This is a genomic window from Thermomonas beijingensis (genome assembly GCF_020034655.1).
Taxonomy (GTDB): domain Bacteria; phylum Pseudomonadota; class Gammaproteobacteria; order Xanthomonadales; family Xanthomonadaceae; genus Thermomonas; species Thermomonas beijingensis.
The window spans coordinates 225,192-282,862 of the sequence record NZ_JAIQDJ010000002.1; the positions used below are offsets into that span (position 1 = coordinate 225,192).

General features: G+C 59.8%; 44 protein-coding genes (2 of these 44 cut by a window edge). 29 read left to right on the forward strand and 15 right to left on the reverse strand.

The features are described from left to right. From K7B09_RS06900 to folE2, 5 genes are all read left to right on the forward strand, one after another. Nucleotides 1-168, forward strand: partial view of a TRZ/ATZ family hydrolase gene (locus K7B09_RS06900; RefSeq protein WP_223628176.1) — the 3' portion only. Its footprint begins 1,170 nt before the window's first position; 168 of the gene's 1,338 nt are visible here — the last part of the coding sequence; its start codon lies off the left edge, out of view; its stop codon occupies nt 166-168. After that, nucleotides 165-875, forward strand: coding sequence for a bifunctional 2-polyprenyl-6-hydroxyphenol methylase/3-demethylubiquinol 3-O-methyltransferase UbiG (gene ubiG, locus K7B09_RS06905; protein WP_223628178.1), 711 nt, complete (start codon nt 165-167; stop codon nt 873-875). The genes K7B09_RS06900 and ubiG overlap by 4 nt, the downstream gene beginning before the upstream one ends. Then, complete coding sequence (gene gph / locus K7B09_RS06910) at nt 872-1,549, forward strand: phosphoglycolate phosphatase (protein ID WP_223628180.1); 678 nt, start codon at nt 872-874, stop codon at nt 1,547-1,549. Before ubiG ends, gph begins: the two co-directional genes overlap by 4 nt. Continuing rightward, nucleotides 1,546-2,214, forward strand: coding sequence for a phytoene/squalene synthase family protein (locus K7B09_RS06915; RefSeq protein ID WP_223628182.1), 669 nt, complete (start codon nt 1,546-1,548; stop codon nt 2,212-2,214). Before gph ends, K7B09_RS06915 begins: the two co-directional genes overlap by 4 nt. Before the next feature lie 76 nt (nt 2,215-2,290). Continuing rightward, nucleotides 2,291-3,214 carry a GTP cyclohydrolase FolE2 gene (gene folE2 / locus K7B09_RS06920; protein ID WP_223628184.1) on the forward strand — a complete coding sequence of 308 codons (924 nt, stop codon included), beginning with the start codon at nt 2,291-2,293 and terminating at the stop codon, nt 3,212-3,214. 47 nt (nt 3,215-3,261) lie between these two features. Here folE2 and K7B09_RS06925 read toward each other — a convergent pair whose 3' ends face one another. Continuing rightward, nucleotides 3,262-4,173, reverse strand: coding sequence for a M23 family metallopeptidase (locus tag K7B09_RS06925; protein ID WP_425507846.1), 912 nt, complete (start codon nt 4,171-4,173; stop codon nt 3,262-3,264). After that, nucleotides 4,170-4,388, reverse strand: coding sequence for a membrane protein insertion efficiency factor YidD (gene yidD, locus K7B09_RS06930; RefSeq protein ID WP_223628187.1), 219 nt, complete (start codon nt 4,386-4,388; stop codon nt 4,170-4,172). Before yidD ends, K7B09_RS06925 begins: the two co-directional genes overlap by 4 nt. Nucleotides 4,389-4,499: 111 nt before the next feature. Between yidD and dksA the strand changes: the two genes are divergently transcribed. After that, a complete protein-coding gene (gene dksA, locus K7B09_RS06935; RefSeq protein ID WP_223628190.1) occupies nt 4,500-5,681 on the forward strand; it encodes an RNA polymerase-binding protein DksA in 1,182 nt (393 codons plus the stop codon). A 52-nt stretch (nt 5,682-5,733) separates the two neighbouring features. On the opposite strand, the gene K7B09_RS06940 is transcribed toward dksA, so the two are convergent. From K7B09_RS06940 to cysS, 3 genes are read right to left on the reverse strand one after another with little or no spacing between them, the layout of a single operon-like run. Continuing rightward, nucleotides 5,734-6,966 carry an MFS transporter gene (locus K7B09_RS06940; RefSeq protein WP_223628192.1) on the reverse strand — a complete coding sequence of 411 codons (1,233 nt, stop codon included), beginning with the start codon at nt 6,964-6,966 and terminating at the stop codon, nt 5,734-5,736. Continuing rightward, nucleotides 6,963-7,409 (reverse strand): SufE family protein, encoded by a 447-nt coding sequence (locus tag K7B09_RS06945; protein ID WP_223628194.1) that lies wholly within the window; start codon nt 7,407-7,409, stop codon nt 6,963-6,965. The genes K7B09_RS06940 and K7B09_RS06945 overlap by 4 nt, the downstream gene beginning before the upstream one ends. Next, complete coding sequence (gene cysS / locus K7B09_RS06950) at nt 7,406-8,782, reverse strand: cysteine--tRNA ligase (protein WP_223628196.1); 1,377 nt, start codon at nt 8,780-8,782, stop codon at nt 7,406-7,408. Before cysS ends, K7B09_RS06945 begins: the two co-directional genes overlap by 4 nt. 113 nt (nt 8,783-8,895) lie before the next feature. Here cysS and K7B09_RS06955 point away from each other — a divergent pair, with 113 nt between their 5' ends. From K7B09_RS06955 to K7B09_RS07020, 14 genes are all read left to right on the forward strand, one after another. Beyond that, complete coding sequence (locus K7B09_RS06955; protein WP_223628199.1) at nt 8,896-9,357, forward strand: hypothetical protein; 462 nt, start codon at nt 8,896-8,898, stop codon at nt 9,355-9,357. Nucleotides 9,358-9,608: 251 nt separating this feature from the next. After that, nucleotides 9,609-10,610, forward strand: coding sequence for an N-acetylornithine carbamoyltransferase (locus K7B09_RS06960; protein WP_223628200.1), 1,002 nt, complete (start codon nt 9,609-9,611; stop codon nt 10,608-10,610). Between the two features lie 65 nt (nt 10,611-10,675). Beyond that, a complete protein-coding gene (locus K7B09_RS06965; RefSeq protein WP_223628201.1) occupies nt 10,676-11,884 on the forward strand; it encodes an argininosuccinate synthase in 1,209 nt (402 codons plus the stop codon). A gap of 3 nt (nt 11,885-11,887) precedes the next feature. Further along, complete coding sequence (locus tag K7B09_RS06970; RefSeq protein WP_223628202.1) at nt 11,888-12,967, forward strand: acetylornithine deacetylase; 1,080 nt, start codon at nt 11,888-11,890, stop codon at nt 12,965-12,967. Between the two features lie 100 nt (nt 12,968-13,067). Beyond that, a complete protein-coding gene (locus K7B09_RS06975) occupies nt 13,068-14,339 on the forward strand; it encodes an acetylglutamate kinase (protein ID WP_263296740.1) in 1,272 nt (423 codons plus the stop codon). Beyond that, nucleotides 14,336-15,295: an N-acetyl-gamma-glutamyl-phosphate reductase gene (gene argC, locus K7B09_RS06980; RefSeq protein ID WP_223628206.1), complete on the forward strand. Its 960-nt coding sequence runs from the start codon at nt 14,336-14,338 to the stop codon at nt 15,293-15,295. The genes K7B09_RS06975 and argC overlap by 4 nt, the downstream gene beginning before the upstream one ends. Then, complete coding sequence (gene argH, locus K7B09_RS06985; protein WP_223628208.1) at nt 15,292-16,587, forward strand: argininosuccinate lyase; 1,296 nt, start codon at nt 15,292-15,294, stop codon at nt 16,585-16,587. The genes argC and argH overlap by 4 nt, the downstream gene beginning before the upstream one ends. Before the next feature lie 3 nt (nt 16,588-16,590). Next, nucleotides 16,591-17,724, forward strand: coding sequence for a glutamate 5-kinase (gene proB / locus K7B09_RS06990; protein ID WP_223628211.1), 1,134 nt, complete (start codon nt 16,591-16,593; stop codon nt 17,722-17,724). Continuing rightward, on the forward strand, nt 17,721-18,998 hold the full coding sequence (locus K7B09_RS06995) for a glutamate-5-semialdehyde dehydrogenase (protein WP_223628213.1): 1,278 nt from the start codon (nt 17,721-17,723) through the stop codon (nt 18,996-18,998). The genes proB and K7B09_RS06995 overlap by 4 nt, the downstream gene beginning before the upstream one ends. 375 nt (nt 18,999-19,373) lie before the next feature. Next, nucleotides 19,374-21,563, forward strand: coding sequence for a CHAT domain-containing protein (locus K7B09_RS07000; protein WP_223628216.1), 2,190 nt, complete (start codon nt 19,374-19,376; stop codon nt 21,561-21,563). Between the two features lie 32 nt (nt 21,564-21,595). Then, nucleotides 21,596-23,254: a ShlB/FhaC/HecB family hemolysin secretion/activation protein gene (locus K7B09_RS07005; protein WP_223628218.1), complete on the forward strand. Its 1,659-nt coding sequence runs from the start codon at nt 21,596-21,598 to the stop codon at nt 23,252-23,254. Nucleotides 23,255-23,272: 18 nt separating this feature from the next. Continuing rightward, on the forward strand, nt 23,273-29,068 hold the full coding sequence (locus K7B09_RS07010) for a two-partner secretion domain-containing protein (RefSeq protein ID WP_223628220.1): 5,796 nt from the start codon (nt 23,273-23,275) through the stop codon (nt 29,066-29,068). Nucleotides 29,069-29,282: 214 nt separating this feature from the next. Continuing rightward, nucleotides 29,283-29,873, forward strand: a complete 591-nt coding sequence (locus K7B09_RS07015) for an OmpA family protein (RefSeq protein WP_223628222.1) — start codon at nt 29,283-29,285, stop codon at nt 29,871-29,873. A 93-nt stretch (nt 29,874-29,966) separates the two neighbouring features. Continuing rightward, nucleotides 29,967-30,296, forward strand: a complete 330-nt coding sequence (locus tag K7B09_RS07020) for a DUF4280 domain-containing protein (RefSeq protein WP_263296741.1) — start codon at nt 29,967-29,969, stop codon at nt 30,294-30,296. A 123-nt stretch (nt 30,297-30,419) separates the two neighbouring features. Here K7B09_RS07020 and K7B09_RS07025 read toward each other — a convergent pair whose 3' ends face one another. The 9 genes from K7B09_RS07025 to K7B09_RS07065 all read right to left on the reverse strand — a co-directional run bounded on the left by K7B09_RS07025 (nt 30,420) and on the right by K7B09_RS07065 (nt 43,865). Continuing rightward, nucleotides 30,420-31,976 carry a hypothetical protein gene (locus K7B09_RS07025; protein WP_223628227.1) on the reverse strand — a complete coding sequence of 519 codons (1,557 nt, stop codon included), beginning with the start codon at nt 31,974-31,976 and terminating at the stop codon, nt 30,420-30,422. A 2-nt stretch (nt 31,977-31,978) separates the two neighbouring features. Beyond that, nucleotides 31,979-32,335, reverse strand: a complete 357-nt coding sequence (locus K7B09_RS07030; RefSeq protein ID WP_223628229.1) for a hypothetical protein — start codon at nt 32,333-32,335, stop codon at nt 31,979-31,981. Nucleotides 32,336-32,348: 13 nt separating this feature from the next. After that, nucleotides 32,349-33,014, reverse strand: a complete 666-nt coding sequence (locus K7B09_RS07035; protein ID WP_223628231.1) for a DUF4123 domain-containing protein — start codon at nt 33,012-33,014, stop codon at nt 32,349-32,351. Between the two features lie 16 nt (nt 33,015-33,030). Continuing rightward, nucleotides 33,031-35,271: a type VI secretion system Vgr family protein gene (locus K7B09_RS07040; RefSeq protein ID WP_223628233.1), complete on the reverse strand. Its 2,241-nt coding sequence runs from the start codon at nt 35,269-35,271 to the stop codon at nt 33,031-33,033. A 185-nt stretch (nt 35,272-35,456) separates the two neighbouring features. Beyond that, nucleotides 35,457-38,120, reverse strand: a complete 2,664-nt coding sequence (tssH, locus tag K7B09_RS07045) for a type VI secretion system ATPase TssH (protein WP_223628236.1) — start codon at nt 38,118-38,120, stop codon at nt 35,457-35,459. Further along, on the reverse strand, nt 38,111-39,208 hold the full coding sequence (gene tssG, locus K7B09_RS07050) for a type VI secretion system baseplate subunit TssG (protein WP_223628239.1): 1,098 nt from the start codon (nt 39,206-39,208) through the stop codon (nt 38,111-38,113). Before tssG ends, tssH begins: the two co-directional genes overlap by 10 nt. Then, complete coding sequence (gene tssF / locus K7B09_RS07055) at nt 39,205-41,040, reverse strand: type VI secretion system baseplate subunit TssF (RefSeq protein ID WP_223628241.1); 1,836 nt, start codon at nt 41,038-41,040, stop codon at nt 39,205-39,207. The genes tssG and tssF overlap by 4 nt, the downstream gene beginning before the upstream one ends. Nucleotides 41,041-41,167: 127 nt before the next feature. Then, the gene (locus K7B09_RS07060; RefSeq protein ID WP_223628244.1) at nt 41,168-43,015 is read right to left on the reverse strand and encodes an MltA domain-containing protein; all 1,848 of its coding nucleotides are present in this window, start codon (nt 43,013-43,015) and stop codon (nt 41,168-41,170) included. Between the two features lie 118 nt (nt 43,016-43,133). Then, nucleotides 43,134-43,865 (reverse strand): LuxR C-terminal-related transcriptional regulator, encoded by a 732-nt coding sequence (locus K7B09_RS07065; protein ID WP_223628246.1) that lies wholly within the window; start codon nt 43,863-43,865, stop codon nt 43,134-43,136. 196 nt (nt 43,866-44,061) lie between these two features. Here K7B09_RS07065 and K7B09_RS07070 point away from each other — a divergent pair, with 196 nt between their 5' ends. The 9 genes from K7B09_RS07070 (at nt 44,062) to tssE (ending at nt 56,136) form a co-directional block, all read left to right on the forward strand. Next, complete coding sequence (locus tag K7B09_RS07070) at nt 44,062-45,261, forward strand: TraB/GumN family protein (RefSeq protein ID WP_223628248.1); 1,200 nt, start codon at nt 44,062-44,064, stop codon at nt 45,259-45,261. 86 nt (nt 45,262-45,347) lie between these two features. Next, a complete protein-coding gene (tssK, locus tag K7B09_RS07075; RefSeq protein WP_223628251.1) occupies nt 45,348-46,766 on the forward strand; it encodes a type VI secretion system baseplate subunit TssK in 1,419 nt (472 codons plus the stop codon). Between the two features lie 3 nt (nt 46,767-46,769). Continuing rightward, on the forward strand, nt 46,770-48,185 hold the full coding sequence (locus K7B09_RS07080) for a DotU family type IV/VI secretion system protein (RefSeq protein ID WP_223628253.1): 1,416 nt from the start codon (nt 46,770-46,772) through the stop codon (nt 48,183-48,185). Further along, a complete protein-coding gene (locus K7B09_RS07085; protein ID WP_223628256.1) occupies nt 48,182-51,790 on the forward strand; it encodes a type VI secretion protein IcmF/TssM N-terminal domain-containing protein in 3,609 nt (1,202 codons plus the stop codon). The genes K7B09_RS07080 and K7B09_RS07085 overlap by 4 nt, the downstream gene beginning before the upstream one ends. Nucleotides 51,791-51,808: 18 nt before the next feature. Beyond that, on the forward strand, nt 51,809-52,885 hold the full coding sequence (gene tssA, locus K7B09_RS07090) for a type VI secretion system protein TssA (protein ID WP_223628260.1): 1,077 nt from the start codon (nt 51,809-51,811) through the stop codon (nt 52,883-52,885). Between the two features lie 191 nt (nt 52,886-53,076). Continuing rightward, nucleotides 53,077-53,589, forward strand: coding sequence for a type VI secretion system contractile sheath small subunit (gene tssB, locus K7B09_RS07095; protein ID WP_223628263.1), 513 nt, complete (start codon nt 53,077-53,079; stop codon nt 53,587-53,589). A 74-nt stretch (nt 53,590-53,663) separates the two neighbouring features. Beyond that, entirely contained in the window at nt 53,664-55,148 is a 1,485-nt protein-coding gene (gene tssC, locus K7B09_RS07100) for a type VI secretion system contractile sheath large subunit (protein ID WP_223628266.1), read from the forward strand. A gap of 52 nt (nt 55,149-55,200) precedes the next feature. After that, nucleotides 55,201-55,680, forward strand: coding sequence for an Hcp family type VI secretion system effector (locus K7B09_RS07105; RefSeq protein ID WP_223628269.1), 480 nt, complete (start codon nt 55,201-55,203; stop codon nt 55,678-55,680). 12 nt (nt 55,681-55,692) lie between these two features. Beyond that, the gene (tssE, locus tag K7B09_RS07110; protein ID WP_223628271.1) at nt 55,693-56,136 is read left to right on the forward strand and encodes a type VI secretion system baseplate subunit TssE; all 444 of its coding nucleotides are present in this window, start codon (nt 55,693-55,695) and stop codon (nt 56,134-56,136) included. 34 nt (nt 56,137-56,170) lie between these two features. On the opposite strand, the gene K7B09_RS07115 is transcribed toward tssE, so the two are convergent. After that, nucleotides 56,171-57,671, reverse strand: partial view of a class I SAM-dependent methyltransferase gene (locus tag K7B09_RS07115; RefSeq protein WP_223628273.1) — the 3' portion only. Its footprint extends 104 nt past the window's final position; 1,501 of the gene's 1,605 nt are visible here — the last part of the coding sequence; the start codon falls outside the window, past its right edge — the gene reads right to left on this strand; the stop codon is at nt 56,171-56,173.

Consider the following 57,671-nt stretch of genomic DNA (forward strand, 5'->3'; position numbering starts at 1 on the left):
CACGTGGTGTCACAATTGATCTATGCAACCAGCCGTCAACAGGTCAGCGATGTGTGGATTGCCGGTGTGCAAAAACTGCGGCAGCGCGAATTGGTGGACATGGACAGCGCGGCCATCGTCGCCAATGCGCGGCAGTGGCGGCAGAAAATTGCACAGGTGCGGGCATGACGGCAGCAGCCAATAATTTTTCGCAAGCAGAGCTTGATAAATTCGACGAACTGGCGCAGCGCTGGTGGGACGCCAACGGCCCGCAAAAGGCCCTGCACGCATTGAACCCGGTGCGGCTGGGCTATGTGGCCCAGCGCGTGCCGCTGATGGGTGTGGCGGCGCTGGACGTGGGCTGTGGTGGTGGCTTGCTGAGCGAAGCTTTGGCCAAGGCAGGTGCCAATGTCACTGCGATTGATTTGGCCCCGAATTTGCTGAAAGTGGCGCGCCTGCATGGCTTGGAATCGGGCATCAAGGTCGACTATCGGCAAGTGGCGGTGGACGTCCTGGCTGACGAGCTGCCAGCCGGTTTCGATGTCATCACCTGCATGGAAATGTTGGAACACGTGCCCGATCCGGGTGCGATTGTCGAAGCCTGTGCGCGCTTGTTGAAACCGGGTGGGCGTTTGTTCCTGTCCACCTTGAACCGCACCCCGGCGGCGTTCGCGCTGGCGATTGTGGGGGCCGAATACGTGGCCCGCCTGTTGCCCAAGGGCACCCATCTGTATCGCGATTTCATCAAACCGGCCGAGCTGGCACGGATGCTGCGCGATGCCGGGCTGGAACTGGAAGATATCAGTGGTTTGCTGTACCAGCCGTGGCGCAACGGCGCACGGTTGAGCAAGCGCACCGAGGTCAATTATTTGGCCTGTGCACGCAAACCGGAATGACGATGCCGATGTTTCCCAAGCTGGTGCTGTTCGATCTGGATGGCACCTTGCTCGATAGCGCTCCGGACATGCTGGCCACTGTCAACCGCATGCGCACGGCGCGCGGGCAGGGGCCGATGGCACTGGCCGAGCTGCGCCCGCAGGTCTCCAAAGGCTCACGCGCGATGAGTGCGGCGGCATTCCCGGGATTGGGTGGTGACGTGCCAGCCGAGATGATCCGCGAATTTCTGGATATCTACGAGCAAGAACTCGGCCAACATGCGCAGTTGTTTGCAGGCGTGGTGGAATTGCTGGATGCCATCGAAGCCGTCGGCAGTCGCTGGGGCATCGTCACCAACAAGCCCGAGTATCTGGCCAGGAAAATCCTGCCGGCCTTGGGTTGGGCGTCACGCAGTGCAATTTTGATTGGCGGCGATACCCTGGCCCAGCGCAAGCCGCACCCGCTGCCGCTGCTGCATGCCGCACAGGTGTTGGGGGTTGCGATAGGTGATTGCGTCTATGTGGGCGATGACCAGCGCGATATCGATGCCGCACGCGCAGCCGGCATGCGCAGTGTGGTCGCACTCTGGGGCTATCGGCCCGAGGCCGATGATCCGGCAACCTGGGGGGGGAGTGTGCTGGCGGCATCGGCCCCGGACTTGTTGACGCCGGCGTTGTGGGATGCACTGCGATGAGTGACCGCGACGCGCTGCTGGCCTTCCTCGACAAAGCGCAAACGCAGTGGCCGGAATGGGTACTGGCGGAAGTGTTTGTGCCGGTACCGCAGCGCGAGCAGGCGCGCGCGTGGTTGGCCTTGCGTGGCGAATGGGCCGATGCCGCGTGGGCAGGCGTTGATCCTGTCCCCGGCGCAGCCAAATTGGGATGGTGGCAGGAAGAATTGCAGGGCTGGGCGCGCAATGCCTACCGTCACCCGCTGGGGCAAGTGCTGCAAAAGCAGCCGGTGGACTGGGCCACGCTAGCGCAGGCGTTACCCGCACTGGCTGCCAGCCGCGTGCAACAAGGCGATCTGGGCAACGCATTGCGCGGGTTGGAACCGGTGGCGCAGGCGTTGGCGGCCACCGCAGCGGGCCTGTTTGCCGCACCACTGCCAGCCGAAGCACAGGATGTGGCCGTCACATTATTGGGTGAGCGCGCCCTGCGGATGCCGCCCAGCGGCGTGCAAGGGGCACTGGGGGCTGCCGGGTTGTTGGCCTTGCCACGGTTTACCGACGGCAGCCGCGTGGAGCGCATCCACGCGGCACTGCTGCGCCGCCGCCTGCAGCGGCGGCGCAGCGGACGCGACGGCGCATCGTCACGGATCGCCGCGCTGCTGGCTGCTTGGCGCGCTGCACGCGGCTAGGCGCACGCGGCTATAAGCACGCTGGCGCATCGCAGCGTTGCAGCGGCGCTCACCCAGTAGCCGCTACAATGACGCGATGCACAAGAACACCCAACCGCAGCCTTTGCCCGATGTCGCCTTCGACGCGGTCGCCTTGGCACGTCCGTTGGACTGGGTGGGGATGGACGGTATGGCGTTGCCGATCCGCCTGGGCGCGGAGACCGGCCAGCCCATGCTGGTGCCGGCTACGGTGGATGTGGCGGTGAATCTGCACGATCCCGACGCACGCGGCATCCATATGTCGCGCTTGTATTTGCAGCTGCAGCAAGGCTTGGCCAACGAAAGCCTGGGCGCGCCGTCGCTGCGGCGTCTGCTGGAAGCCTGCATCGGCAGCCAAAACGGTGTGGCCACCCGCGCACGCTTGCATCTGCGCTTCGATCAGTTGCTGCTGCGCAAGGCGTTATTGAGTGATAACGCGGGCTGGAAGCGTTATCCCGTCGAAGTGGAAGCCGAGCTGGCCGACGGTCATCTGCGCCTTGCGCTGGCCTTTTCGATTGAATACTCGAGCACTTGCCCCGCCTCTGCCGCATTGTCGCGGCAAGCCAACGCGCAACGGTTTGCCGAAGACTTTGCGGATGCGCGCAGCTTGTCGAATGATGCCGTGCGCGACTGGCTGCACAGCACGCGTGGCATGGCGGCCACCCCGCACGCCCAGCGCAGCCGTGCACAGATCCGGGTAGAGCTGAAGCCCGCATTCGATGAGCTGCCACTGGTGGCGCTGGTGGACGTACTGGAGGCCGCGTTAGGCACGCCGGTACAAACCGCAGTCAAGCGCGAAGACGAACAAGCCTTTGCACTGGCCAATGCCGCCAATCTGATGTTCTGCGAAGACGCCGCCCGCCGGCTGGCAGCGGTGCTGGCGGCCAATCCTCGCGTGGTGGCATGGAGCGCCCGCGTCGCTCACTTCGAAAGCCTGCACCCGCACGATGCGGTGGCCAGCGTGAGCGGGCGCAATAGTTAATCAGCCCGGGTTGCTCACGTGTTCTGGCAACGAGAGGCGGCGCAGCATTATTTCCGCTCCAGCACCAGCAGGGGATCGATCCGGACATCGAACCAATTCATGCCCCAGTGCAGGTGCGGGCCGGTGGCACGGCCGGTGGCACCGACCGTCGCGATGCTGTCACCCTGTTTCACCACATCCCCCACCTTCACGTCGATGCGCGACAGGTGCAGGAAATTGCTGCTGATGCCGTGACCGTGGTCCAGCACTACGGTGCCGCCGGTGAGATAGAGGTCGGGATTGACGAAGGTCACCACTCCATCGGCAGGGGCTTTGACCGGCGTGCCGGTTGCGGCAGCGATGTCCATGCCGGAGTGCGGCGCTTTGGGCGTGCCGTCGTACACACGCTGGTTGCCGAAGCGACCACTGATGCGGCCTTGGACTGGCCAGATGAAATGTTGGGTAAAGCCGAGTTCATCGCCGTCGCGGGTGCGTACGGCAGTGACCTGGGCCTGTTCTTGCTCGATGCGTGCGGCAATGGCGGGCGGTGGATTGACGGTGGCCGGCGGCGCGCCGTTGACGTGCTCGATCGGCCAGTCACGCGGCGTCACGTTGAGGGTGATGTGCCGGGTTGCGGCGTTTGGCGGCTGGACGTCAAGTTGCAGCGGGCCGGCTTCATCGCGGCCAATACCAAACACCACGCTGCCGTAGGCGGTGGCCCGCAGTGTGCGTCCGGCATAGGTGACGCGGCTGCCGGGCGGCACCTTGCCGATGACCATGGCACCTTGCGATGCCGAGGGCGGAAAGACACTGTCCACTTGGCCGGCAGCGCCACTTTGCATCTGAGGCGAAGCTGCACCCGCGCACGGTGTTGCCACGCTGAGGGGGGGCAGCAGCAGGCAGGCGAGGCCGATCCACAGGTGCTTGCCCGTGGCATTGATGCGGATACCGCCCAAGTGGATGGCCAGTCTGCTGCTCATGCGGGCGGCACCGGGTCGTGCCCACCGGGGTGAAGCGGGTGGCAGCGGGCGATGCGGCGCGCCGCCAACCAGCTGCCTTTGATGGGGCCAAACCGGCCAATCGCTTCCATCGCATATTCCGAGCAGGTAGGCACGAAGCGGCAGCGTGGGCCGAGCAGGGGGCTGATGAAGCGTTTGTAGCCGCGCAGCAAGAAAATAAGGAGTTTTGAGATCACGTTGGCCGGTACGAACGACGACGGTCAGATGGATGCGGTTGCCGCCTTGCGCTGGGCAGGGTATAACAGCGCGCCTTCCCCTCTCAAGGGAAGACTGAGGAAATCCACGACGTGGCTGCGAAAAAACCCGCAAAACAGGCCGCCAAATCGGCCAAAAAAGTCGCCCCGGCGAAAAAGCCGGCCCCTGCCAAGAAGGCTGCAAGCAAGTCATTGGCCAAGAAAGTGGTACCAGCGAAGAAGGCTGCTATTGCGAAGAAGCCAGTGACGCTAAAAAAGCCGCCTGCCAAACCGGTGGCTAAAAAGGCGGTTGCGCTGAAAAAGTCAGTGCCGGCCCAAAAGGCGGCTGCACAGAAGGCCGCCCCGGCGAAAAAAACGGCAGTGGCGAAGGCGACGCCCGCGAAAGCATTGGCAAAGAAGCCCGTGCCAGCTGCCAAGGCGCACTCCAAGCCGGTATCGAAGGTGGTTGCCAAGCCTGTCTCCAAGTCGGTAGCGAAGCCGGTAAGTAAGCCTGTGGCCAAACCCGTAGCCAAGGTGGCGACCAAGGCTGCGGCAAAAGTGGTGAGCAAGCCGACCTCCGCAGCGGCCAGCAAACCGACTGCACGAGTACCGGTTGCCAAGCCGTCTGACAGAGCTGTCAAGGCGAAGGAGACGAAGCCTGCTGCACCGGTCAAACCGGCGTCGCAATCAGCCAGCAAGGCAACGCCTGCTGCACCCAAGCAGGACACCAAAAAAGTTGTGGCGCCGCCGGTTTCGCTGGCGCCCAAAACAGAGAAATCGAAAGGGAAGGTGATGGTGGCGGTGAAAAAGACGCCCGAAGCGCAAGTTGCGCCCAAGGGCACCCAGAAAAAAGCAGTGGCTTACCAGATGGATGAAGTGACTGGGCGGCCTCTGTTGCCGGCAGGCTATAGGCCGTCGGCGGATGAGGAATACATGAGCCCGCTGCAGCTTGAGTTTTTCCGCCAGATGTTACTGAGCCGGCGCGCCGAATTAGTTGAGGAATCCAAGCAGACGATTGAAAATCTCAAGGATGAAGTGCGTGATGTCGGCGATGAGGCCGAGCGCGCCAGCCGCGAGACCGAAAATGCACTGGAGTTGCGCACCCGTGACCGCTATCGCAAGTTGATCGGCAAGATCGATAGCACGCTCAAGCGTGTGGACAGTGGTGAATACGGCTATTGCGTGGATACTGGTGAAGAGATTGGCCTGGATCGATTGATTGCACGCCCACAGGCCGAGCGCACCATCGACGCCCAAGAGCGCTGGGAGCATTCGCAGAAATTGATGGGCGATTGACCCCTGCGGTTGAGCGTGCTGCCACAAAACCCCGCCACGGCGGGGTTTTGGCTTAGTGGAGTTGGCGAATGTCCAGTGTGCGCAGGCGTGGGGCGCGTTTGGCGGTAATAGCCACCACGCCCAAGGTCACACAGCCGCCCATGATAATCGCCGGCACGAGTCCCAACAGCCGTGCCATCACGCCATCGTAAAACGCGCCCAGTTCGTTGGATGAGCTGACGAAGATGCCGTTGATCGATGACACCCGCCCGCGCATTTCGTCGGGTGTCACCAATTGCATGATGGTGGAGCGCAGCACCACCGACACCCCATCGCAGGCCCCATACAACACCAGAATCACGGCGGATAACCACAGGTTGCGCGAGAGTGCAAAGGCGATCGTACTGATTCCGAACGCCGCCACCGCCAGCAGCAAAATGCGCCCGGCATGGCGTTGCAGGGGATGCCGGGTGAGCCACAGCGCTACCGCAATCGAGCCGATCGCGGGGGCTGCGCGCAGCAGGCCCAACGCCTCCGGGCCGGCGAGCAGGATGTCCTTGATGAACGCCGGCAGCATGGAGACAGCACCACCCAGCAACACCGAAAACATGTCCAAGGCCATCGCGCCCAGCATGATCTGGTTGCCGGCCACGAAGCGTGCCCCCTCGGCAATGCTGGCAAAAATGGGGCCGGGTTGCTGCAGTTTGGCCGGCTCGGTGACCGGCATCGCCAGCAAGGTGGCGGCTGCCATCAGTGCAAAACCTGTCCCCACTGCATACGACATGGATTTTCCAAAGAGGCCCACCAGCACGCCACCCAAGGCTGGCCCCAATACCAGTCCCGCCTGAAAGACCACGCTGCCCAGACTGGCGCCAGTGGCAAATTGGTCGCGTTGCAGGACGCGCGCGAACAGAGCGTTATAGACAGGGCCGAGCACCGAACGGCCGATACCGCCCACGGCCACCGCCAGATAGATGGGCCAAGTGCCCTGGGTGTGCAAGGCAATGTTGCCGGCCACCAAGGCCAATACGCCGGCATTGATGGCCAGCAAGGTGCAGGCGGCGGCGCCCATCTTGCGGCGCGGCAAGTGATCTACCAGATGCCCGGCGAACGGGGCCACGCAAAAATACGGGATGACTTCGGCCAAGCCCACCAAGCCCAGCGACAAGGTGTTGTGGGTCACCTCGTAGATATGCCAGCCCACCGTCACCGCCACGATCTGGTACGACAACAAGGTGCATATGCGATACAGCAACAGCCAGCGGAACCCGACGCTGCGCAGCGGCGATGGCAGTGATGGGTTCATCCGCCGCCCAGGGCAAGCTCTGCACGATTGCGGATAAAAGCCAGCAGTGCGGCCAGGCCATTGCTGCGGGTAGGGGACAGGTGCTTGGCAAGGCCAATGTGTGTGATGTAGTCCGGCGTGGTGGCCAGAATCTCCTGTGCACTGCGGCCGGAATACACGCGCAGTGCCAGATAAATCAGGCCGGAGACGATCACCGAGTCGCTGATCGAATGGAAGGTCAGTTTGTCGGCATCGCCTTCGCCAACGATCCACACCAGCGAGGTGCAGCCGTGCAGACGGTGCGCGTCGGTTTTCCAGTCTTCCGGAAACTCCGGCAGCTTGTGACCCAAGTCGATCAGGTACTGGTAGCGTTCCGACCAATCACCGAAGAAGCCGAATTCATCTGCAATTGCGGCTTGGGCGTCGGCAGCAGTGGGTTCGAGAGGGAAGGGGGAAGTGTTCATGCTCGCTTCCAGCGCACACCTTGCGGCGTGTCCTCCAGCAGAATACCTTCGGCGGCGAGCTGGCCGCGGAGCGCATCGGCACGGGCGAAATCGCGGGCTTGCTTGGCAGCGGCGCGTTCGTCCACCAATGCTTGGATACGCGCATCGTCATCCCCCGACACGCCGCGCGCGAACCATTCGGCAGGTGCTTGCTGCAACAAGCCCAGCACCTTGCCTGCGCCCAGCAATTGCGCTTTCAGCGTGGTCCGACCCTCACGCGAGGTGGCCTTGCGTGCCTCACCGGCAAGCCGCGCGATTTCCGCCAGCGCCGCCGGGGTGTTGAGGTCGTCGTCCAGCGCCGCGTCAATGCTGGCGGGGATCACGGCAGTGGCCTGCACATCGGCCAAGTCCCGCAGTGTCCCGTACAGGCGGTCCAGTGTGCGCACGCATTGTTCGATCAGCGTATCCGACCACTCCAGCGGTTGCCGGTAGTGCGCCGACAGCAGCGCATAGCGCAGTGCTTCCGGCGGGTGCTGCCGCACCAGATCATGCACACGCTGGATATTGCCCACCGACTTGGCCATCTTGGCGCCGCCGAAATTGAGCATGCCGTTGTGCAGCCACCAGCGTGCGAACGGTGCGCCGCCGTGCGCGCACTCGCTTTGCGCCACTTCGTTTTCGTGATGCGGGAACTGCAAGTCGATGCCACCGGCATGGATGTCGATGGTAGGCCCCAGATGCGCCGCCGCCATCGCCGAGCATTCGATATGCCAACCCGGGCGGCCACGGCCCCACGGAGAGTCCCAGCCGGGCAGATCGTCGCTGGAGGGTTTCCACAGCACGAAATCACCGGGGTCGTGTTTGTAGGGAGCCACGTCGATGCGAGCGCCGGCCAGCATGTCGTCGGTATCGCGGCGCGAGAGCTTGCCGTAGCCAGCGAAACTACCCACTGCAAACAACACGTGATGTTCGGCGGCGTAGGCGTGGCCATCGGCAATCAGGCGTTCGATCATCGCAATGATCTGGTCGATATGCCTTGTGGCTTCCGGCTCGATATCGGGGGCAAATTCGCCGCTCACGCCCAGCGCGGCCATGTCGTCACGATAGGCCGCACTGTATTTGTCGGTGATCGTGCTGATTGGCGTGCCCAGTGCTTTTGCCGCCGCGTTGATCTTGTCGTCCACGTCGGTGATGTTGCGGGCATAGCGCAGGCCACCGAAGCGCCGCCGCAGCAGCGCCGCCAGCACGCCAAACACCACCGGTCCGCGTGCATTGCCGATATGCACGTAGTTGTAAACAGTGGGGCCGCAGACGTACATCGTGGGGCAGTTGGCAGCCAGCGGGACGAAAAGTTCGGGGCGGCGGCTCAGAGTGTTGTAAAGAAAGAGGCTCATGGCAGTAGGCGCGTGGGATGCACCATTGTAACGGTGCCTTGGGCGAACGCCGCCGTGCCGCTGCGACAGCGGCGATTCATTCGATTGCCCTGACAGCCCGATAAACTTGGGTCATGAGCTTGCGCCATGGGATGTCAGTGTTGTGCCTGTCTGCGGGGTTGCTCGTTGGCGGTGCGGTGTGCGCGCAAGACGCTCCGCGTGAAGTGACATTGCCGTTTGAAAACGTGCGTTACGACTATGCGCAAGTTTTGTCGGTGCGGCCGGTGTATCAGGTGCTGCGTACCACCAGTATGGAACGGGTCTGTGATGTGAGGGATGCCGACAAAGGCACCACCTTGGCGCGCATCGTCAATTCAGTCAAAGATCGCCTCTCCAGTACCGGTACCAATGCCGAAGAGCGGGCGGCTGGCTTGCAAAATTGCAGAGTCGAGCCAGTGGAAAAGGAATTTCGCCGCACGCTTGCCTATGACGTGGATTACATGTACCGCGGCAGCAAGTTCCGCACCCGTATGGACCGCGACCCCGGTAATCGCTTGCGCATCCGCATTTCGATCACACCACATCCTTTCGATTGATTGCGCTTGTGCTATCAGGCATGGCATGCGACCATTGCCGCTGCAATGAACGCCCACCTTTCCACGCGCTACGCTGACACCGCCCGGATGGCCTCCGGCATGACGTCGCGTGCGCGCCGACCGGAAACGCCATTTCCAGCTGGGTAATCCGGATCGCGTTCATGCGTCACTTTTCCGAAAACCCAGCCTGGCGGCTGGGTTTTTGCGTTTCAGCCCTCCACTTTCCTTCTGCCCATATCGAAAACCAACCCATGAAGCACTTTCTCAATACCCAAGACTGGAGCCGCGCCGACCTCAACGCGTTGTTGATGCAGGCCGCCGAGTTCAAGCGCAACAAGTTGGGGGATGCGCTGAAGGGCAAGTCCATCGCGCTGGTGTTTTTCAACCCGTCAATGCGCACCCGCACCAGTTTCGAGTTGGGCGCATTCCAGCTGGGTGGCCATGCCATCGTGCTGCAGCCGGGCAAGGATGCGTGGCCGATCGAATTCGATTTGGGCACGGTGATGGACGGCGACACCGAGGAACACATCGCCGAAGTGGCGCGGGTATTGGCGCGCTATGTGGATTTGATCGGCGTGCGCGCGTTTCCGAAGTTTGTGGATTGGCAGTACGACCGCCAGGACATCGTACTCAGGAGTTTCGCCAAATACGCCACGGTGCCGGTGATCAATATGGAAACCATCACCCACCCCTGCCAGGAATTGGCGCACGCACTGGCCCTGCAAGAGCACTTTGGCAGCAGTGATTTGCGCGGCAAGAAATACGTGCTGACCTGGACCTACCACCCCAAGCCGCTGAATACCGCCGTGGCCAATTCGGCGCTGACCATTGCCACGCGCATGGGAATGGACGTGACGTTGCTATGCCCCACCGAACAGTATGTATTGGATGAGCGCTACATGGGCTGGGCACGCGACAACGTTGCGGAAAGCGGCGGCTCGCTGACCGTGAGTCACGACATCGCAAGCGCGTATGCCGGCGCGGATGTGGTGTATGCCAAGAGCTGGGGCGCGCTGCCGTACTTCGGCAACTGGGCACCGGAAAAACCGATCCGCGACCAATACCGGCACTTCATCGTGGACGAAGCCAAGATGGCACTGACCAATGACGGTGTGTTCAGTCACTGCTTGCCGCTGCGTCGCAATGTCAAAGCCACCGATGCGGTGATGGATTCGCCGCGCTGTATCGCCATCAACGAAGCCGAAAATCGCCTGCATGTGCAGAAAGCCATCATGGCGGCGCTGCTGCGCTGAATTTCCCAAGATCAAGCCCCCCAACCCTCCCCTGCAAACAGGGGGAATAGACACCGAGATCTCACATGACTGCTGCTGATTCCAAAGACATCGTTCTCGCCTTTTCCGGCGGCCTCGACACCAGTTTTTGCGTGCCCTATCTGCAAGAACAGGGTTGGCAGGTGCACACCGTGTTTGCCGATACCGGCGGCGTGAGTGCCGAGGAGCGCGCCACCATCGAAGCGCGTGCGGCCGAACTGGGGGCGGCATCGCATGTCACCATCGATGGCGGCGCGGCGCTGTGGAATGATTTCGTCAAACCCTTCGTGTGGGCCGGCGAAGGCTATCAGGGGCAATATCCGCTATTGGTGTCGGACCGCTATCTGATCGTGGATGCCGCGCTGGCGCGGGCGAAAGCATTGGGTACCAATGCCATCGCGCATGGCTGCACCGGCATGGGCAATGACCAGGTGCGCTTTGACTTGGCAGTGAAGTCGCAGGGCCAGTACCGCATCGTTGCGCCGATCCGTGAAATCCAAAAAGAGCACACCCAAACCCGCGCCTATGAGCAGGCGTATCTGGAAGATCGCGGCTTTGCTGTGCGTGCCAAGCAGAAGGCGTACACCATCAATGAAAACCTGCTGGGCCTGACCATGTCCGGTGGCGAAATTGACAGTTGGGAAGCCCCCGGCGACGGTGCGCGCGGTTGGTGCGCGCGCCGCGAGCAGTGGCCGGCCGAGGCAATGGAGGTGAGCTTGCGGTTTGCACAAGGGCAGGCGGTGGCGCTGGATGGGCAAGTACTCGCCGGCGAAAAAATCCTGGCCAAACTCAATACGATGTTTGCGCAATACGGCGTGGGCCGCGGCATGTACACCGGCGATACCACGATTGGACTGAAAGGCCGCATCGTGTTTGAAGCGCCGGGCCTGATCGCACTGCTCACCGCGCATCGCGCGCTGGAAGAAGCGGTGCTGTCCAAACAGCAAAACCGCTTCAAGCCCGAAGTTGCGCGCAAGTGGGTGGAGCTGGTGTACGAAGGCTTCTATCACGACCCCATCAAGGCCGATCTTGAAGCCTTCCTGGCGTCCTCGCAGCGCATGGTCAATGGCGAAGTGGTGTTGCGTACCCACGGCGGTCGCGTGGACGCGGTAGCGGTGCGCTCCGCGCATATCCTCAACAGCAAGGGCGCCACCTATGCGCAATCGGCCGATTGGGGCGTGGAGGAAGCCGAGGGTTTCATCAAGTTGTTCGGGATGAGCAGCACGTTGTGGGCCGGGGTCAACGCGCAGCGCTAAGCCATGCTCAATACCATTCTTCAGCATCTCGAATCCTTGGTGTCCTTCGACACCCGCAACCCGCCGCGCCTGATTGGTAGCGGCGGGATCTTCGACTACATCCGCGCGCAGTTGCCGGGGTATCGTTGTGAGGTAACTGACCACGGTGACGGCGCAGTGTCGCTGCTGGCGGTGCGTGGCAATCCGCGGCGTGTCTTCAATGTGCATCTGGATACGGTGCCCTCGTCGGAGGGCTGGAGTGCCGACCCGTTTACGTTGCGGGTCAGCGCCGATCGCGCCATTGGCCTTGGTGCTTGCGATATCAAGGGCGCGGCAGCCGGGCTGATTACCGCAGCCAATGCCACGCAGGGGGATGCGGCGTTTTTGTTTTCCTCCGATGAGGAAGCCAATGATCCGCGTTGCATTGCTGCATTCCTGGGTAGCGATCACGGCTTTTCTGAAGCCATTATCGCTGAGCCCACGCGCTGCGAAGCGGTATTGGCGCATCGCGGGATCAGCTCGGTCTTGCTGAAATTCAAAGGCGAGGCGGGGCATGCGTCCGGCGCGAATGCGCTGCATGCCAATGCGCTGCATCAGGCCATGCGCTGGGGCGGCGGGGCGCTGGATTTTGTAGCCAGCGAAGCCAATCACTGCTTCGCTGGCTTGCAGGGCTTGCGCTTCAATATTGGCAGGGTGGAAGGGGGGATCAAGGCCAATGTGATCGCACCCAGCGCGGAAGTGCGCTTCGGGTTTCGGCCTTTGCCCTCCCACGATATCGACACGCTGCATGCGCGCTTTGGCACGTGTGCTGCCCCCGGCGCGCTGGACCGCTACCAAGAAACCTTCCGTGGCCCGTCATTGCCTGCGGGCGATGCGACGTATGCCGAACAGCGCCGGCAAGCCGCGCAATCACTCGCCGAATCGCTGTACTTGCCGGTGGGCAACGCGGTGGATTTCTGGACCGAGGCCGCGTTGTTTTCGCAAGCCGGCTTGACCGCATTCGTGTATGGCCCTGGCGATATTGCACAGGCGCACACCGCCGACGAATGGGTGGCACTGGCGCAACTTCAGCGCTATGCCGACGCCATCGTCCGCATTCTTTGACAATGACCTTGACAGTGGATTTGCCGTGACCCCGATCCTCAATTCGCATGCCGTGCACGACCCGCAAACCCGCCAGACCATTGTGCGGTTGCTGTCCAGCATGGGCAGCGCCAAGGAAATTTCGCAGTACTTGAAGCGTTTCTCGCAATTGGATGCCGCGCGCTTTGCGGTGGTCAAGGTGGGCGGCGCAGTGTTGCGCGATGACCTTGATGCGCTGGTCTCATCGCTGGCGTTTTTGCAGGACGTGGGCCTGACGCCCATCGTCATCCATGGCGCCGGCCCGCAATTGGATGTGGAGCTGTCGGCGGCCGGTATCGAAAAGAACACCATCGATGGTTTGCGCGTGACCTCGCCGGAAGCGTTGGCCATTGTGCGCCGCGTGTTCCATGCGCAGAACTTGAAGTTGGTCGAAGCCCTACAAGCGGCCGATGCCCGCGCCACCAGCATTGTCAGCGGCGTGTTTGAAGCCGACTATCTGGACCGCGAGCGCCTGGGCTTGGTGGGCCAGGTCAAGCGCGTGGATTTGGCGCCGATCCAGGCCAGCCTGCAATCGGGTTCGATCCCGGTGATCGCCTCATTGGGTGAGACCGTGGGCGGGCAGATTCTCAACGTCAATGCCGATTTTGCCGCCAACGAATTGGTACAGGTGTTGCAGCCGTACAAGATCGTGTTCCTGACCGGTACCGGCGGGCTGCTGGATGCACAAGGGCGCATCATTGATTCGATCAATCTGTCCACCGAATACGACCACCTGATGCAGCAGCCGTGGATTGAAGGCGGCATGCGGGTGAAGATCGAACAAATCAAGGGCTTGCTGGAAGGCCTGCCGTTGGCCTCCTCGGTGTCGATCACCAAGCCATCGGAATTGGCCAAGGAATTGTTCACCCACAAAGGCTCGGGCACGCTGGTGCGGCGCGGTGAACGTGTTCTGCAGGGCGCATCGTGGGCGGATTTCGACTTGCCACGTCTGCGTGGATTGATTGACTCGGCGTTTGGCCGGAAATTGCTGCCGGACTATTTCGAATGCACGCAGTTGCACCGTGCCTACGTCAGTGAAAATTACCGTGCCGCGGTCATTTTGACCCAGGAGGATGCCGGCATTTATCTGGATAAATTTGCGGTGCTGGACGATGCACAAGGTGAAGGCCTGGGACGTGCGGTGTGGTTGGTGATGCGCGAGCAAAACCCGATGTTGTTCTGGCGTTCGCGCCACGGCAATGCAGTCAATCCGTTCTATTACGCGGAATCCGATGGCTGCATCAAACAGGACAAATGGAAGGTGTATTGGTATGGCCGCGCCGGGTTTGACCGGATCGAACGCTATGTGCAGCTGTGCGCGCAACGCCCCGCCACCCTGGAAGAACCCGTATGAGCACGTTGCGAGTTGGCTTGGTCGGCGCACGCGGCCATACCGGCGCGGAATTGATTCGCTTGATTGCAGCGCACCCGCGCTTGGAACTGGCGTTTGTCACCTCGCGCGAATGGGACGGTCAGCGCTTGGCGGACCACAACGCTGCCTACACGGGGCAATTGCGCTACAGCAATCCAGCGCACGAAGACTTGCCAACCCTCGGCGCCGATGTGGTGCTCCTGGCGCTGCCCAATGGCAAGGCCTCCGCTATCGTGCAGGCATTCGACGCGGCGGGCGTGGACCCGATCCTCATTGATCTGTCGGCCGACTACCGTTTCGACCCCGGCTGGTATTACGGTCTGCCGGAGTTGACCCGCCATGACTACGCAGGCCAGCGCCGGATCAGCAATCCGGGCTGCTATGCCACCGCGATGCAGTTGGCTATCGCACCGATGCGCACTGTGCTGGATGGCCCGGTGCAGTGTTTTGGCGTGTCCGGCTATTCCGGTGCCGGCACCACGCCCAGCGACAAGAACAATGTGGAATTGCTGCGCGACAACCTGATGCCGTATGCGCTCACCGGGCACATCCACGAACGTGAAGTGTCCAAGCAGTTGGGGCATTCGGTGGAGTTCATGCCGCATGTGGCACCGCATTTTCGCGGCATCACGTTGACTGCGAATTTGCATCTGTCGATCGCGTTTGATTTGGATGAAGTGCTGGCGCGCTATCGCAATCGCTATGCGGGCGAGCCCTTGGTGCATGTGCAAGAGGCAGCGCCGTGGGTCAGCCGGATTGCAGGCCGTCACCATGTCGAAATTGGCGGCTTTACCTTGAGTGGCGATGGCCGGCGTTTGGTGGTGGTGGCCACCGAAGACAATTTGTTGAAAGGCGCGGCCACGCAAGCGGTGCAGAACATCAATCTTGCGTGCGGGTTGGATGAGATGACAGGAATCCCTTTGGAGCACGCCGCATGACAACCCTGCTTTGGCAAAAACCCGGTGTGGCGGTGGACGCACAAATCCAGCGTTTTCTTGCGGGCGACGATGTGATCCTGGATCGCGAATTCTTCCTGCACGACATCACCGCCAGCACCGCGCATGCCGAAGGCTTGCAGCACGTCGGCATCCTCAGCGCAGACGAGTTGGCGGCGCTCAAGCGTGAACTGGCGCAGCTCACCGAGGACTTCAGTACCGGTGCATTCGTGCTGGATGCACAATACGAAGATTGCCATTCCGCCATCGAAGCGCGGCTCACCGAACGCTTGGGCGATGCCGGCCGCAAGATCCACACCGGGCGCAGCCGCAACGACCAGATTCTGGTGGCCACACGGCTGTGGCTGAAAGAAAAATTGGCGCGTGTTGCCGAATTGTCGCGTGATATCGCCAAGGTGGCATTGGACCGCGCATCTGCCGAAGCGATGTTGCCGATCCCCGGCTATACCCATATCCAGCGTGCGGTGGTGTCATCCGCTGGCATGTGGTGGGCGGGCTGGGCAGAGGCGTTCATCGATAACGCCATTCGCGCACACAGCACGTTTGCCTTGGTTGACTGCAACCCGCTGGGCACGGCGGCCGGCTACGGCGTCAACTTGACATTGGATCGCGAACACACCACGCAGGCGCTGGGTTTTGCGCGCATGCAGATCTCACCGGTCTACGCGCAACTTTCGCGTGGCAAATTCGAGCTGGCGGCCTTGGAAGCACTGGGTAGCGCGACTTTGGATTTGCGTCGCATCGCGTGGGATCTGTCGCTGTTCACCAGTGGCGAATATGCCTTCGTGGCGTTGCCGGCGCAGTACACCACCGGCAGCTCGATCATGCCCAACAAGCGCAATCCCGACGTGATCGAATTGATGCGCGCCACCCATGCCAGCGTGGCGGCGGCGCGGACCGAAATCGAACAATTGTTGTCGCTGCCATCGGGCTATCACCGCGACCTGCAAAACAGCAAGCCCGCCATCGTGCACGGCTTTGCGCGGGGCTTGGCGGCATTGGAATTGTTGCCGGCGTTATTGGCCAATCTGGAATGGCGCCCGGACAAGCTGCGTGCCGCGATGGATTCGGGCATGTACGCCACCGACGTGGCGGTGGAAGCCGCCATTGCCGGTGTGCCGTTTCGCGAAGCCTACCAAGCCGCGGCGGCCGCGGCCGACAGCGCGGGCTTGGGGCGCACGCCGGAGGGTTCCCTGCAAGTGCGCACCTCTCCCGGTGCGGCGGCCGATCTGCGGTTGGATACCTTGCACATGCGCTGGGAGGCGCTGGCCTGAATCATGAGCACCTTTGCATCGCAGCCTCTTCCCGCATGGAAACGTGCGGTGCTGAAGGTGGGCAGCAGCCTGCTTGCTGCCGATGGCGGTGGCTTGAGCCCGCGCTTTGCGTTGGGCTTGGCGCAGTTTGTGTTGACCAGCCGGCAAGCCGGACGCGAAGTGGTGATTGTGTCGTCCGGCGCAGTCGCCGCCGGGCGTGCGCTGCTGGCCAATGGCAAGGATGCAGCGGCCACGATTGCGGCGAAACAAGCCTTGGCGGCACTCGGGCAGGCGCAGTTGATTGCACTGTGGCAACGCTTCTTCGAGGCACCGGTGGCGCAAGTGTTGTTGACCCACGATGACCTGCGCAACCGCCGCCGTTATCTCAATGCCCGCAGCGCGTTGCTGGAGTTGCTGCGGCTGGGGGCAGTGCCGGTAGTGAATGAAAACGACACGGTGGCGGTGGATGAATTGAAGTTGGGCGACAACGATAACCTTGCGGCGGCGGTGGCCTCACTGGTGGATGCCGATGTGTTGTTGATCGCCACCGATATCGGCGGTTTGTACAGCGCGCATCCGCAACACCACCCCGACGCCGTCCCGCTCACTTACATTCGCACCATCACGCCAGACGTGTTGGCGATGGCGGGCGCGGCGGGCGCATTGGGCACCGGCGGCATGCGCACCAAAGTGGAGGCTGCCGACAAGGCGGCGATGGCCGGTATCGCCACCGCACTGTTTTGTGGCCGCGATGCCGCTACCGTGGCCGCCCTGGCGCAGGGCGTATTGCACGGCAGCTTGTTCGCGGCGCAAGGCAACCGTTTGTCATCGCGCAAACAATGGCTGCGGCATGCGCCGGTATCCGGCACATTGACCGTGGATGCCGGTGCGCAGGCGGCACTGCTGCGTGGCGCGTCATTGTTGCCCGGTGGTGTGCGCCGCGTGGCGGGTGATTTCCGCCGCGGCGATGTGGTTCTGGTGTGCAACGAGGCGGGGGATGCATTGGCCCACGGGTTGGCGCAATACAACGCGCAAGACAGTGCGCGCATCACCGGCCAACACAGCCGCGACATCGAGCGTGTGCTGGGGTTCCGCTATGACGAGGCGATGATCCATCGCGATGATCTGGTTTTGCTGCAACAGGACGCAACCGCATGAGTGGATATGTGCGCAATCTGGCCGTGGCCGCGCGGCAGGCGCAGAGTGTGATCGCCGCTTGTAGTGGCGCGCAGCGCCGCGCCTTGCTGGAAGACATGGCCGCGCAGTTGCTGGAAGGGCACGTCAGCATCCTCAGCGCCAATGCGTTGGACATGCAGGCAGCCCGCGAAGGGGGTGCCAGCAACGCAACCTTGGACCGGCTGCTGTTGGATGCGGTGCGCGTGCAGGGTATGGCGACCGCCCTGCGTGAAGTGGCGGCGCAGCCTGATCCATTCGGCCAAATCACACGCAGTGACACCCGCCCCAATGGCGTGCAAGTACAACGCCAGCGCATCCCGCTGGGCCTGATTGCGATGATTTTTGAAGCGCGTCCCAATGTGACGGCCGAAGCCGCAGCGCTATGCCTGAAAGCTGGCAATGCGGTGCTGTTGCGCGGTGGGTCGGAAGCCGCGCACAGCAATGCCGCAATTGCCACCTGCCTGCATGCGGCGCTGCGCAATGCGGGATTGCCCACGGCGGCGGTCTCGCTGATTACCGATACCGCGCGCGAACATGTCCTGGAGTTGTTGCAGCTCACCGACCTGGTTGACCTGGCCATTCCACGCGGCGGCGAAAGCCTGATCCGCTTCGTGGCCGAACATGCCCGCGTGCCAGTGATCAAGCACTACCAGGGCGTCTGCCATTTGTACGTGGATCGCGCTGCCAATAGCGACAACGCACTGGCCTTGCTGCTGGATGGCAAGACCTCGCGCCCGGGGGTGTGCAATGCGCTGGAAACCTTGTTGGTGCATCGCGATATTGCCGATGCTTTCTTGCCGGCTGCATTGGCCGCACTCAAGCAGCGTGGCGTGCAAGTGCGTGGCGATGCAGTCACGCAAGCCTTCGATGCCAGTGTGGTGGCGGCCAGCGACGCCGATTACGCCGCCGAGTTTCTGGATCTCATCATTGCGGTGCGGGTCGTGGATAGCCTGGATGCGGCCATCGCGCATATCCAGCAATACACCTCCGACCACACCGAAGTCATCGTCACCGACGATGCCGCCGCTGCGGATGCCTTCGTGCGCGCCATTCGCAGCTCGGCTGTGATGGTCAATGCCAGCTCGCGCTTCAATGACGGCGGGCAGCTGGGCTTGGGTGCGGAAATCGGCATTTCCACCACGCGCCTGCACGCCTACGGGCCGATGGGCGTGGAGTCTCTGACCATTGAGCGTTTTGTAGTGCATGGCAGCGGCCAGGTACGGCATCCGAACTTGCTGTCCAGCCCGATTCAGTAGTCAGGACAATCGAAAGGATCGTGCCTTTTGTTGCCAACCAGATCATCCTAGTTGGGCTGCAATGAGCCCTGTTGGCCGGATTCATCCTGTAACAACGTATAGATCAGACGAACGGGTCTGAAAGTTGTGTACGGGGAGCGTGTACTGACCACGATTGAGGTGGCTTGGTGCAGGCATCTGCAGTGCCAACGGCATTTTTACCCTATCCGGACAGATGAGCATACGCAATTGGTGCTATGCCTTATCGCGAATAGGATAGGCCGATGCCGGAATTTTAGACTCCATCACATTCGCAGGTTGCGCCTGCATCGTCTGTTGGGAGTTTATCGCATGGTACGCGCAGCGAATTCTGCTTCGAGCCTCATTCTCACCGTGTTGAGCTTGGCACTTGCCAGTCCCATCGTGCACGCTGGCTGTGCGCCGGATGCGGGGGCACGGGATGTTGAAATCAGTACGCGGCAGCAAGGCCCTGCTGCCTCGCCACTCGCACTGCAGGATCCGCAAGTCTCGGCGGCGTCAGCAGTTCCGGATGTCGCTGAAAACGACACCAGAACTGCACTGCTTGCATTGGGCAAGCTGGAAGATGCGGATACCGCGTTGTCGATGGCGGCCGATGGCGCTGCACTCTATGATCGCGAGAAGGTCAAACTGGACGGTTACGCCTATTGCAGTCAAGCCGTGGAGTTGGCGGAAAAAGGCGAGTTCCGCGAAAGTGCGCAGGCCGCCAGCAAGGCTTTGCATGTGGCACTGCAAACCGGAAATAAAGATCTGCTGGGCAAGGCCTATCGCGATCTGGCCATTGCGTTCAGCTACGGCGGCCAGCTGGAGCGCGCCGAACAATTCGCCAATCTGGCGCTGAAGTACCCCGGCCAGGATCCCACTCAGGTCAATGGGCCGGCGCGCAAGATTCTAGGCGATGTGCGCACACGCCAAGCCAACTACGCCGAGGCAATCGCGTTGTACGAACAGGCACAGGGTGAAAGCTCCGATCGCTTCCGCCCGCTGGTCGATGCCTCACTTAGCAATGCCCTGATCTTGTCAGGAGATTTGGCGCGCGCGCGCAGTACCTTGGATGCCATCAAGGAGCCGGCCGATGCAAGGCAGCGTGCACAACTGCAGCGTACCCGCGGGCGTCTGCTGCTAGCCGAGCAGAAACCGGCCGAAGCCTTGGCGTTGTACCAGCAATTGGCCAATGCGCCGGCCGATGGCGATGAAGATTTCTATCGTGCATGGGCATTGGATGGCATGTCCAAGAGCCAGGCTGCCTTGGGGCAGGATACCGATGCCGCACAATCCCTGGATCAGGCGATTGGCGTATTCGACAAGGCGCGCTCGCAGTTCCGCAGTGATGAGTTCAAGATGGGCTTGTTCTCTGATTTGCAGGCAGTATTCGAGCGTGCGATCTCGCTGCACAGCAAGTTGGGGCAGGCCGATCAGGCGTTCGATATCAGTGAGCGCAGCCGTTCGCGTGCGCTGCTGGATGCGGTGGCGGGGCGTGCCGATCTCGACCGTGGTGAGGCAACCGCACTCGATGCCCAGACCTTGCAGGCGATGCTCAAGCCTGACGAAGTGGTGGTGGCCTATCACACCTTGCCGGATCGCTTGGTGGCATGGGTGTTGTCCAAGGACGGCGTACGCGAGGTGAAGTTTCCGGTGACCTTGCCACGCAAGGATTTGGTGCGCTTGGTCGACGCCTATCGGGATGCGCTGATTCGTTTGAGCCCCAGCGCGCAAACGGTCAGCGACAAGATCGGCCAGCTGTTGCTGGCACCCTTGGGTGTGCCAGCGGGCAAGCGCATCATCATCGTGCCGCATGGGCCGCTGCATTACTTGCCATTCCAAGCCCTGCGCTTGGATGGCAAGTACCTGATCCAACGCAATCCGATGTCGATTGCGCCCTCGATCAGCGTGGCGGCGCGCTTGGCGCAGCGCACCCCTACCACCAGCGCGCAATTGCTGGCATTCGGCAATCCGGCGGTTAACCCGGAGGTGGCCAACCCACTGCCCGGTGCAGAAAAAGAAGTGCACGAGTTGGCAAAGGAATTTCCGGGTGCCAAGTTGTTCTTCCGCGAGCAGGCCAGCAAAGATAATTTCGAAGCCAATGCACCGAACGCCAAGTTGGTGCACATCGCTGCCCATGCCATGGCGGACACCTTGGATCCCTTGCATTCCAAAGTGTTGCTGGCCGATGAAAATGGCCAAGCCAACTACTTGGAAGCAAAAGATGTGTTGGGCATGAAATTGAACAACGTGGCGATGGTGGCACTGTCTGCTTGCGAATCTGGATTGGGGCGCGTTGAAAATGGCGACGAAGTGCTGGGCTTCACCCGCTCGTTCTTGTCAGCCGGGACATCAACCTTGTTGGTGTCGTTGTGGCCGGTGTCCGATGCTGCCACCGAAGAATTGATGACCACCCTCTATACCGACCTTGCCAAAGGCTTGGAGGTGCAAGACGCCATGCAGCAGGCGCAGCTTGCAGTGATGGCCAACCCGGAAACCACGCACCCCTACTACTGGGCACCGTTCAATTTGATCGGCAACTGGCGCTTGCAGGTGGTCAAGTGAAGCGGTTCGGGCAGGGGCACAGGACGAACACCATGGATACCCAGAACATGCACAGGAATCTGCTGACTGCAGCGCTGTTGTTGGCTTGTATGCCGTTGGCGCAGGCTGCAGAAGGAAGCGAGGCGGGACCGCAACAAACCGCTGTCTCCACGCCGCAGCAAGCACAAGCACTGGCAGAGCCGCAAATGGCTGCGCAGACACAGGCTAGCTTCGTCCTGCAAGGGGTGGAGTTTGCCGGCGCTACCGGCGTTCCCGAAAGCGAACTGCAAGCAGCAGCGGCAGGCATGATTGGCCAGAATGTAACCTTCCAGGATCTGGAAAGAATTGCGGCCAAAGCCACCGATGTCTATCGCAAGCACGGCTTGGCGCTGGTGCAAGTATTCGTGCCGGTGCAGGAGGTCAAGGACGGGCGCGTCAAGCTGCAAGTGGTGGAAGGCCAGCTGGGCGATGTGAATATTGAACTTGCCCCCGGAACGCCACTGCATAAAGAGCGCGTTGCCAAGACCTTGGCCATCCTGGAACCTGGCAAGCCGCTCAATAGCCGCAATTACGAGCGCGCCATGTTGTTGCTGTCGGATCTGCCAGGGATCAAACCGCAGTCAGCCATCTCGGCAGGCACCACCTCGGGAGCCACCGATTTGAAGGTCGTGGTGAGTGAGCGTGACCGGCTCAAGTTTGGTCTTGAACTGGATGATTACGGCACCCGCGATTCCGGTCGCTACCGCTTGACCGGCAGCATGCGTTGGGCCAGCCCGTTCGAGCGCGGCGATAATCTCGATCTGCGCATCATGGCCGCGCAAGGCATGCACACCGCATTCGGGCGCATTTCCTACGAATCGCCAGTGGGTTACTCCGGCTTGCGCATTGGTGGTGGTTTGGCGCGCGTGCAATACGAATTGGGTGGGCCATTTGCGCCGCTCAAGCCCACCGGCGTGGGTAATGTGGCAGACCTTTCTTTCAGCTATCCGATCATTCGCCAGCGCAGTACCAACCTGTTTTTGCGTGGAGTGCTGGATAGCAAGTCACTGACCGATCGGTTTGAGGCCGTCGGGTATGAAACCCGCAAACGCATCAACGGCGGCGGCCTTGGCATTTCGCTGGAAAATCGCGATCGGCTTGGCGGCGGCGGCTATACCAGTCTGAACGCAATGGCCTATCACGGCACTCTGAACTTGCGCGATGCCATGAGCCAAGCCTTCGACAAGCCTCCGTTCGGTTATGACACCGAGGGTGGCTTCAGCAAGTTCACATTGCAATTTGCGCGGCTGCAATATCTCGCACCCAAGTTCAGCTTGTTTGTGGGTGGCGGCATGCAGCGCGCCAGCAAGAATCTGGATACCTACGAAAAGCTGTCCTTGAGCGGGCCCAAGGCGGTACGCGCATATGCCACAGGTGAGGTGCTGGTCGACGATGGTTGGCTGGGGACGGTAGAGCTGCGTTTTGCGCTGAAGCCAGAATCGACCTTGTTCGCATTTTATGACGCCGCACATGGCGATCAATTCCATACGCCACGGCCACTCGATGGTGATGTTTCACGCAGTCTGCGCGGCTATGGCCTGGGCTTCAATTGGAGTAAGCCCGACAAGGTCACGATCAATTTGAGTATCGCCTGGCGCGAAACCGGGCCGGGCCTGACCGATGGCGGGGATCGTAATCCTCGCGTGTTTTGGTCGATCCAAAAAGCATTTTGAGGAGAACTGGCAATGCGCATGAACAAGACACATCGCGAACAATTGCAGAGTCTGCGGCGTCGGAAGTTGGCCGCGGCGCTGGTGGCTGCAATGGCGATGCCAGTACTACCCGCCATGGCACAGAGCCTGCCTGAAAATGGCAACGTCGTTTCTGGTGCTGCAACAATCAACAACAGCGATATCGTCATGACGGTGACCCAGACCACCAAGGGCGCAATCATCAACTGGGATTCATTCAGTATCGCCTACGGCTTCACGGTCAATTTTGACCAGCAGTTCGGTGCCAACAGCGTGACATTGAATCGCGTTGTTGGTGGCGGCTACGGTATCTCCCAGTCGTTCATCGATGGCACGTTGTCCTCAAACGGCAATGTGTTCCTGATCAATCCGTCAGGCATTACCTTCGGTAGTGGTTCGGTGGTCAACGTCGGTGGGCTGGTGGCATCCACCATGGACATCAGCGATGCCAATTTCCTCACTGGCGTGGACAGCGGGCACTATCAGTTTGAGCCGATGACCAATGTGGGCGATCAATCTGTCATGGTTGATTACGGTGCTCAGATCAACACTTCAGCTAAGGGAACCGTGGCGCTGTTGGGGCGACAGATACTCAATCAAGGCGATATCACCACTCCCGGTGGCAGTGTGCTATTTGGCTCGGCAGAAAGCGTGACCTTGGATTTTCAAGGCGACGGTCTGACGATGCTGACCATCACTGGCCCAGGAATTGCGAAACCGGGATCATTTGGATGCCCATCTTTGCCTTGCCCCGGGCCAGTGCTTCCGATGGTGGCCAATACCGGGAATATCACTGCCGATGGTGGGCAGATCCAGATGCGTACGGCGATGACTGCGAGTGCGACCGGTGGCCTCATCATTGCCGGAGGCACATTGCGTGCACGCGGTGTTAGCACTCGAGGTGGCCGGGTGGAGCTGACGACCGATGGCGATGTAATGGTTGGGTCACCTGGAATTCTGACCGACGCCAGCACCGATTTCATCCCCGGCAGCATTGATGTCTCGGGTGGTGCCTACGCGGGTGGTGCGGTGGTGATTCGTGGTGACACAGTCACCCTTCACAACGATGCAGACACCGTCAATGGGTATCCTGCCAGCTATGGCAGCCACATTGATGCCAGCGGCGCTGCTGGTGGCGGGCAAATCCAGATCGAAGCGTCTGGCGCCGTCAATTTCGATTCCCTGTCTTGGTTGAACGCCAATAGCGTGACCGGGACCGCAGGCAGCATACAAATCAATGCCGGAAGCGGTATTGCCAGTTACGCGGAAATAAGTGCCAGTGCGAAAGCCGGCAACGGAGGCAGCATTCTGCTGGATGCTGGGGCTGGTGCGCTATTGCTTGGTGGCGATGTGCTGGCATCGGGCGGCACCAATGGCGGGCAGATCACGGGCAGCGGTTTCGATGTGATGCTGCCGCAGGGTCGCATGATCAATGCACAAGGAAACAGTGGAGCGGGAGGCTCGATTTCGCTTTCAGCATCCAATTATCTTGCTGCCTTTGGCAGCTTGATCGCGCGAGGTGGAACGACGGGCGGGGCGATCCTGACCTCCAGTGACAGTCTATTTGATTTGCGTGGTTTGCAGGTCGATGCGGGGTCTTCCGGCAGCGCAGGGCGTTGGACGTTGGATGCGCCTGATCTGACCGTGATCAATGGCAGTGCCGTGGGCAATCAAGACGCACCACAGTACGGCACCACGGTGCAGGATGCCGAAATCAATTACGCGTTCTATAACGGAACCAGCGTAGTACTGAACTCGAATGCGGATGTGCAGTTCGATGATGCGCAGATCTATTCGGACAACGCCGCACGCCTGTCGTTCGATGTGAATGCAGCCGGCAGCATTTTTGGTAACGCGTTCTCCATCGCGGCTTCGAATGGTCCGTTGGATATGGTGTTCAACGCCAACTCGGCGGGTGGTTCACCATACTCGGGCGGCATTGATTTTGGCAGCGCAAGCTTGCTCAGCATGGGCGGCAATATCTCGATGTATGGCCAGTCGGATCCACTGAATGGCTATGCCAGTAGTGCCGTTTCTGGAATTTCCCTGTCAGGAATGACGATCACCACTGATGGCGGTAATGTATTGCTGCGTGGTACCAGCACAGGCTCCGGTGCTGGTGTCTCGATGGGTGAAAGCTCAATCGATGCGGGGAGTGGGGGGGTCGCCATTTATGGCACCGGATCGGGAGCAGCCAGTGGGGTCAGTCTCAACGGAGGCAGCATCACGGCAGGTGCCGACGGTGTGCTCATCCATGGGCAGAGTACTGATGCCGATGGTTTGTTTGCGTCATTTACTACGCTGACGATCAGCGGTGGTGACATCGATCTGTCAGGTATTGGTGCCGCACATGGGGTGTATTTTGCAGGTGACCTGTACAGCAATGGTGGCAACATCCGTGTGCATGGCGAAGGTGGTAGCGCGGATGGCACAACCATTACGGGTGGCATTGATAGCGCCGGTGGCTTGATTGATGTGTTCGGTTCAAGCACTGCAGCCACGGGCTTGGTGTTGGGTGGTGTTGGTTACTACGCAGTCAGCAGTGCTGGTGGCGATATTGTGTTGTACGGTGAAGGTGCGACAGGTGGTGTTGTGCTGCACCCTGGAACACTTGGCAACGCTATCGATAGTAGTGGTGGCGCGCTCAGTATCACTGGTCATGCCAGTGCAGCGGGTGCGATCGGTGTCTATGCCGACGGCGTGGATCTGACGTCGGGTGCTGGTGCGTTGACGGTGATAGGCGATGCGGCGCAGGGCGTTGGTATTCAGTTCGCCAATGGCGCAGGTGTCACCACCACGACGGGTGCCATTGGCTTGTACGGCACCGGTGCCACATTCGGTTTGGATGTGGGCAATGGGGCAATCACGACTAACAGCGGCAATATCACGCTGGACGGCACCGCGACTGCGGCCAATGCCACCGCCGGTGTGCGGGTTACGGGCACGGGCCTGGCGACCAATGGCGGCACAATTGTGGTGACCGGCAACAGTGCAGGTGGCGTGGGTGTGCAGTTGGGTGATGGCAGCAATCCGTTTGCAGTCGGCAGCAGTGGTGGCGCGATCACCATTCATGGCGTGGGCGTCGATGCTGGCGTGCTGATGCAAAATAATCAGGTAACCAGTGGTGGCGGCGCGGTGGCGATTACCGGCAGCGGTGCGGCACTGGGCGTCTCGCTGACCAATGGCGGCGTGGATAGCGCCGGTGGCAATGTCGATGTGAACGGCGACGCTTCAGCGGCAGATGGGGTGGGTGTGGTGTTGTCTGCCGCACCGCTGAGCAGTGGTGCGGGGCACGTTATCGTGCATGGCGATGCGGCGCAGGGCGTTGGTATTCAGTTCGCCAATGGCGCAGGTGTCACCACCACGACGGGTGCCATTGGCTTGTACGGCACCGGTGCCACATTCGGTTTGGATGTGGGCAATGGGGCAATCACGACTAACAGCGGCAATATCACGCTGGACGGCACCGCGACTGCGGCCAATGCCACCGCCGGTGTGCGGGTTACGGGCACGGGCCTGGCGACCAATGGCGGCACAATTGTGGTGACCGGCAACAGTGCAGGTGGCGTGGGTGTGCAGTTGGGTGATGGCAGCAATCCGTTTGCAGTCGGCAGCAGTGGTGGCGCGATCACCATTCATGGCGTGGGCGTCGATGCTGGCGTGCTGATGCAAAATAATCAGGTAACCAGTGGTGGCGGCGCGGTGGCGATTACCGGCAGCGGTGCGGCACTGGGTGTCTCGCTGACCAATGGCGGCGTGGATAGCGCCGGTGGCAATGTCGATGTGAACGGCGACGCTTCAGCGGCAGGTGGGGTGGGTGTCAATCTTGACGCGACCCTCAGCACAGTGGCAGGCCAGGTAAATGTGCAAGGCATCGCAGCATCCGGGCGCGGCATTCAACTGGGTGCAGCTTCTGGCATCAACACGACGACTGGCAGCATTACGCTGGCGGGGGTTGGGGCTAGCAGTGGTCTGAGCATCGGTGGTGGCACCATCGCAACCAATAGCGGGCATGTGGATCTGCGTGGTCGTAGCACCGCGCCAAGCTCGGATGGGCTGGCGATTGCCAATGGAGTCAGCATTTCCAGTAATGGCGGTGGAATTGAATTGAGCGGTGAAGGCACTGCGGCTGGCCTGCGGTTGGGGGCCGGTGCTGTGGTGGATGCAGGCAACAGCCTGATCGTCATTCGTGCGGCGAACGGCGGGAGTGGCGATGCCCTCGTATTGGATGGCAGCCTTCACAGCAGTGTTGGCGTCAACCTGCGCCCAGGTGGCGTGGATGCGAACGGCGGTGTTTACGATCGCATCACTGACCAGATTTTGCTCGGGCATGGCGATGGTTTTGCCATCAGCAATGATGAGCTGGGCCGAATCAGTGCACCCGAGGTGGTGATTGGCAGCAGCCAGCATGCGGGTGCAATTCATGTGCAGGAAGCGATCACCCGTAATGGCAATTTGACCTTGCAGAACAGTGGTGGTGGCGGAATTGATTTGCAGGCGGGTGTGAATGTCGGCAATTACACACTGGCCTTGGCCAGTGGTGGCGATATCACGCAAACCGCAAGTGCTGCGATCCTTGCGCATAGTTTGCTGGCGAACGCGAGTGGCAACGTGCAATTGGGCCTCGCACAAAATGATGTGGCCAGCACCACGTTGGCCGGGTCTGCCGGTGGCAACTTCCAGTTCCAGGATGCCAACGACCTTGCAATTGGTAGCGTCTCCGCGCTGGGCTTCAATGCCAGCTCGGGTCAGTTGTCCAGCATGGGGTCGACAGGTGTCACTGCGGGTGGCGATGCACTGATTCGCAATTTGGCCGGTGACATGACCCTCAATGCCGGTGTGACCGCTACCAACATCGATTTGGTCACCGCGGGGCGCTTGCAGAACGTCTCGGGTGCGGCGCTGACGGCATCCGGCGATTGGCACGTATGGGCCAGTACTTGGACGGGTGAAGCTCGCGGCGGTCTTGCCGGGGATGGCAATTTGCCGAACCTGTACGGATGTGCCTATTTGGGTGCTTGCGACGTAACAGTGACGGGTGGCGACAATCACTTCATCTATGTGCAGCAACCGATTGCCACCATCACCTTTGACAACGCCACGCGTGAATACGGCTTGGAGAACCCCCTGTTCAGCTATACCGTGACGGGTGCCATTTTGGGTGATACGGCAGCCAATGTTGCCAGCGGATCGGCGTCAACCAGTGCCACTATCGCGAGTGATGTTGGCAATTATGCGATTACAGGCAACTTTACCTCTGCGGCTGGCTATAAATTCCAGCTGATGCCTGGCACCTTGAGCATTACCCAAGCGACGTTGGTGTTCACGGCAGATCCCTTCGTGCGGTATTTGGGCGGCGCAAATCCTGATTTCACTGGTACCGTGGCCGGCTTCCGCAATGGCGATACCCAGCAGAGCGTATTTGGCAGCGGCAATATCTGGTCGTCCCCGGCCGGGCCGCTGTCACCGGTTGGGTTCTACCCGATCGTCGGTGGCACGATTGCCAAGAACTACAAATTTGTCCAAGCGCCAGGCAATGCCGCGGCATTCCAGATCATACCGCTGCCACAGCTTTCTTCCACGCCGGTGGATTTCATTCGCGAAACGGTCGACACCTATGTGTATGACCGCAATTTCGGTGCGGCCCCGGTGTGTGCGGTGAACGCAACATTGGATGATCAAGTCTTGGCCTCTACAGGGGATGCCTTGGCCAATGAATGGTCCAAAGTGCGCTCGCGCCCGAATCTCACTAATTGCTTCGATAGTGAGAAGCGCAGTAGCTGCGGTGACTTCTGAATCCAGCCGGCAACCCCCGATGACCTCGGGGGTTTGCGCTGGTATTGTTGATCTAAGTGTGGCTTGGACAATCAGGTCTAGGCCGAACGTGGTATCGAAATCCGGGGTTTCCTGGTGCAAACTGCTTTCATGCAGGCAGCTGCCTGACGTGCGCTCTATGCGCGCAACCAATCCGGCCATCAGGCCGCAATTTGACGAGGATGCGACGATGATCATGAAGACAGTTTTGCATGGCGCCTTGGTGGCGGCCTTGTTTGCAAGTTGCGGTACGCTCTTGGCTCAGGAAGCACAGAAGACGCCCCCGCAGGCGCAAGAAGCGCCGTCGGTGGACTCCATCATCGGCACGTTGAAGACCGACAATGCCGAGCAATCTGCAGGGCAAACGCGGGCATTGCGCCCGGGTGCCGCTTCGATGGCGACTACGGCCCCAGCACCCGCTCCGGTAGCGACCAAGCCGGCCAAGCCTGCATCGATCAATATGCAGATCAATTTCGAGTTCAATTCAGACAGGATCTCCGGCAGCTCGGAAAACACCATGGCCAACCTGGCCGCCGCGTTGGCCTCGCCGCAGCTGCAAGATCGCAAGTTCACGGTGATTGGGCATACCGATGGCAAGGGCTCAGCGGAATACAACAAGGCCTTGTCCGACCGCCGCGCCAATGCGGTGCGCCGCTATCTGGTCGATCACGGCGTTGCCTCTGCACGTCTGCGTGCAGTAGGCAAAGGCAAGAGCGAGCTGTTGAACAAGGATGATCCGTTTGCCGCGGAGAATCGCCGCGTCGAAATTCTGGCAACCGGCGGCTGATCACTGTCAGTTCTCGGGCGAGGAGTGTGGTAGGTGCCAATTCAGGTTGTCAATCTAGCGACATTGACCTGTGTCTTTGGTATGGCACCCTCGATGTTGGTGGTAACTCCGGAGAAACGGGTACTGTCTGGGATGCAGCCGGCAGCCAACATCATGGACTTCATTCCCATGAAGAACATCATGCCGTTTGGGATGTGCACCACCCCCAGTAATCCCATGGTGGCCGCGGCAACTACCGCTGCCATGGGGGTGTTGACACCGCAGCCGTGTATTCCGGTGGTGGTATCACCTTGGAAGGTGGGGGCACCCACTGTGTTGATCGGCGGAATGCCTGCATTGGATAACATCAGCACCAATCTGTGTACGTGGGGTGGGCTCATCACGATCACCAACCCCGGGCAGGCAACGGAAATGATTCCATGAGCCTGTGAAAGCGGGGCTAGTGTGTTCGGGGGTGCTGGATATGCAATAAAAAAGGCGATCTTGGATCGCCTTTTTTGTGTCTGCAACGGCATTGAATCGCAGCAGTTTCTGGGGCTCACAATGTCAGCCGTTGAGATTGCCCAATGATTTGGCGGCGTTGCCGACGGCCTGAGTTGCCCCGGCGATGGCTGCTTGCGCGCCGGCAACGGCCTGGTTGGCGGCAGCTGCGGCCGCAGAGGATGCCTGTGTGACAGCAGCCTGAGCATTGGAGATTGCCCCCTGTGCTGCCTGGCCGGCACTGGTAACCGCTTCCTGCGCGGCGCCCTGCGCTGAATTGAGGGCACTTTGTGCAGCACCATTGAGGGCTTGTTGGGCCTGCTGTGCAGCCTGGTTAGCTTGGGCAAGCGCTTGTTGGGCCATCTGATTGGCTTGCTGTTGCGCCTGTTCCGCAGCGTGCTGAGCGGTATCCAGAGCTTGTTGTGCGGCATCGCCAGCCTGCTGTTGCACGGTATCTACCACCGCCATCGCTTTGTCAACGCCATCATTAACGGTGTTGTTGACTTGATCCCGCACCGAATTCACGGTGGACTTGGCTTGATCGATGGCGGTCTTGGCGGTGTCACGCACAGTTTGCTGTGCTTGTTGCACCGCCCCCTTGGCGGTGTCAATCGCTTGGTGCGCGGCTTGGTTGGCGGTGGCTTGCGCGTCGTCCAGCGCAGTCATTGCTTGATCCATCGCATCCAAGGCTTGATCGGCCAAGGCGTCGGCTTGGTCCAGCATGTCATCGGCCTGATCCAGTAGTGGGCCAGCAACATTGTTGAGTGCGTTGACCGCATTACCCAAAGCGCTATTTGCTTGTGCTGCACGGCGAGCAAGTGCATCGCGTAGCGCATTGACATACGGACAACTGGACGAAGGTAGATCAATCGGCAGGTTGGGGAATGAAGCCGGCAACGCATCCAGCGCACCGCGCACCTCCCCCAATGCGTCGTGTGCGCGATCGAGTACTTCGCTACGGGCTTTCTGCAAGGCATTGGTGGCGGCATTGCGGAGGATTTCCTGCGCATTGTCGATGGCACCGTTGGCGGTATCCAGTGCCTGGTTGACGCCGTTTTCGATCAAATCGCTGGCCCTGTCGACCATATCCATGGCGCGGCCAATTTGCTCCTGAGCGGCTTGTTCGGCCGTATTCATGGCGCTATCTAGAGCTTGATTGGCGGTATCCAGCGCGCCTTTGACCATCGTCTTGGCTTGCTGTTGTGCCGCATCCACAGCCGCATGTGCTTGCTTCAGAGCATTTTGTGCCGCGGCCCCGGCCTGCTCGCGTGCTTGGGTCAATGCCGTATTGGCTTGCCTCAACGCATTGTTCGCCATGTCGTTGGCGGCATTGCGAGCATTGTCCAGTGCGGAATTTGCTTGCTGCAGTGCCCCTTGTGCTGCATTACCGGCTTGGGCAATTGCTTGTTGCGCAGCTTTTTGTGCTTCGGCAACCGCGCCATTGGCGGCACCTGCGGCGGCAGTGGCTGCATTGGAGACGGCAGTCTGAGCTTCACCAATCGCGCCTTTTGCTGCGTTGGCCGCCTGCTGCGCAGCGGTATTGGCGGCTTGCTGCGCTTGTTGCACGGCTCCGCTTGCAGCCGCACCGATACTGGATAAACCTTCGGACAAGGATTCGAACATGTTCAGCCTCCCTGCGCGCGTCGGAAATCACTGTAGGCAGCGGCAGTCCACATTTCAATCAGCAAGGCGCGATCCATCTGGGAGCTGCTGCGATCTGCAAGGATGCCAACAATCGAGGGGTCACCCGCTACTCGATCATTGCCAAACAGCGAGCAGGCAAGGGCGTAGGATGCGATCGCACGTTGCGTTTTCAGGCCTTCTTTTTGGCAGTGGGCAATTACGGCATCCAATTCGGCATCCAATTGATCAAGCTGCAGCGGAGCTTTGCCACCAAGGTGACGGTTGAGGAAATCCGCCAGATTATTGCGCAGCTGGGTATGGCCGATCGTTGACAGTTGCTTGCGGTCAAGCTCGAGCATGATGCTTGCGCTCCTAGGCTGCGGCAGAGAGCGGCAGGGGGGCGGAGGCCTGCTGGTTGTCACGTGCGAAGTACAACGCTTGATTGGTATCGCGTGACTCCACGTAGCAGCCGTGGATGGGGCCGAAAAATACTTTGTGCTGCTGTTTGTCGAAGGTGGGAACCACTGTGCGGAACGCACGTGGATCATAGAATCTGAACAACATGGATTCGCCACCGGGTGCGGCGACCCGCAAGATGCGGCGCAAATGCGAGCGTAGCGAAAGCATGGTGGTATCGGCATCAGTTACCAAGATGATCCCCCAGTGCGAGTTCCAGCCATCGCGCAGGACAAGCTGGGTACCTGGCGAACCATTCCGTAGTGGAACCAGATAGGGCGCGGCAGCTGCCAACATGGGATCCAGCTCACCGGAAAACAGGCACATGGCCTCTGGGGCGTGTTGTTGCAACAGAGCTGGCAGGTCATCAATGCCAGCACCATCCAGCACCGCAAAGGCGGGGCGCCCTTGCCCGAAGATTGCGCGTTGCAGTAGTTCAAACTGTCCCTGACCAATCACGAAGACGTTTCCGTTGTGCGCTGTTGTGCGGAAGGTGCCCGAGTTGTCATCGCCCCTCCCCCAGGGTGCGACGCTTCCGGGATACTCCTGTTGAATACGCAAGGTTGTGCCGAATCCGGACATGCACACTCCATTAACTTCAGAACGGGCTTGAGTAGCCAATGGATTCGGTCGCCGATTCAAGCGCTTCCAGTGCATGGCGTGCGGCTTCACATACGGCACAGAACGGCTGTTTCTCGCGGTGTGCGTTGCGCAGGCCCTGCGCCTGAAGTTGCTGCACGGGGTCGTTGATCTTGCCGGCTGTGTTCTTGATGGCCTCAATGGCCTTTTTCGGCTTGTCGGCTTTCTCGGCTTTCTTGGCTTTCTGGGCTGACAAGCCGCTACCACCCGAGTTGATCATCACCATCGTGCCGGTGATCATCACTCCGGCGGCACTGAGCATGATCGAACTGCCACCGGCCTTCAGGCTGAGGACAGCACCCGCCTCGAGTACCAGGTTTACGCCTGCTTTGACGTCGATATTCACGCCCGCCGACACGGCAGTGTTGACACCTGCGGTCATGTCTACGTTCATGCCGGCCGTAAGCGCCATATTCATGCCAGCATCAGTGTGATGGTTTGTGCCAACGGTTAGGTAGTGCTCTTGCCCCACGGTGACAGCCTGATTCAGGCCGATGGAGTGGGTTTGGTTTTTACCGACGTCCAGATCAGCGTTTTCACCAATCGATTCGATGCGGTTCTTGCCAATGGTGAGATTGCAATCCACGCCGATGTTTTCAGTGCGGTTATTGCCGGTGCGCAGTTGCAAATCTTTTTGCGCATGCACAAAAATCTCTTCGCTGTCCTTTTTGTCCTCGAAGCGCAGCTCGTTGAAACCGCCACCGCCCTTGGAGGACAGCGTCTTGATGGTGGAGCGGGTGGCATCGGTTGGGAAGTTGAGAGGGGGGGGGTTCTTGCCGTTGTAGACACAGCCCACTACCAGTGGGAGGTCGGGGTTGCCCTCCAGGAAGTCCACTACCACTTCCATGCCGATGCGTGGCATGAACATAGTGCCGTAGCCGTTGCCGGCCCACAGTTGTGCTACCCGAACCCAGCACGAGGCCTTGTCGTCAGTGGTGTTGTTGGCTCGGCCGCTGACCTTGCGATCCCAGTGAAAGCGCACCTTGATACGCCCGGCTTCGTCGGTGTAGATCTCGTTGCCAGACGGGCCCACCACGATCGCTGTTTGCGGGCCGCGCACCAGACCGCGCGGAGTTGTGATTGGCGCACGATACACATGATCATGCTTTTGTAAGGTGAATGTGTTGCGGTATTTGGCGCCGTCGAAATTGCCCATCAAGTTGTTATTGCCACGATGCTGCACCGTCAGCACCATGTACTCGATGTTGAATTCATCGCGCGTATGATCTTCAAGTTCGAATACATGGCCGGGGGTGAGCTCGCGCACTTGGCTTTCGCCGGAGTAGCTCATATGGCTGGCTTCTTCCGACTCCATCAGGATTTTTGCCAAGTGCTTGCCAGACGGCGATTTGCCTTGCGCGTCAAAGCCGCCGTAGTAGCGGTAGCGCTCGGTATCTACATCGCTGCCTATTTTGAGCAGGGTGGGCGTGTTTTCGCTAAGTACGGCTTTGTTCTTGTAGTCCCAATCGGATAGCGTGGCCTTGCGGGTGCGGATCTGTTGGTCGGACAGCAGTTTGCGGATTGCATCGGCACCTGCCGCATGGCCAGAATGATGGTATGGAATGCGCGAAGGGATCAGCTTCGGATTGGCGCTTTTATTGTCGGTAAACACCAGGATGTGCCGCGAATCTGCATCCTCGTTATGACGGAAATAGTAATAGATGCCCTCGCGTTCAATCAGGCGAGAAATGAAATCGAATGAGGTCTCGTTGTACTGCGTGCAAAACTCAAGCGAAGGATAGCTTTCGTTCAACTCCAACTTGTAGTCGTCATATCCGAATTCACCGAAGATGGTGTCGATGATTTCGGGCACCGACAGGTTCTGGAAGATTCGGCAGTCCTCGTTCTGGGTCAGGAACCAGAACCACGGCACGATGTCGCACTCGTAGCAGTAGATGTCTTGGTCTTTGGTGCCGGAGGCGGGCAGCGTGCCGGTGATGGCGAACCGCGACACATAACCGTTCCAGTGGCGCTGGCCATCGTTGTGGTGGGAGTCAAAGGTCTCGATACGCAAGATCGCACTTTTGCCGATGATGTTTTCCGGCTTGATGTCATCCCGCTCAGACAACAGCTTGAGGCGGAACTCGAAGAGCTTGGAGACCCCTTCCTGCCCGGACATTTCTTCAATCAGCAAGTCATCCTCCCCGTATTCCTTGGGGGTCAGAAAAAACATGCGGTTGCTGGTGGTGATTTTAGGCATGGCAGGATCGACCGTTGTCAACGACTATCGTCGTTGCATTTCACGCGTTGCAACATTCGTCCGAAGTGCTATGCAAGCGGGCGCAAACGGTGCAGTGCATAGGGCGAAGGGCGTAGGCCTCCGGTGAGCGGGTGCTTGGTACCCACGCTGCCATCCATGGCGACGCGGGCATGGGACGCATCCGGTCAGGTCACCGCATAGCTGAAGTGGCCGTCCTCACCGACGCCAATTTGGATACTGGCGATGCCGCTACCTTCGGCCATGCGCTCGAGAACATATCCGGAGACTTCGGGCAGCACGGTGCCGGTCAGGATGTTGTCGATATTGCGGGCGCCCGAATCCACCTCGGTACAGCGCTGGGCGATGGCATCTACCACCGCATCGTCGTATTGGAACGCGGCACCGTGATTGGCTTTGATCCGCTTGCCGATCTTGTTGAGCTTCAGGCGCACGATCTTGCGCATGTTGTCATCACGCAGCGGGTAGTAGGGCACCACCGCGGTACGGCCCAGGAACGCCGGTTTGAAAGTCCGGTTGAGTTCGGGCTTGAGCAGTTCGTTGAGATAGTCAACCGTCGGCAACTCCTCGGACTCGTTGCAGGCCTGCATCACCAAGTCGGTGCCGGCGTTGGAAGTGAGGATGATCAGGGTATTGCGGAAGTCGATTTCGCGGCCTTCGCCGTCTTCCATGCGGCCCTTGTCGAACACTTGGAAGAACAGCTCCAGAACGTCCGGATGGGCTTTTTCGATTTCATCCAGCAATACCACCGAATACGGCCGACGCCGCACGGCTTCGGTCAGCACGCCACCTTCGCCGTAGCCCACATAGCCGGGCGGGCTGCCCTTGAGACTGGAGACGGTATGCGCTTCCTGATATTCGGACATTGCAATGGTGATCATGCTGCGCTCGCCACCGTACAGCGCATCGGCCAGTGCAATCGCGGTTTCGGTCTTGCCTACACCGGAAGTGCCAACCAGCAGGAACACGCCCTTGGGCTTGTCCGGGTCTTCCAAGTTGGCGCGTGAGGTGCGCACCCGCTGGGCAATGGCGTCCAGCGCATGGCTTTGGCCGATGACACGTTCTTCCAGCGATTCCTTGAGTTTGAGCACAGTCTGGATTTCGTCGGCGACCATGCGGCCGACAGGAATTCCGGTCCAGCCCGCGATGATCTGCGCGACGGCACCGGAATCCACCACCGGCAAGATCATCGGCTCAAAACCCTGCAGGGCTTTGAGATCACTGCGCACTGCATTGAGTGTGGCCACCGCATCGGCGCGGGTGGGGTCATCGGCAGCCAGTGCCTCCACCTTGTCCAGTTCGGCGTGGATCTTTGCAACCAGCTCTTTTTCTTGTGCAAAGCGGGCTTCGTCTGCAGCCAGTGTGGCGCTGAGCCGGGTGCTTTCTTCACTGATTTCGGCAAGCCGCTTGCTGTGGTCGGTACCACCTGCGGCTTCTTTTTCAAGCTGGGCGCGCTCAGCCGCCAGTACATCCAAGTGCCGGCGGGCATCTTCGATTTTGGCCGGCGTTGCGTTTTGCCCGATGGCGATTTTGGCGCAGGCAGTATCCAGCACACTGACCGCCTTGTCCGGCAATTGGCGGCCCGGGATAAAGCGCGAGCTGAGCTTGACCGCTTCGGTGATGGCTTCATCGAGGATACGCACCTTGTGATGCGCCGCCATCGCCTGGCCCACCCCGCGCAGCATCGATATCGCCTTGGCATCGTCCGGTTCATCCACCTTGACCACTTGGAAACGACGGGTCAGGGCCGGGTCTTTTTCGAAATATTTCTTGTATTCGCTCCACGTGGTGGCCGCAATCGTGCGCATTTCGCCGCGTGCCAATGCAGGTTTCAGCAGATTGGCGGCGTCGTTCTGGCCAGCTGCACCGCCGGCACCAATCAAGGTGTGCGCTTCGTCGATGAACATGATGATCGGCGTGGTGCTGGATTTGACTTCATCAATCACGCCTTTCAGGCGATTTTCGAATTCGCCCTTTACCGACGCGCCGGCTTGCAACAGGCCCAGGTCCAGCGACAGCAGTTCCACGCCCTGCAATTGTGGTGGCACATCGTTGGCGGTAATGCGCAGCGCCAAGCCTTCTACGACTGCGGTTTTGCCGACGCCGGCTTCACCGGTGAGAATCGGGTTGTTTTGCCGACGGCGGGTGAGCACGTCGATCATCAGGCGAATTTCAGAATCGCGCCCCAGCACCGGGTCGAGTTTGCCTTCGCGCGCACGCTGGGTCAGGTTGACGCAGTACTGATCCAGATTGGGGGTCTTGCTGGGGCGGCCACCGCTGGGTGCTGCACCCGGCATGCTGGCATCACCACCACTCATTGCGGTGCCGGCATCGCCCAGGGCGCGAGCATCACGTGCCTCAGAGGATGCTTCGGTAAGTGCGTGGAAGTTCTTGGTCAGGGTTTCCAAGTTTATTTTTTCCAGCGAGCGTGCGCTGACACTCACCAAACGTCGCAATTCGGCATCCGCCAGTAGCGCCACCAGGATGTGTCCACTGCGGATCTTGGCCTCACCAAATTCGATGGATGCCCAGCCCCAAGCGGCTTCAAACAATTTTGGCAACATGGCAGACAGCGCCGGCGTGCGCTGGTTGCCGGTCTTGAACCCGTCGAGTGCTTTGCCCAGCTCGCGCTCCAAGGCTTCGGGCGCTATTTCGAATTGACGCAGGATGCGGCGGATGTCGGTATTTTCCACCTCCATCAATTTCACCAGCACATGTTCGACTTCCACTTCGTAATGCCCGCGCGACATGCACAGGCCTGCTGCGCCCTCCATCGCGCCGCGCACAGTGGTGTTCAGTCGCGCGATTAGCGCACGCAGGTTCAGTGCCATGATTGACCTCCCATTGCAGAAAAGTGAAATTCGCAGTCGTTGGCCGGCAGCGGGTTTTGACGCCCACGCAGCCATGTGTTCCAGCCCAATTGCGGGCGGTCGTCGCCAAGCGTACCCAGCCGCAGCGGCGGCACTTGATCGGCCGTCAGCGAGAGCTGCACACGTAGATCCAGCGCCAACCCAGTGAGGAAACGGGTGAGCTCCATCACATCGGACAAACGCGACCCACGCGGCAGCAGCGCATTGAATTTGCTGCGTGTCAGGGGGCCAATGCTCAGTCGTAAAGTGGTTTGTCGATCCCAGTAGTGGCTGCCCAGCACGCAGCCATCACCCAGCTGGTGGCCACGCACGCCAAGCCGGGTGCGCGCCTCGCGGGTAATGGGTTGCCAAGTGCCTAGGCAGCCGGTGGTCTGCACAGGCGCACCCACCACGGCGGAGAGGACTTGCGCAATCGCGCGTTCGCCATGCGGGCGTTGTGCGATCAGGCCGGAGAAATACACCATCGCCGCCCCCGGCAATGGCTTGGTTGTGTTGGCCGTACGGCGATTCGGGTGCAATCGTGCCTGCAAGGCAGGGGTGCCCAGGCCGACGACGTGTTCCAGATAGCGCAGTACCGAATTCTGGAAGCCGAATTGGCGGCCAATTTCAGGGCGATGTTTGGCCCAGGCCAACCAGAACAAGGCCACGATGCGATGGTTGAATAGATCCAGGAACTCCTGCGCGCTGTTGTCGCGGCCAACGCGGCGGGCAATCAGCAATTCGGTATAGCTGCGCGGCAATACACCCGATGGCCCGGTCAGGCCAATGAAATTAACGCACAGGCGGGTGTTGTTGTCACCCACCTGGATGGAATGCAGTTCCGAGGGCGGAAATGCCAGTGACGCCGGGGTGATGAAGCGCAACGGGCCCGGGCGTGCGCCGCTGCCACGACCATCAAACCCATTGGCGCTATACAGCAGGCGCACAGCTTGGAAAAAGCCGAAGCGTCCAGGTTGTGCTTGCAAGCGCTCCATTGCCGGCCGCATCGGATCCAGATCGACATAGTCCTGATGCGCATGCGCAGTCAGAGTGGTGTATTCGCTGCTCATATCAGCGGCAGACTCCCACTGCGTGGTGCGAACTGCACCATCCAATCTTCGCGCTGCTCGGTACGCACACTCAGGCGTGTGTATGAATTGGCGGTGCAATACAGGGCGAAGAAGCGATCCAGGATACACGCCATGAGATATACGCCAGAACCGACGTATTGATTTTCATCGAAGGTCAATTCGATTTCGGTGCCGCGTACAAATGCTTGCCGCGGTGCGCGCCCGATGCGCGTTACCGATGGGTGGCCTGCGACATTGACGATGCCGGCAATCTGTTTGCGCAAAGTGCCCGATTCGGAGAAATTGTAGAGGTTCAAGATTTCAAGCAAAGCCTCACGACCACCATCGACGATGGATAGATGGTTGAGCGAGAGGTGCGAGATGAGTCGCCACTGATTGGCTTGGCGCATAGGCGCGCGCCAAGTGGCACTAGGCTTCTTGAGCATGCGCGCACCTGAAATGACGCCACCTTGTTCGGGTTGCAGCAGGCTGTCTTCGCCGCCAAATGGCAATTGTGAAGGCAGGTCACGATTGGTGCAGGTCAGGCTGACTGAAAGCGTATCGACCGACGGAGTATTGGGGTTCATGTCGCGATCCACCAAGCTCAGCATCACATCGGTTCCGTCATCATTGGGCAGCAGCGAGGGCCGTCGCTGCAGATACCAATAGTGGCCTTCGCCATCGTCATGCAGGGCATGCTGTACCGAATACGCCGGGTGGAATTCCACCGAATCATTGCCGGTGGGGCTGCGGCTGAATTTGCGCACCCAATCCACCGAATACACCTCCAGCCCCAATGGTCGACGTACGTCCGGGACAATCTGATACTCGTGACGCTCGTGCGCCAACCGGATGGGCTCGCCTTGTTGTTTGAATAGGTTGACCACCGGCGTGCAAAACAACCGGAAGGTATCGGCAGAGACCGTTTGTTCCAGCCGTTGCAGGCGCTCCGGGCGACCAAATGAGTTGAACTCGATGGCAATTTCAACTGCTTGTTTGAACCGCGAAAAATCCAGGCCGACAAGATCAACGAACAAGAATTTCTCGGGCAGGACGAAATATTCCTGCAGCAGCCGATAACCCAGGAATGAGCGTGGGTCGTAGTCCAGCAGTGCTTCGTCTTCGGCAAAGCCTACAGGCTGCAAAGCCGATGCCGGCAGGCGCACCGGTGCGACCTGTGGCTCGCCCTCGGGCGCGCGCAGGGTAATGCTGGCAGCAGAGTTGAGCAGCAATTCGTGCAGGGCATGCACTAGCGGGCTTTCGCCTTCCAAATACAGGCGCAGGCGTTGAATGGGCAGTTGCGAGAGTGGTTGCTGGCCGGTGGTTTCGATGCGCAAGCGCAAGGTTGCAACGGTGTCATTGCGAGTCACTGCAAACGCCGAGCGTTCGGCGGCCTCCAGCTGCGCTTGTGCAATTCGGATGGGCCATACATCCACCGCATATGCGGTGCGATAACGTATCTGCATGCCTTGCACCGGGCGGCTGAGCAATTGGCTATGGCGCGGTAGCTCCTGCATCTCGCTGATGTCGGTGCCCGGGGCGAGTTGCAGTTGGGCCACTGACATCGAGGGAACCGGACGCAAAAAATGCGGGTACAGCACCGACAACATCGCTTCGGTGATCTGCGGGAACTCGTCGTCGAGCTTTTTGTGGATGCGCGCAGTCAGGAATGAAAACGACTCGATCATCCGCTCAACGTGCGGGTCTTCGCAGACCTCACCTTCCATCTGCAAGCGCGAGGCGATTTTCGGGTACTTGGCCGCGAACTCCTTCGACAAACGCCGCAGGTAGGTCAGTTCGTTTTCGTAATACGGCAGCAGATCGTCGAGCATGGCGTTCCTGCAGCAAGGACCGGGCAGCGCGGCATGCGCCCCCGGCGATAGCACAGGCTAAATAGCCATCGACAAGACGGCCATTTGCCGGAAGGTGTATGCCATGCCGGCAAATGGCGTCATCGGGTTATTCCTCGACGCACAACTCATCATCAGGAACGGCACAATCACGCAGGCCCATCGGTGCACCACGGGTCTTGATGCCACTGGCGGCCGCACTGCCCGCAACCGATTTTGGCAGCAACAGCCACATTTGCACGGGTTGGTTGGTCGCCAATGCCATCTTGCCGGCCTTATCGCCAAAGCCCCAGAAGAAGTCGCCACGCACGCTACCGCGGATCGCGCCGCCAGTATCCTGCGCGAACATCAAGCGCCGCATCGGCGCACTGCTGCCCGGCTGGGTGCCGGAGATGAATACGGGTGCACCCAACGGCGTTGCGCGCGGATCCACCGCCATCGACCGGCCAGCACTCAGGGGCACGCCTAGCGCACCAATCGGGCCTTCCGGGCCATCACCGATGCGACGGAAGAAGACATAACTTGGGTCGGGAATACCGGTACTGGGTACCGCCACGCCACTACCCACCGCCTGGCCAGCGGCTTTGGCGCCCGCAACACCCTCGTATTGCGACATGTCTATACGTGGTGCGGATTTGTCGCTGCCGGTGGCTGCCGATGATTTGGAGGTTGCGGGTTTCGGGGCGCTCAATGCATCGGCAACGGCACTGGCATCGTCGGCTGCACTGTAATTTTCATTGGCCACGGGTGCAGTCAGCAGCAGCTGGATCATGGCCTCCACGGAGCTGGAATCCACTTTCCCCTGTCCGCCGCTCTGCCCACTCGAGGCGATGTGCGTCACTGGGCGGGATAACTTGGACTTGCCTTGTGGGCGGGGCTTGGCATGCGCAACCGGGGTGTTGCCGGCTGATGCGGTGCCACCGCCTTGCAGCGCAGCCACGATACGCGCCACTTCGGCATCCACCGCACTATTGCCACCGGGCTTTTTCATGCCACGGGTGCCGCCGGGAATGTCGATTTCCAAGGGTTCATCCAGCCCGCGCGCCTTGATCGCCAGCAACATCGCATCGGTATCGCCGCGAGTGGCATTGGGCATGAACGGGTGGCCGTTTTGTTCGGCGTAGGCCAAGCGAATCAAGCCGCCATCCTTGAGTTGGATTTTGCCCGAGCCTTGAATTTGCATCGAATACAGCTTGTACGGATCGGCCACCCAAGCCAGTACCGGTGCGTTGATCCCGCTGGCATCGATCTGCTGACGGGTGTAGTAGGGGCGAATGGTGCTGCCATCAATGCGCACGCGGTAGCGTTTGTCGCGCGGGTTGGGTGCACCACCAGCCAGGTCAATGCGGTATTCGCGCGCGCCGGCTTCGCCGGTCTCTGCGCCACTCAATTGCCCCTGATCGGCTTTCAGCCAGCGGGTTTGCTGGCCGGCCACGGTGCGCGAATCAATCATGTACATGTCGCTGGGGATGCCGTAGATCGGATAGCGATAGGCACCCTGTTGGGTCAATGACCCGGAGATCATCGGCTCGAAATAGCCAGTCAACTTGCCGGTGGCGCTGCGCGTGGGTGTCAGCATCTGGTAGGCATAGAACTCGTCGTGCATGAATTGGCGCATTGCGGCGTCTTCACGTGGCAATCGCGCCAGCTTTGCACACAGCGGAGCCCACGCACTGCGCCGCTTCATCGCTTTGCAGTTGGTACTGAAATTGGAGTACATGTCGCCTAGGCTCTCATCCTCCCAGCCCGGGATTTCATCCAGCAAGATCGGGACATAGGCCGCATTACGGGTGGAGAATGCCGGCCCTAAATCGGGATTGGCGGGTATTTGTGGGGGCACGTCTTGCGCGCTTTGCGCTGCAGCAATCGTGCTGATTGCGATGCCAAGCATCAGCACGGGGCTGCGCAAGCGTGCAAACAGAGAGAAGTGGTGCGGGGTGGATTTGCTGCGCGTCATGAGCCATTCTCCACAGCCAAGATGGCCGTGCCGGTTAGCGCCAGACTGCGCCGTCCCTTTGATGCGGACAATACGGCAGATGCACTATGGCCGCAGGCGAGTCCATGCGCCCGGGTGGCTATAGTCCTTGCAACTTGCGGGATGCCACGACTGCTTCAACTCGATTGCGCACGTTCAAGGCGCGAAAGATGGCCGCCAGATGGATTTTGACCGTGCCTTCGCTAATCCCAAGGTCACGCGCAATCAGCTTGTTGGGCTTGCCTTGTGAAAGCAGGCGCATCACGTCGATCTGCCGTTCGGTCAGTAATTTTCGCAGGCCGTCAATCGAATGCGAGGGGCCACTTACAGCACTGGCTGGATGACTGGAGAGCGCACGCGTGTCGCCGGGGTGCCAGCCTTGTGCCTGTGCATTGGATAGTAAAAGCGGAGGGATATACACGCCACCGGCCAAGACCAACCGGATTGCCGACAACATCACATCCGGCGAATAGGCCTTGGGGATGAAGCCCAGCACGCCCAGGTCCATCAGCGCGCGCATCAACTCCACATCTTCCAATCCCGACAGCACGATGACCGGTAGTTTGGGGACTGCGCTGCGCAACTTTGCAACATGTTCGTGCCCATGTGTACCGGGCATGGTGATATCGATCAGGGCCAGATCCAAGCTATCGCCGTGGGTCTGGATGAGGCTTTCCAGTTCCTCGAGATTCATGGCGACCACAGTTTCGACAGCCGGGTCGAGTTCGGCCAGTTTGAGTTTCACACCTTCGATGATCAGGCGATGGTCGTCTGCCAACAGTACTTTCACGCAAATCCCCAACAGGCTGCGTCCAGTGGGGACGCGTTCCATAACCTAGCTGCAGGAGGCGCTGCAGACGCCCGCCAGCACTTTGCACGATAGTCGGCACAGGGAGTGCAGGGCAAGCAGCTTGTGCCGTTCCTATGGGATAGGCCCAACGACATATGGTTGCAAACCACATGCACACCGAAGAATGCTCAAGGTGCGCGCCATGTCAGGTGCCGCGAGTCTTGCTGCAATCATCCCAATGCCTGCTGACCCTGCAAAATATGTCGTGTTGCTGCCTGCCCGCGGGTTGGGAGGCTGTGCATTGGCTCTGTTGTTGAGTGGTGTGTTGGTGGGAGCACACGCGCAGACAGCATCGGTGCCGCTGCCACAGACCCGTGGCATCTCTGCACATGCGGCCAGTGAGGCTGCCACCGAGCAATTGCGACCAGCACAAGACGTACCTGCTGTCGCCATAGAGGCAGCGTCGCCGGTAACCATGACTGCACCAGTGGTTGAGCCAGCGACTGCGCCGGTGGCGCAGCCTGTACCCAGCATGGCGCAGGCGATGCGTGATCGCGGTGTGCTGTTCAAAGTCACCCCGCCGCCATCGGTGCCGTTGCCTGCGGAGCCCGTGGCAACGGACGCTGGCAACAAACCCGCAGCACCCGTGGTGCCTGCAGCGGTTGCGCCGGTGGGTGCCAGCTATGTGTTGGGGACCATCCATTTTGGAACACCGCAAGAGCAAGCCATCGACTACGACGTGTTGGGCAAGTTGATCGATGCGACAGACAACTTCGTCAACGAGGCCGATGTGAATTCAGCCTGGAAGCCGGAATTCGATGCCTATCGCTGGCTGCCCGCGGCAACCCCATTGGGAGGGATGATCGGCAAGGATGCCATGCTGAAGGCGCAGGCCCTGTTACCCGCAGTGCGGCCGCAGGACTTGCAGCGAATGAAGCCGTGGGCGGTGTTGGCGCTGCTGGAGGCACGCGGTGAAAGTGCCGGGGAGACCAGCATGGATGCACGCTTGCAACAGGTAGCAGGTGCAGCAGGCAAGCATCTGGTGCATCTGGAAACACTGGAACAACAGTTGCAGGCGTTGGATTGCGTGCCGGCGGCTGAACATGCCGCGGTACTGAATGAACGCCTGCAGAAGTCGTGGATATTGCGGATTGAGTCGGCTGAGGCGATGGCCTACTACCACAGTCGCAATTTGGATGCATGGTTGGCAAGTGTTGACCGGATGGACGGGCTCAGTGATTCGGCACGTGCCATTGAGCAACGGTCACGCATTTGCTTGCTGGAAGATCGCAACGCGCGCTGGATTGGGCCGCTGGAGACGGTGTTTCAGGATGCGCCCAGTTTCGTGGCAGTAGGTGCCATTCACCTGGTTGGTGCCGATGGCTTGGTCGCACGGCTACGTCGGGATGGTTATACGGTAGAAGCCGTACCGTTTTGATGCATGAATTACGTAATGTCAGTTGGGTGCATGTGTTGTTGAATGTTGGTTTGCAAAAGTAAAGGATCAATGGCATGGCTTTTGGCATGAGCGGAGACAGGCAGGTGCATTGGGGGCAGGGTGCATTCCTGAGCCCGCAACATTTGCAGGCACAAGATGCGTGGGCGCAGGCGTGCCGGCACGCGTTGCATTTGCGAGTAACACCGTTTCCGTGGGGCTTTGAGTCGTTGCGTATCCGTGAGGACGCCCTGGCCAGTGGCATGGTCGATGTCGAGCAGTTCACACTGGTCACCCGAAGTGGTGAGCGCTTGCGCGGTGGCAGCCTGGACACCGCCGGCGGCAACACCCGCGTGCCGCAACGCAATATTGCTGATATCCGGGTCAATAGCAGCGACCCGATCCCGCTGTTTTTGGTCTTCAACGCCGAGCGTACATTGCAGGGACTGTCGCAGCGTGAATCGGAGCGGCTTACCGCGCGTCACACTTTGGCGACCGATAATCTTGCTGACCCACACGACCCGCAGGCGCCAGAGGCAGCAGTGGATTTTCTGCTGTATCAAGCCAATCTGATCACCGGCGCGGATGAAAATGCCGAAGCCATCGTGCGTGGTTCCGATAGCTACAAAATCGCCGAACTGATGCCCGCCGGGCCAGGCAAATACAAGCTTTCGAACGACTACATTCCACCCGCCACCGCGATTTTAGCGGCAAGCAATTTGGCGCGTTGGACGCGCGCACTGCGGGACCTGCTGGTGTCGCGTGGGCAGGATTTTGCTGCAATCAAGCGTCAGCGCGGAATTCGTGCCGCATCCACCTCGGCGCAAGAGGTGATGCGCGTCCTGATGATGCAGACCTTTGCCCGCTTCATCCCGATGTTCCAGGAGCATGCACGGCTGAACACGGTATCTGCCTACGCGATGTATCAGGATTTGCGGCAATTGGTAGCGGAGTTTTCGGTATTTTCCGAAGACATCGGCTATTTCGGCGAGATGGCGGGCAATCCGCGTGACACCGAGCTGCCAGATTACGATCACGACGATTTGCGGCGCTGCTTCCGGATTGGGTTTGACCGCGCCGAGGTTCTGATCAAGGCGCTGACTGTGGGGGCCGAGGTCGGCATCACGCTAGCGTACGACGGCCGCTTCTATCGCGCCGATTTGCCAGTGAACCTGTTTGAGAGCGACAAGACCCGCTTCTATCTGGCGTTTGAATCCGAGCAGAAGGGGGCTGATTTGTTCGCACGACTATCGCGTACCGGCAAGATCGCATCGATGGACGAAATGCCACGCCTGCTGTCGGCGGCGTTGTTCGGGTTGAAAATCAATCTGCTGCCAGTGCCGCCCGAAGAGCTGCCGCAGAAGAGCCCCAACACCACGTATTTCCTGGTCGACACCACGCATCCGTTCTGGCAGATGATCAAAAACGGCCGCAACATTGCGGTGTTCTCGGATCTGCCACCGGATTCCACCGTCATCAAGCTGTTCCCGGTCGCGGGCCAGGAGTAAGCCATGGCCAGACTGCTCCAGCATTTTTCACCGGTTTTCACCTTTGGCTTGGCGTTGGATGAAAAGGTCAGCGCCAATCAGGCCAGCGATACGGCGATATCGGTAGCGACCCGTGCGCGTGAGTTGATCGAGCGTGCGAAGTCCGCTGCACTGGCCGATGGCAAGCGCCCGGAACAGGCTGATGATGCCGCGTTTGCGGTGGTGGCTTGGATTGACGAAATCATGGCGCGCAATCCAGCCTGGCTGACCAGCGGGGCCACACCGCTGCAAGTATCGATGTTCACCACCAACAATGCCGGGAACGAGTTTTTTACCCACCTGTCGATCCTCAAACAGGATCAGGATGAGGTGCGCGAAGTCTATTACCACGCGCTGTTATGCGGATTCGTGGGTCAGTATTACTACGAAAATGGCGATACCGGCGAGCTCGGCAAACTCAAGGAATTGCACGGTCGGCAACTGCCAATTGCCCCTGCACCCATCCATACGCTGCGCGAAGAGAAAATTACCCCGCAGCCCTATGGCGTGACCGATCCGTCCGGCCCCAAATTGCCGCGGCAATGGGATCGCGCGCTGTTGGCGATTGGTGCATTGTTGGCCCTGCTGATTCCAGTGGTCTACCTGATTTATATCTTGTTGGCCGCGCCCAAGCCGTCAATCACCGTGCCGGTACAGCAGGTGGTGGCCAAATTCGAGTGTGCGGACATCAAGGCCACGGTGGATGAAGACAAAGGCACCGTCAAACTCAGCGGCTATGTGTCGCGCCCGGATGATATGTCGACGGCTCGGCAACAGATCGCCGCGATTGAGGGTGTGAAGTCGGTGGATGCGCAATTGCAATTGCGTATCTGGCCGCATTGCGAGGTGGTGAAGCTGCTGGAGCCGTTCAAGGCGCGTAACGATGATAGTGGCCAGCATTTGGCGATCACACCGAGTACCGGGCATTCCGATCGCTTCATCGAAGGTGAAAACGTGATCGTGAAATTGCAGCAGCCCAATTACGACGGTTACCTGTATGTCGATTACTACACCGTCAATGGCGCAGTGGCGCACATCTACCCCAATACGGGTGAACCCAATAGCGGTCGGCTGTTGAAGGCGCTGGAGCAGTTTGAAGTTGGGGCCACCCCCAGTAAGACGTGGACAGTCTGTGCGCCGTTCGGGCAGGAGCTGATCACGGTGATTTCGTCACCGAAACCGCTCTATCAAGAAGCTCTGCCAGAGGTCCAGTTTGATGCCAAGGACTATCTGCCGAAGCTGCGACAGATGTTGGAGGCCAACCGTGGCAATGCCCAGTTGCTGGCCGCACATTTGTTCATGCAAACCGAACCCGAAACCGATCCCGCCAAAAAGCAGGCTGCACTGACCGCCTGCTCAGCACCCGAGGCCGCAGCGCCGCAACCGGAGGCCGCGCAATGAGCCCGCTGAGCATGATTGAAACGCTGTTCTCGAATATCGGCAGCATCTTCACGCGTATTGCCTACTTGTACCAACAGGGGTCGGATACGGCCAAGAAGCCTTGGCTGCGTCGCATCGTGGTGACTTTGGTGTTATTGGCGATTGTGGTCGGCTTGGTGTTTCTTGCCTTGGCCGTGTTGCCGCAATTGCCAATGCGTTTCTGGCAAGTATTGGGCTTGTGCGTGGTGGTGGCGGTGGTGCTGTGGTGGTTCATGGCTGGCCAGCGCAAGGCTTCGCTGAAAGGGCGTACACGCAAGCGTATTGGTGACTTGGGGCCTGCCAATGACGAGGAAGAGCGGGCCCCCGTCGCACGCATGACGGCCGCCATTACTGAGGCCAAACGCACCATTGCCCGCGCACCTGAGATGGCGCAGGGGCGCACCCCGTTGTATCGCATCCCGTGGTTCCTGTTTATCGGAGATGGCAGCGCCAATGTCGATGGATTGCTGCGTGCCGGTAGCGAAGTGTCACCATTCCCCGCATCCGACAAACCAGCCATGGACGCCGATGATGTCTGGCGCTGGTGGTTTCACAAATCGATGATCGCGATTGAAATGCACCCGCGTGTGGTGTGTGACTCCAGCGCGCGATTGGATCGTGGCTTGTGGTACCAGGGCTTGATGAAGCTGGCCGATGAGCGCGAAAAGTTGCCGCTCAACGGACTTGTGGTTGCGGTGTCCGTGCAGAGCTTGCTGGGGCCTGCCGATGCACTGAAGGAGACCGCCACGCGCCTGCGTCGACTTGTCGATGAAGCAATGGAGCATCTGCAGGTGCAGATGCCGGTGTACTTCGTGGTCAGTGGCCTGGAGCGCCTGCCCGGCTATGCGCAAATGCGCGCTACCTTGCCGGATGAAGCCTTCGCGCAGGCCTTGGGGCATCGCTTTACTGAAAGCGAAAATACCAATGCCGCCGCCAGCCGGCGCATCGACGAGGTGATTCAGCCGATCGAAGATCGCCTGCATGCCCTGCGGATGACGGCCTTGCGTGCGCAGCATGGTCCGCAACAGCGGCGTGCGGTATTTGACTTCATCGAATCGCTGCGGCAAGCACGCCCTGGGTTGGCCATGTTTGTCAGCTTGATGCTGGAGGACAACCCGTTCCAACGCACGCCGCGCTGGCGTGGCTTGTACTTTGCCGGTGCCGCCGATGCGGCGCATCGTAGCGGGGCGTTTGTTGCCGACTTGTTCACCCGCTTTTTGCCCAGTGACCAGCCATTGGCCGGAACCAGCTTCCGTGGCAATGCCGGGCGCATGGCGATTGCGGGTGCGGGGGTGTTGGCGATGCTGGGTCTGTCGGCCTCGTTTGCCTATGGCTTGAAGTCGGCACATCGTGATGATGCCGCGTTGTTGCAACAGACCCGCAGTGCCTGCTCTGAAGTTGCGCATAGCACGTCGACTGGACGCATCGAGTGGGTGGCCAGTTGTGGCCGCACCATCGAGGAGCTGGAAGCCGCGCAGGGCGATACGATGCTCAGTTTCGGTATTCGCCGTGCGGATTCGGATATCGCCAAGTTGCGGCAGCGTGTGGTCGATGACTTCGCCAATTTGATCCTTGCCCCCGAGGATCAGATGCTGGCAACCGACATCGACCAGCGGCGTGCTGGTATCGAGCATGTGCTGGCGATCACCCAACGCCTGCGGCTGCTGGAAGACTGCGATAGCAGCAATCCGGTATGTCGTAATCGCGAATTGAAGAACAACGTCAGCTTCGATGCCCGCTCGCGATTGTTCGCTCCCTTCGTCAGTGCCGACAACGATACGCGGCGAGATCGCAATAATGCCGATGCCCTGTTTGCCACCTATCTGGGTTACCTGAGGTGGCAAAAAAAAAACATACGTGAAGCCGAACATGCCCGTCTCGAAGGCTTGTTGACACGCTTGCTTGCCAATTACACGCCACGTGCCGCTGACCTGAAACAATGGGCTGATGCACGCGGCGTTGGCATGGATCTGGGCAGTTTCTGGTTGCCGCAAGGTGCTGTCGTGGGGACCGAAACCGGGCAGCTTGCCACTATTTCAAGTGCCTATACGCGTGACACTTGGGAAGGCGCGATAGAACCCATGTTGGCGACCTTGCGCAAGCAAGCGCCAGAGCGTGCTTCGCGGATTGATGACTTGCGCAATGCCTATTTCCAAGATTATTTCACGCAGTGGGAGAAATTCCAGGCACGCTTCGGTGATGGCATCACGCTGTGGCGTGGCCGGTATGAGGAGCTGCTGGCACGTGCCGGTGGCGCGGATAACCCGTATGCCCGTTTTTTCGTCGCAGCCCAGCGCAATCTGTACGAGTTGCCGTTTGACTGGCCGCTTGCGTCGCGCTGGGCTGCCACCTGGGCGCAGATGAAATCAAAATGGCTGTCGTCATGGCGGCCGTTTGGGCGGTTCATTGCCGATTCGTTCCGGTTTGGTGGTGAGAAGGTAACCCCACCTGTGTGGTTGCTCGCCATGCACGATAGCCAAGCGGTGGTCTTGAATCGACAGGATGCCGACTACGCACGTGCCTATTTGCGTCTGCAGGCCGAAGGTTCGGGTGAGGATGTCTATCAACTGGCTTCCGATCTGTTTACCAGCAAAGGCAAGGCTGACAAACCGCCAGCCAGTGACTACACCAAATTGATTGATGCGGTGGACAAACCCGCCGAAAAATACGCAACAAGCTTCAAAGGCGATGATCTTGCCGCATGGTCGATAGTGCAGGGGCCATCCAAATTATTGTTGTTTTTAACGGTGCACAAAGCCGGAACCTATGTGCAGCAGCGCTGGCGCGAAAGTGTGGTCAAACCGCTTTCGACATTACCGCCTGAGCAACAAGTGGATGCGCTGTATGGGCCGCAAGGGAAGTTGTCGGCCTTCGTCAACGATTGGCTAAAGCCCTTCATCACTGAAAAAGAACGTCTGCCGGTCAAGGTGGATGGCGTGGCTATCCCGCTGAGTGCTGCCTATCAGGGCATGGTGGCTGCCGAGCGCAAATTTCAGCCAGTGTTAGGAGATGTGGCACCGTTCCAAGCCGGCAGTTTCACTCTGACCCAGCCCAGTCAATTGGGGGCGTTGGATGAAGGGGCCGAGGGCACGGTGCTGGAAGTCGAGTGCCGCGAACGCGTGTATCGCGCAAGTTCGGCAGGCGCGTCATTGGCAGAGGCCACTGCACAGGTGTTCTGGTCCCCGTCCAGCTGCATGCAGGCGCGGATTCGCATCAGCGTGGCGGCCCCGGCGCCGAAGCAACCCGAGGCTGCCCCGGTGCAGGAGTTCGATCCTGCCACCAGTCAGATGCAGCCGGCAGCACCGATTGCCGCAGTACCCGAGCTGAGCCTGGTGCGGACTTATGCTGGGGTCGATGGTTTTGCTGCACTGATCAAGGATTTCGCCAATGGCGCGCATGCGTTTGGTGTTGAGGATTTCCGTGATAGCTACAGCCCGGCGCAATGGACGCAACTGCGTCCCAAGCTTGATGCCGCCGGGTTCCGTGGGGTGCGGGTGTTCCTGAAGGTGGATTTGTCGGACGAAATGAAACGGTACCTGGGCGCCAGCACGGCGCATGCCGAAGTGCCAAGTGAAATCCTTGAATAAGCCTGTTGTGGAGACTTTATGGCCATCGATGTCAACGAACTACTAGCTCCCATTCCGGGTAGCGATCCTGCTGGCAGTGATGCCAGCTTTTCTGACCAGTTTGATCGTATCCGCGAGGCACGGCGTGCGGACGACCCCAATCTGACCCAGGGCGACTGGCAGACCGAGCTGAAAGTGGCGGATTGGCGCGAAGCGCAAAAGCTATCCGAGGATATTTTGCAACGTACCAGCAAAGACCTGCAGGCTGCGGTGTGGTTGGGCGAAGCCGTGATTTCACGGTATGGCCTGGAGGGCGCCAAAGATAGTTTCGACCTGCTCACCGGGTTGCTGGATACCTACTGGGAAGGCCTGCACCCCCGTGCCGATGACGGTGATCTGGAGGAGCGCGCTGGCAAGTTGGCGTGGTTTGCCAGTTGGGGTAGTCGTGCGTTGCAGACGATGATGCTCAATGATGATCCGCAGGGTGCGTTGACCCTCGCCAAATGGATTGATTCGCGTGAAGTGGACAATATGGGGCGGCAGAACGCAGAGGCTTATCAGACTGCGCTGGATAGCGGTCGCATCAGTGGGGACGCCTATGACAGTCGCATGCTTGCAACACCTGACGCGGTGGTGCGCGAGCGCATGGATCAAGCGCAAGCTGCTCGCGACGCGTTTGCTCGCTTCAGCGCAATGTCCGATTCCAGGCTCGGACGGGAAGCGCCCAGTCTTGCAGCGATTGACGATGCGCTGAAGAAAATCCAAACCATCTATTCCCGGCTTGCCACTGCCAAGGGCATGGTCGGCGTCACGGCGGAGGATGACGCGGCAGCAACAGATGGCGCAGTAGCGCCCGCATTGATGGCAAGCGGCGGTAGTGGCGCTGCGTTGAATCTTGGCTCGGTCAATCTTGCCTCCAAGGAGTCTGCGTTGCGTGCGCTGGGCGATATCGCCGGTTATTTCCGGCGTACCGAGCCGCACAGCCCGGTGGCCTATTTGCTGGAGCGCGCAGTGGCCTGGGCCAATATGCCTTTGGAGCAATGGTTGGCCGAAGTGGTGCGGGATGACACCACGTTGTCGTCGATCCGTGAGCGCGTGGGCCTGCCGCCAAGCTGAATCATCCCCCCCGCCAGGCACCCACAAGTGTGGGCACGCCGAACGGCATATGCCCAAGTCTGGCCGTCCGATGGATGTTTCGTCAGCGCCTGCTTCCTAGACTCATTGAATGTTCTGGAGCGCTTCGCCAATCCGGCAGGCGCAACTAACGTCAACCCACTCAGCAACCCACAACGCGTACGGGGATTCAAATGGCCAAGAAGGAAAGTACCCAGCACAAACTTGATCGCGTCCGCGCCCCGCGCGTACAGCTCACCTATGACGTTGAAGTGGGGGATGCGATCGAGAAAAAGGAACTACCGTTCGTGGCGGGAGTGGTGGGTAATTTCAGCGGCCAGCCTGCCGAGCCACTGGCGAAGTTGAAGGATCGCAAGTTCGTCAACGTCGATAAAGACAATTTTGACGATGCAATGAAGGGCATGAAGCCGCGTGCGCAAATGCAAGTGGAAAACAAGCTTGCTGGTGATGGCTCGAAGCTGGGTGTGGAGTTGAACTTCCGCAGCTTGGAAGATTTCTCGCCGGAGCGCGTGGCCAATCAAATCGAGCCATTGCGCAAGTTGCTGGAGGCGCGCCAGAAGCTGGCAGATCTGCGTAACAAAGCAGCAGGCAATGACAAATTCGAAGATTTGCTCAATGACGTACTCGCCAATACCGACAAGATCGCCCAGCTGAGCAAGGAAGTCGGGCCCAAGTCCGAAGAGTGATTCGAGCCTGCGTGGACGAACCACTGGCACTTCGCCTGAACTTTTGATTCCAAACCGTCAAACGAGCAAACAACATGGCCAATACCGAAACCCAGGCTGCAACCTCCGCCACTGCAGAAGCCGCTGAAGGCGGGCTGTTGGATCAGATTCTGACCCAGAGCAAAATTGCCCGTTCGGATACCGAACGTACCCGTGCGCGTGATCTGATCGCGGAATTGGTGGCGCAGGTCAGCGATGGTGCAATGGTGGTTTCCAAGGATGCGATTGGCGCACTGGATGCACGTATCGCCGAAATCGACCGTGTGCTATCCGAGCAATTATCTGCAGTGATGCATGCACCTGAGTTTCAGCAGCTGGAAGGTAGCTGGCGTGGTTTGAAATACCTGGTCGATAACTCTGAAACCAGCACCACGCTGAAGATCAAGGTGTTCAACACCACCAAGAAGGAGTTGATCAAGGACTTCAAAAATGCAGCGGACTTCGACCAGGGCACGCTGTTCAAGAAGCTCTATGAAGAGGAATACGGCACTTTTGGTGGCGCACCGTTTGCCACTTTGATCGGCGATTTCGAGTTCGGTCGGCATCCGGAAGACATGTATTTGCTGGAAGAAATTTCCCACGTGTGTGCCGCTGCCCATGCGCCGTTCCTCAGTGCCGCGTCGCCGGAATTGCTGGGCTTTGACGATTTCACCGAACTGTCCGGCCCGCGTGATCTGGCCAAGATCTTCGATACCGTTGAATACGCCAAGTGGAAGAGCTTCCGTGCATCTGAAGACTCCCGCTATGTGGGCCTTGCAATGCCGCATGTGTTGGGTCGCCTGCCGTATGGCCCAGACACCGATCCGGTGGAGGCATTCAACTTTGTCGAGCGCACAGATGGCACAGAGCACGGCAAGTACTTGTGGATGAATGCGGCGTATGCGCTGGGTACTAAGGTAACCGATGCGTTTGCCAAATTCGGCTGGTGTGCGGCCATTCGCGGAGTGGAAGGTGGCGGCTTGGTCGAGGGCTTGCCGACCCACACCTTTGCCACTGACGATGGCGAAGTTGCGCTCAAGTGCCCGACTGAAATCGCCATCACCGATCGGCGTGAAAAAGAGCTCGCCGATCTGGGCATGATTCCGCTGGTGCATTGCAAGGGTACTGACTACGCGGCGTTCTTCTCCACCCAATCAGCGCAGAAGGCCAAGGAATACAACACCGATGCCGCCAACGCCAACGCGCGCTTGTCGTCGCAACTGCAGTACATCTTTGCGGTGAGTCGTATCGCGCATTACTTGAAGTCGATGATGCGCGACAAGATCGGCAGTTTCGCCAGCAAGTCCAGTGTCGAAATGTTCCTGAATAACTGGATTGCCCAGTACGTGTTGCTGGACGATAACGCGTCGCAGGAAATGAAGGCGCAATACCCGCTGCGCGAAGCGCGCGTGGAAGTGGTGGATGTTCCCGGCAAGCCGGGTGCATACAAGTCGGTTGCTTTCCTGCGGCCCCACTATCAGCTGGATGAGCTCAGCGTTTCGCTGCGCATGGTCGCGGAATTGCCGAAGTCGGCACGCTGACCTGAATAAAAACAACGCACTACTTTTCTGATTTCACTCACGGAGAACTGCAATGGCAAGTGATATTTTCATGAAGATTGACGGCATCGATGGCGAATCTGCAGATGCTAAACACAAAGGCGAGATCGACGTGCTGGCATGGTCGGTGGGTGCCACCAACTCCGGTTCGATGGCCTATGGCGGTGGTGGTGGTACCGGTAAGGTCGCCTTCCAGGATCTAAGCATCACCAAGCGCATCGACAAGAGCAGCCCGAAGATGATGGAGAAGTGCGCTGATGGCACCCACATCAAGAAGGCCGTACTGATTGCGCGCAAGCAGGGTGGCCAGCAGATGGATTACGTCAAGATCACGCTGTCGGATCTGCTGGTGTCCAGCATCTCGATGTCGGGCTCGGGTGATGATTCTGAAACTGTTTCGTTCAACTACGGCCATATCGAATACACCTACACCGCACAGAAGCAAGATGGGTCGAAGGAAGGCGATACCGGCATGAAGTGGAACATCAAGAAGAACGACAAGAGTGGCGCATAACATCGCATACCGATGTCACGTGGCTTGATGGATCGTTTGGTCGATGTGCCCCTGCCGGAGGATACTGGCAGGGGCATTTCGGTGACTGAAATTCGCAAAGGAATTGCGGCGGATCTTGAAAACTTGCTCAACACGCGCTCGGAAGCGGCACGGCTGATTCCTGAGACGTTCAAGGAGTGCCGAGCGTCATCATTGACCTTCGGTATCCTTGATTTTTCCTCCTACAGCTTGCTCAGCCCACAGGATCGAGACCGTATCCGTCGCTCGCTGGAGCAAGCAATCAGCCTGCACGAAGCGCGTTTGACCCGAATTCGAGTGACGTTGGAGCCGCAGCGCGAGCTAGATCGCGCTCTGCGCTTTCGGGTCGATGCATTGATGGTATTAGGGTCAGACAACGAAAAAGTGCAGTTCGATGCGGTGCTGCAGTTGAACTCGCAAAACTACATGGTGCGCTGAGCATCGAGTGCTAAGCGCTGATTCGTTATTGGTATCAAGCATCCAATAACGCCATCTTGCACGCAAGCTGCAGGCCGCTTTCCAGTTGGCCAGCAAGGTGGTCTTGCCACCAGGCACTGGTTTGAATTGACTCTTTGCCATCTGCGCCCACGACAGGAAATGCCTGCATGCGCTCGACGAGTGCTTGCAGCAAGGCGATGCGATCGCGCTTGCCGTTCAACAACTTGACCAGCTCCAGCCCCAGCTGGCTGTCGAGGCGCACCATGGAGGGCCGCAGACTGGTCAGCATGTCTTGCCCATTCTCCAGCTGCACGCGGGATAGCGGATTCAAGCAAGGGTATTCGCTGGGCGAATTGGCAAACGCCGGCGCATCGATATGCAGGGTCAGTAGGCCGTATTCGAAGGCGATGAGCAAAGCCTTGCAGAGTGTGCCGCGGATTTCCTGCAGATTTTCGTGCTGATCCTCATGCAGGTTGCCGCCACCCTGGGTTGTTGCCAGGTGTTGCTGCAGCAGTGTGTCGACCGATAGAGCGCAGGGAAACGCGTTGCCAATGGCGGTCAATGCACTGGCGACCAATGTATTCGGCGTGGTGAGAGCTGCCCCACCGCTGGCGCAAAAACGTCGTAGTCCCGGGTGTGCCTTTCCTATGTCGGTGTCTGCAAAGGCGGCGTCTTCGTACAGATGTCCTGTCGCTTGCATCTGCAGTACCGCATCCGCTTGTGCTGGGCGCACAATCGCTACTTCTTGCCGGCAGAGCAGGGTTTGTCGGAAGCGCCGGCCTTTCAGATAGTCCAGATATTGTTCGCGGCGAATCACATCACCGGCCGCCAGTTGAGCCAGGCTCGCTGCGGTGTGGTCGGGTAACGAGGCGCCGCTGGAGTCGTGATATTCCGCTTCGGCGAGAAAACCCAGGCCGTGAGTATGCGCGCGTGCAGCGAAATCGGTAATTGAATACGGCAGATTCAATTCGGCCAAGTCGTCGTGGTAGAACACCGCCGATTCGGTTTTTTCGAGCAAATCCTGCGCTTCATGGCGGACCACATCTGCATAGGGTGTCTTGGTGGTCACCGATGCCTGTAGCCAGGTCAGAAACTCGCGCGCCAGCGCAATTTTCTGCAATGGTTCGTTGATGCTGGAGGTATGTTGCTGCAGCATGTCCCACATCATTCGGCGCAGATGGCAGCCGGGCAGGGCGTTATAGCTGATATATGCGATGCCGTTCGCTGTCAGCATGCGCTGGCACAGCGCCAGCAGTGTGTCCTGCACCGAGGCCGGAACCCATGAGAAGAACCCATGCGCGACGATATAGTCGAATGGCGTCGCGCCGCACTCCCATTGGCAAACATCTGCCGCATGCAGTTGCAGATTGGTCAGACCCAATTGCTGACGCATCGCCTCACCACGCGCAATCGCGGTCTGCGACATATCCACGCCGACGAATTGTGCTTGCGGGTAGGCCAGCGCCAAGCTGAGCAATTGCAGGCCATCACCGCAACCTACTTCCAGTAATCGGCATTGGATGGGCGACGCGCTG

Excerpts from the sequence above, each read along its gene's own strand:
- K7B09_RS07025 (WP_223628227.1), bottom strand. The coding sequence starts at position 31,976 with ATGTTCGAATCCTTGTCCGAAGGTTTATCCAGTATCGGTGCGGCTGCA.
- tssC (WP_223628266.1), top strand. The coding sequence starts at position 53,664 with ATGGCCAATACCGAAACCCAGGCTGCAACCTCCGCCACTGCAGAAGCC.
- proB (WP_223628211.1), top strand. The coding sequence starts at position 16,591 with ATGAGCACCTTTGCATCGCAGCCTCTTCCCGCATGGAAACGTGCGGTG.
- K7B09_RS06970 (WP_223628202.1), top strand. The coding sequence starts at position 11,888 with ATGCTCAATACCATTCTTCAGCATCTCGAATCCTTGGTGTCCTTCGAC.
- K7B09_RS06940 (WP_223628192.1), bottom strand. The coding sequence starts at position 6,966 with ATGAACCCATCACTGCCATCGCCGCTGCGCAGCGTCGGGTTCCGCTGG.
- tssB (WP_223628263.1), top strand. The coding sequence starts at position 53,077 with ATGGCCAAGAAGGAAAGTACCCAGCACAAACTTGATCGCGTCCGCGCC.
- K7B09_RS07015 (WP_223628222.1), top strand. The coding sequence starts at position 29,283 with ATGAAGACAGTTTTGCATGGCGCCTTGGTGGCGGCCTTGTTTGCAAGT.
- ubiG (WP_223628178.1), top strand. The coding sequence starts at position 165 with ATGACGGCAGCAGCCAATAATTTTTCGCAAGCAGAGCTTGATAAATTC.
- tssG (WP_223628239.1), bottom strand. The coding sequence starts at position 39,208 with ATGAGCAGCGAATACACCACTCTGACTGCGCATGCGCATCAGGACTAT.
- gph (WP_223628180.1), top strand. The coding sequence starts at position 872 with ATGACGATGCCGATGTTTCCCAAGCTGGTGCTGTTCGATCTGGATGGC.
- tssA (WP_223628260.1), top strand. The coding sequence starts at position 51,809 with ATGGCCATCGATGTCAACGAACTACTAGCTCCCATTCCGGGTAGCGAT.
- tssK (WP_223628251.1), top strand. The coding sequence starts at position 45,348 with ATGAGCGGAGACAGGCAGGTGCATTGGGGGCAGGGTGCATTCCTGAGC.
- argC (WP_223628206.1), top strand. The coding sequence starts at position 14,336 with ATGAGCACGTTGCGAGTTGGCTTGGTCGGCGCACGCGGCCATACCGGC.
- K7B09_RS06960 (WP_223628200.1), top strand. The coding sequence starts at position 9,609 with ATGAAGCACTTTCTCAATACCCAAGACTGGAGCCGCGCCGACCTCAAC.
- K7B09_RS07085 (WP_223628256.1), top strand. The coding sequence starts at position 48,182 with ATGAGCCCGCTGAGCATGATTGAAACGCTGTTCTCGAATATCGGCAGC.
- K7B09_RS06955 (WP_223628199.1), top strand. The coding sequence starts at position 8,896 with ATGAGCTTGCGCCATGGGATGTCAGTGTTGTGCCTGTCTGCGGGGTTG.
- K7B09_RS06915 (WP_223628182.1), top strand. The coding sequence starts at position 1,546 with ATGAGTGACCGCGACGCGCTGCTGGCCTTCCTCGACAAAGCGCAAACG.
- K7B09_RS07105 (WP_223628269.1), top strand. The coding sequence starts at position 55,201 with ATGGCAAGTGATATTTTCATGAAGATTGACGGCATCGATGGCGAATCT.
- K7B09_RS06945 (WP_223628194.1), bottom strand. The coding sequence starts at position 7,409 with ATGAACACTTCCCCCTTCCCTCTCGAACCCACTGCTGCCGACGCCCAA.
- cysS (WP_223628196.1), bottom strand. The coding sequence starts at position 8,782 with ATGAGCCTCTTTCTTTACAACACTCTGAGCCGCCGCCCCGAACTTTTC.
- K7B09_RS07005 (WP_223628218.1), top strand. The coding sequence starts at position 21,596 with ATGGATACCCAGAACATGCACAGGAATCTGCTGACTGCAGCGCTGTTG.
- K7B09_RS07080 (WP_223628253.1), top strand. The coding sequence starts at position 46,770 with ATGGCCAGACTGCTCCAGCATTTTTCACCGGTTTTCACCTTTGGCTTG.
- argH (WP_223628208.1), top strand. The coding sequence starts at position 15,292 with ATGACAACCCTGCTTTGGCAAAAACCCGGTGTGGCGGTGGACGCACAA.
- K7B09_RS06925 (WP_425507846.1), bottom strand. The coding sequence starts at position 4,173 with ATGAGCAGCAGACTGGCCATCCACTTGGGCGGTATCCGCATCAATGCC.
- K7B09_RS06965 (WP_223628201.1), top strand. The coding sequence starts at position 10,676 with ATGACTGCTGCTGATTCCAAAGACATCGTTCTCGCCTTTTCCGGCGGC.
- tssE (WP_223628271.1), top strand. The coding sequence starts at position 55,693 with ATGTCACGTGGCTTGATGGATCGTTTGGTCGATGTGCCCCTGCCGGAG.
- K7B09_RS07060 (WP_223628244.1), bottom strand. The coding sequence starts at position 43,015 with ATGACGCGCAGCAAATCCACCCCGCACCACTTCTCTCTGTTTGCACGC.
- tssF (WP_223628241.1), bottom strand. The coding sequence starts at position 41,040 with ATGCTCGACGATCTGCTGCCGTATTACGAAAACGAACTGACCTACCTG.
- K7B09_RS07020 (WP_263296741.1), top strand. The coding sequence starts at position 29,967 with ATGTTGGTGGTAACTCCGGAGAAACGGGTACTGTCTGGGATGCAGCCG.
- tssH (WP_223628236.1), bottom strand. The coding sequence starts at position 38,120 with ATGGCACTGAACCTGCGTGCGCTAATCGCGCGACTGAACACCACTGTG.
- K7B09_RS07035 (WP_223628231.1), bottom strand. The coding sequence starts at position 33,014 with ATGTCCGGATTCGGCACAACCTTGCGTATTCAACAGGAGTATCCCGGA.
- K7B09_RS06995 (WP_223628213.1), top strand. The coding sequence starts at position 17,721 with ATGAGTGGATATGTGCGCAATCTGGCCGTGGCCGCGCGGCAGGCGCAG.
- K7B09_RS07040 (WP_223628233.1), bottom strand. The coding sequence starts at position 35,271 with ATGCCTAAAATCACCACCAGCAACCGCATGTTTTTTCTGACCCCCAAG.
- K7B09_RS07010 (WP_223628220.1), top strand. The coding sequence starts at position 23,273 with ATGAACAAGACACATCGCGAACAATTGCAGAGTCTGCGGCGTCGGAAG.
- K7B09_RS07030 (WP_223628229.1), bottom strand. The coding sequence starts at position 32,335 with ATGCTCGAGCTTGACCGCAAGCAACTGTCAACGATCGGCCATACCCAG.
- folE2 (WP_223628184.1), top strand. The coding sequence starts at position 2,291 with ATGCACAAGAACACCCAACCGCAGCCTTTGCCCGATGTCGCCTTCGAC.
- K7B09_RS06975 (WP_263296740.1), top strand. The coding sequence starts at position 13,068 with ATGGGCAGCGCCAAGGAAATTTCGCAGTACTTGAAGCGTTTCTCGCAA.
- K7B09_RS07070 (WP_223628248.1), top strand. The coding sequence starts at position 44,062 with ATGCCTGCTGACCCTGCAAAATATGTCGTGTTGCTGCCTGCCCGCGGG.
- K7B09_RS07065 (WP_223628246.1), bottom strand. The coding sequence starts at position 43,865 with ATGGAACGCGTCCCCACTGGACGCAGCCTGTTGGGGATTTGCGTGAAA.